The organism is Pseudomonas sp. GW822-FHT02D10 (assembly GCF_058802345.1).
In genome coordinates, this window is sequence record NZ_JBXAOB010000013.1 from 1 (window position 1) to 57,505 (window position 57,505).

Genomic DNA, 57,505 nt, shown 5'->3' on the forward strand with positions numbered 1-57,505 from the left:
GCCGGTTTTTTCTTGGTCGGCATACATGCACCTCTGCAACATGTTATGCCCGAACACAAAATTTATGACAGTCCCGCGTGGAGTATTTGGCGTCGCATGAGCAGAAAAACATTCTCCAGCCGACAATTTACCAGGACCGCCAATTAGTGGCTTTGCTGCGTGGCAACCACGCTTCCTACGTCACAGGGTTTCCTTCAGGCGTTGCACAGGCTATCGAGTTGACCCTAACCAGCCAATGCCAGCGAGTCGAGGATGGCCGCACCATTGGTTTTGATAGCCACCCACTTGCGGATTTGTCGGACATCAATCAACGAATGCCTTTTGTACTGAGGGCTGCCGCTCGCTTCGACGAGATGTTGCAGGACACCAACCGGTCGGCGTTGGAGCAATCAATTCAAGAGATCGTCGCGGGGGGGAGGAAGTCATGATCGTATGGTGGCGAGCGGTTCGCGGCTGGCGGCTGCCTTTGCTGATTATTTTGAGCGTGCTCGCGGCACCTTGGGCAATCCAAGCGCTCTCGGATGATCCGGAAATCGCTCTTGAAATGGGCGGCACTTATGAAGACCTGTACAAGCGCTCTTCCGTTTCTTTTAGCCCGTTGATACGCGGACATGCCTGGATGGGTATTCCCAAGACTGATGCGAGTTTACGGTTCATTGATCCGCAGTACGGGTTCGTCACGCCGCCAGCACGTTTTTTTACTGTTGGCTTCAATGACAATGTGATTACCAGCATCCGCATGTCCCCGCAAATAGAGCCACTGCTACTTGATGATGCCTTGAAGGTGGCTCTGGATTTGCAGAATCAGTGGCGTCAGGGCAGGTGGCGGGTTGCTGGACCGAGAAGCTATCCACCCTTTGCTGACACGCCTGCATGGCGGGCGCGGTTCAGAGAAGTGAGCCAAGGAGGAACGACCTACTGGCAGGCGGGTGAAAAATATCAAGTCGCAATGTTCATGAATCGTTTCAAGTACAGCAAGCGCCCAAACGAAGAGCGCTATCTGATCACTCTCTCGATAGGCAAACCCTGGACACCATTCGATGACGAGTGAGTTGGGTGTGAGCTTGCGATCCCGAATCGGTGGCTGGCGCAGCGGGCTGATCGTCGTGATGCTCATGCTTTTGATCCTGGCCGCCATACGTCAGCTGACACAGCCTCTATGGGGCGAACCAGAAATTGCTTTGGAAATGGGTGGGACGTATGAAGACATGCGTAAGCACTCTTCAGCTTCCTTTAGCCCGTTGATACGGGGGCACGTCTGGTTCGGCATTCCCAAGGTCGATGCAAAATTGCGATTCGTCGACCCGCAGTTCGGGTTTACCACGCCTGCGGCGCGCTTTTTCACTGTCGACTTTGACGACAATGTCATTTTCGGCATTCGCATGTCTCCACAGATCGAGCCGCTCCTGATTGATGACGCGCTTAAAGTCGTTCTCGACCTGCAAGACCAATGGCGCGCAAAAGGTTGGGTGGCGAAGGGGCTGCAAAACAATCCCACGATCGTCGATACACCTGAATGGCGGGCCTACCTGAGGAAAGGAATTCTCGCAGGGATAACTTATTGGCAAGCCGACGATAAGTATCAGGTCATGCTGGTAGTGGGTCGTTTCGAGGATTACCGAAACCCGACCGAAGAGCGCTACCTCATCACCCTCGCACTCGCCAAACCCTGGACGCCCTTCGACGAAATCGAAGACAGCTACGACGAACCCCGTCACTTTCCTGCCCCTCAACCCAAATAAAAAGGAGCCCCACTATGCCAACCTCCGCCTTCATGACCCTCCACGACGAACGACAAGGTCTCATCAGCAAAGGCGCTTTCACCGAGGCATCAGTGGGCAACATCTATCAATTGGGCCGTGAGGACCAGATCATGATTCAGGCCCTGAGCCATGGCATTTTTGTGCCTAAAGGGGCGGGGGCGGGTCGTCGAATGCACAAGCCCTTGATCATTACCAAGGCGATCGACAAGTCGTCGCCGCTGATCAACATCGCCTTGTGTTCCGGGGAGTTGCTCAGCAAGTGCCGCGTCGAGTGGTATCGCACCTCGGCTCACGGAACGCAGGAGCATTTCTACACGATGGAGCTGGAAGACGCGGTGATCATCGGTGCAGAAGTGCTTATGCCCCATTGCCAGGACCCCGGTAGTGCGCACCTTACCCAGTTGGAGAAGGTTCACTTCAGCTACCGGCGCATCTACTGGCGACATGAAATCAGCCGGACCATGGGCTCCGACGAGTGGAGTGGGGAGCCGCAGGCATGAAGCTGGTCAGCGAACTTTATCTGTCCACGTGGGAACGCCACCATGCTTATTCCTGCGAGCAAGCGCTGGATCACGTCCGTCAGGCGTTGCTCGATCGGCAACCTGTCGAGGGCCTGGACGAGTTGCGTGCCAGTCTGCTGATCGATATCGACAGCGAGGTGCTGGAACAGCTTGAGCGTGGCGAGTGGTTGTTAATCAGGGCTGAAGCCGACTACGGCGACTGGGCGGTGCCGGTGCGCACTTTCGATCAGACGATCATCGAGTTGATGAAAAATCCGCCTGTCCAGGCCTCGCGGTCGCCAAGGATTTTCCGCCTCGTTGCCAGCGTAACGGCCGAGCCACTGGCGCAGCAGCGTTACATCGCGACCGTGGACGGGCAGGCTGCCCAGAGAAGAACCGACGGCGAAGGCATCGCCCATCTTTTTGCACCGGCCGAGGTGCGGCAGATCTCAATGGAGGTCATCGGCGTTTAGCGCAAGCACGGACGCTTGAGTTCATCGGCAATGGTTGCCGCAGGTTCGGTCGTAATTTTTCGGGATTACCCCAACGGCGGGTGCCGGCCAAAGGCACGTTGTTGTATGGTGGTGGTCGAACCGATGAACTCAAGTGATTGAAAGGATATCGCCATGCTGGACTGGAAGAACCGTACAGGCAGTGCGCCTGAACGTGCCGCCGAACCCAAGTCGGCAACCCGCAGCTATTTAGGTGGCCTGCTGTTCAGCCGCGCATTGGCCACCTTGATCGGCCTGTATTTACTGGTGACCCTCGCCGTGGGCTGGTACTGGAGCCATGAACCTGCGCTGTTCCCGGTTCAGCAGAACGCGCAACTGGCCGCCGAGAAGGAAGGCAAGCAGATGGTCGTCGGCTACACCACGGTGGAAACCCTCAAGACTGTCGCCGGTACCTTGCTGAACAAACCGGGTGGCTATCTTTCCAACGACCGTTTTCCGCCGGGCCTGTGGCTGGACGACATGCCGAGTTGGGAATACGGCGTGCTGGTGCAAGTGCGCGATCTGACCCGCGCCTTGCGCAAAGACTTCGCCCGTTCGCAATCGCAATCGGCTGAAGACGCCGATCTGGCCAAGGCCGAGCCGCGCTTCAACTTCGACAACAAGAGCTGGGTGCTGCCGTCCAGCGAGTCCGAGTACCAGGAAGGCATCAATTCCCTGAGCCGCTACCAGGCTCGCTTGTCAGACCCGTCGCAAAAGAACGCGCTGTTCTATGCGCGTGCCGATAACCTGAACAATTGGCTGGGTGATGTTGCGACTCGTCTGGGTTCGCTGTCGCAACGCCTGTCGGCCAGCGTTGGCCGGGTCAAGCTGAACACCGCGCTGAAAACTGAAGCCCTGGCGCCGGGGCAGGTGCCGCAGGTGGATGAAGAGGTGGTGGAAACCCCTTGGCTACAGATCGACAACGTGTTCTACGAAGCACGTGGTCAGGCCTGGGCGTTATCACATTTGCTGCGCGCCATCGAAGTCGACTTCGCCGATGTACTGGCGAAGAAGAACGCCACGGTCAGCGTGCGTCAGATCATTCGTGAACTGGAGGCTTCGCAGGAGCCGGTCTGGAGCCCGATGATCCTCAACGGCAGCGGCTTCGGCGTGCTGGCCAACCACTCGCTGGTCATGGCCAACTACATCTCGCGGGCGAACGCGGCGGTCATCGACTTGCGTCAACTGCTTAACCAGGGCTGAGTCATGGTCGCCATCTCCAATGAAGCTGCGCACCGCGCGGCCTCTGACGCTGAACACATCGCCTGGGTCGACGAGCAGGACAACCTGCTCGGTGCTCTGGTGCGCTCGGACTTGCGTGAGCGCGGGCTGATCGGGCGCGGTACTTACATCATGCTGTTCAACTCTGCCGGTGAACTGTGCGTGCATCAGCGCACGTTCAGCAAAGCCATCTATCCGGGATACTGGGATGTAGCGGCGGGCGGCATGGTGCTGGCGACCGAAACCTACGCCGAATCGGCGGCCCGTGAGCTGGAAGAAGAGTTGGGTGTCAGCGGTGTGGAACTGACCGCCCATGATCATTTTTTCTTCGAGGACACCGGCAACCGCCTGTGGTGTTCGGCGTTCTCGGCGGTCTGGGACGGGCCGTTGATTCTGCAACCGGAGGAGGTGCTCCAGGCCCGCTTTATTCCCATCGAACACGTGATGCAGGAAATTCAGCAAAAGCCTTATTGCCCGGACTCTCTGGCGGCGTTGAAGCGCTATCTGCGCTCGCGTGGGGGCGACGTCGCAAAAGATCTATAAAATGGCGCCGATTGGCTCTTAGCAAGTGCGCTTTTTGCCGTTACACTGCGCGACCTTTTCAAGCTGAACCGGTGTGCCCGGTCCAGTAGCGCTGCCCCTGCCTGAGTGGGGCTTCGCGGTCGATAGCACGTGCCAACGTTGCTGCGACCAGTCTTTGTCCTCCCAAGAGGATTGCCGGTGGCCAAAAAAGCCGCATCCTTCGCCGCCCTTGGTGGCCTGGTATTTTCCACCGACGCAGGTCGACATTGCCCGGACTGTAGCCAGCCGGTGGCAGCCTGCATCTGCAAACAAACCGTTATCCCGGCCGGCGACGGCATTGCGCGCGTGCGCCGCGAAAGCAAGGGCCGTGGCGGCAAGACGGTGACCACCGTCAGCGGCGTGCCGCTGGCCGAAGACGCGCTCAAGGATCTGGCCGCGACGTTGAAGAAACGTTGCGGCACCGGTGGCGCGTTGAAGGACGGGATCATCGAAATCCAGGGCGATCATGTCGAGCTACTCTTGGCAGAGCTGATCAAACACGGTTTCAAAGCGAAGAAATCCGGCGGCTAGCAGCCTCTGTGAAAACCACCCCGACTTGATGCAGTCCTGATCCGATTCAGGTTTAACGTCGTCTCCATGGTTTTCACAGAGCCTGTTCTGACCAGTTTCTAAACTCAGCGCTGTAAGTGCGGTCTATCTCGCTTGCAGGCTAATCGTCATTTTTTCACTTTAGACTGCGCCAGCCCTCATCCCGGATGGCGCTCTTTGACTTCATTTATAGGGGACTTCGATGTCCGTACGACGCACACGCAAAGACGATGGCAGCCAATGGACAGTTGCGGACAGCCGCAGTGTTTACGGGATTCGCCATTGGGGGGCCGGGTATTTCGCGATCAGTGACGCCGGTCGCGTAGAAGTTCGTCCGAACGGCCCAAGCAGCGCACCTATCGATCTGTTCGAACAAGTCGCACAGCTGCGCAAAAGCGGCCTGTCCTTGCCACTGCTGGTGCGTTTCCCGGACATCCTGCAAGACCGCGTTCGTCAACTGACCGGTGCCTTCGATGCGAACATCGAGCGTCTGGAATACCAGAGCAAGTACACCGCGCTGTACCCGATCAAGGTTAACCAGCAAGAAGCGGTGATCGAGAACATCATCGCCACCCAGAACGTTTCGATCGGTCTGGAAGCCGGCTCCAAGCCGGAACTGCTGGCCGTGCTGGCCCTGGCACCGAAGGGCGGCACTATCGTCTGCAACGGTTACAAGGACCGTGAGTTCATCCGTCTGGCACTGATGGGCCAGAAGCTGGGCCACAACGTGTTCATCGTGATCGAGAAAGAATCCGAAGTCGGCCTGGTGATCGAAGAGGCCGCCTCGTTGAAGGTCAAGCCTCAAGTCGGTCTGCGGGTTCGCCTGTCGTCCCTGGCATCGAGCAAATGGGCTGACACGGGCGGCGAAAAATCCAAGTTCGGTCTGTCTGCTGCACAGTTGCTGTCGGTGGTCGAACGCTTCCGTGCGGCGGGCCTGGATCAAGGCATTCGCCTGCTGCACTTCCACATGGGCTCGCAGATCGCCAACCTGGCGGACTACCAGCACGGCTTCAAGGAAGCGATCCGTTACTACGGCGAACTGCGCAACCTTGGCCTGCCGGTGGATCACATCGACGTTGGCGGTGGCCTGGGTGTCGACTACGACGGTACCCACTCGCGTAACGCCAGCTCGATCAACTATGACATGGACGATTACGCCGGTGTCGTGGTCGGCATGCTCAAGGAATTCTGCGACGCGCAGAGCCTGCCGCATCCGAACATCTTCTCCGAGAGTGGCCGTTCGCTGACCGCTCACCACGCCATGCTGGTGGTACAGGTCACCGACGTCGAGAAACACAACGACGACGTGCCAAAGATCGAGAACCAGGAAGAACTGCCGGAAACCGTGCAATGGCTGGTCGACCTGCTCGGTCCGACCGACATCGAGATGGTCACCGAAACCTACTGGCGCGCCACTCACTACATGAGCGACATCGCTACTCAGTACGCCGATGGCAAGCTGACCCTGGCCGAGAAAGCCCTGGCCGAGCAATGCTACTTCGCCGTCTGCCGTCGCCTGCACAACTCGTTGAAAGCCCGTCAGCGCTCGCACCGTCAGGTGCTCGACGAACTCAACGACAAGCTGGCCGACAAATACATCTGCAACTTCTCGGTCTTCCAGAGCCTGCCGGACACCTGGGCCATCGGCCAGGTCCTGCCGATTCTGCCGCTGCACCGTCTCGATGAAGAGCCGATGCGCCGTGCCGTGCTGCAAGACCTGACCTGTGACTCCGACGGCAAGATCAAGCAATACGTCGACGAGCAGAGCATCGAAACCAGCCTGCCGGTACACGGACTGAACGATGGCGAAGATTACCTGCTGGGGATCTTCCTGGTGGGCGCTTACCAGGAAATCCTCGGTGACATGCACAACCTGTTCGGTGACACCGATTCGGTGAACATCTACCAGAATGCCGATGGCAGCGTTTACCACGCCGGTATCGAAACCCACGACACCATCGAAGACATGCTGCGTTACGTGCACTTGTCGCCGGAAGAGCTGATGACGCACTACCGCGACAAAGTCGCCAGCGCCCGGATCAGTGCCGCCGAGCGTACCCAGTACCTCGATGCGTTGCGCCTGGGGCTGACTCGTTCGTCTTACCTGTCTTCTTGAGGTAACGAACCGCTGTAACCAGGTTGTCTGAAAATACTCCGCGTACTGTGGAATTTTCGGAGGACCTGGTGCGGCATTTCTTTTTTTTTGCAGCGATTTGCCGGGCCCCCGCACTATCAACGCTGTGCGGTCTCTATTTCGCGTAGGTCATTTCCTAAGTTGTACTTCGGCACTCTACTCGGCCATGTCTCTCAGCGAGAATCCCCGGCCGCCCCTCCTGTAGAGACACGCCGATGTTCGATTCCGTCAACGAGCCGTCATTTCGTCTGGAGATAGCGGGTCAGCCCCACCCCTTTGCCGTTGTCGCCTTTACCGGCAGCGAGTCCATCAGCCAGCCCTTTGCTTTCCAGCTGGATCTACCGCTCGATGAGCAGCGACTGGATATCGCCAGTCTGATGTTTCGCTCGGCGTACCTGGGGTTCGGGGGCGCGGGCACCGGTATCCATGGACAGATTCATGACCTCACTCCGCTTCATGACGACGCGGTGCCCGCGCTCTGGCGTCTGTGTCTTGGTCCGAAACTGGCGTGCCTGGCGCAACGCTTCAACCAGCGAATTTTCACCGGGCTGTCAGTCCCGCAGATTCTGGTTCAGGTACTGAAGGAGCACGGCATAGACGAAAAGTCCTGTCGATTTGAGCTCAGGGACGACTACCCCGTGCGGGATTTTTGCACCCAGTACCGCGAATCGGATTTGGCGTTTGTCCAGCGCCTGTGCGAACAAGAACGGATTCACTACCACTTTCAGCACCGCAAGGGCGGTCATCGTCTGATCTTTGCCGACTCTCGACAAAGCTTGCATCCAGGCGACAGCGCAACCTTTGACGCGCTGGGTAGTGTGCCCGCTGTCAGGCGTTTCAAGGTTCATGCTCACGCCGGTATGGCCGGTCAGGATGGGGCGCTGAAACCCGTCGCAGAAGGCGAAACGGACCTGCCGAGCGTGCGTAGCGGCGTGCTGATGCCGTTGTCGGGGCATCCCTGTGCGGACTGGAATCACTTGTGGTTGCTGACCCGAGTCGAGCATTCGGGCAACCAGGCGCAGATGCCGTATTACCACAACCGCATTTGTGCGATTCCTTGGGAGATGCCGTTTGCGCCGTCTTGTCCAAGCGCAAAGCCACGGATGAATAGCCTGCAACGTGGCTGGGTGGTCGAGGTGGACGAAGTGCGCAACGACGGCGCGCAACGCATCGCCGTGCAGTTCGATTGGCTGTATCAGGGCGAGGGCGCACGGCCCAGCCATTGCTGGTTGCCGGTCTCGCCACACCTGTCAGCCGAGACAGTTGCCGCTTTAACGGTAGGGGTTGAGGTCTGCGTGAGCTTTATCGAGGGCGACCCGGATCAGCCATTGATCAGCGGCGTATTTCGGGGGACGACGTTTACCGCCGATACCGTGTTGCCTCCCGAAGCCTCCCCGCCCTCGACCCGCGAGGACCTGTTGCCGATTCAGATAAGCCCGCAAGCTCCGGTCGGAGAACCGACACCGGTGCTGGAAGAGTTGTCGTCGGTCGGCCGCCAGGACCTGTTGACGTTGGTCCAGAGCAGTCAGCCCTTGGTGTTGCTGTGTCTGATGCCCGGCGGGGGTAGCTTCATGTATTGCCAGCAAGCGATCTGTGTCTGCCGCACGTTGGCAGGGCTTGGCCAAAGTGGTGCGGCATGATCGCTGTCCGGTCGGCACAATGGCTTTTGCTGGATGTACCGGGTTCGCCGGACGCCGGATGGAACCTGCAGCAGCGTTTTGCCGATGCACCGCGTTACTCGCTGTTCGAAAACACCGACCTGCATGCATTGCGCAACCAGGGGCCGCTGTTGATCGAACTGTCGGCACAGTCGTCTCTGGCGCAATGTTGCCACGGCGAGCCGGCGGACTGGCCGGGGTTGCTGCTGGTCAGTTCCGTGCCTTCGGAGCAATTGCTTGGGCACCTTCGCCGTATGCTCACGGTCACGTTCGGGCTTCATTACAAAGGCCTGCTGAGCTACTACAACCCCTTCATCGCCAGTTACTTTTTTGATGCCTGTGATGCCCGCGAGTTGAGCCGCTGGCTGGGGCCGATCGATAAGGTGTACTGGTATGGCGGGACCTGGGCTGACCGGGCGATTGGCAGTTTGGGTTGGCAACATCTGGTCAATCCGCGCTTGGCTGTCAGCGAACTGGCCATCGAGGACAACCTCAGCCTTCACCAGCAGGGTAAGTTGCAGGCGTGTCTGCTGGAACGGCATGCCTGGCACTGGAGTCGCTCGACGGGCCACGATTTTGGCGTGATCTGGTCCTGTGTACAGGAAGGACTCGAACAGGGTTTCAGCGAAAGCGCAGTACTCGATGGCTGGTTGCGGCTACGCTTGGAGTACCCCTCAGCCACGCCTGAAGAACACCTGTCGGGGCGGACTCAGCAAGAGCGGCTCGACAGTTTGCGCAACCGCTGGCAGAACAATCGATCCTGAAGTCCGCACGCTAACCTGCGAACCAGCCATCGTTCTTGCGCAGATTCCAGGCGAAAGTCCCGAGCGTCAGACTGCGCAGTAACATGAACAGCAGAAAGGTCAACCACAGTCCGTGGTTGCCGAAGTCTCGTAACGCCCAGGCAAATGGCAGCAGCACCAGGACTGTCAGCAGCATGCCGTTGCGCATTTCCCGGGCACGGGTGGCGCCGATGAACAGGCCATCGAGCAAGTAGCTCCAGACGGCGATCAGCGGCAATGCGGCGAGGTACGGCAGGTAGATGAACGCGGTGTCGCGCACGCTCTGGATGTTGGTCTGCATCTCGATGAACAGATGCCCGGCGCACAGGAACAGCAGCGCAAACCCCAGGCTGGCAATCAGTGACCAGCCGCAGGCCACCACCAGGGATCGGCGTAAAGCCTGTCGATCGCGGGCGCCGATGGCGTGACCGCACAGAGCTTCCACCGCATGGGCCAGGCCATCCAGCGCATGGGCCGTCAACAGCAAACCATTGAGTAGCAGGGCATTGGCCGCTACGGTCGCATCGCCGAGCCGTGCGCCTTGCACGGTGACCATGAAAAACACCGATTGCAGTGCCAGGCTGCGAATGAAGATGTCGCGGTTGACCGCCAGCAGCGGTCGCCAACTCTGCCACAGTGCCAGTGCCGCCCAGGCGATATGCCCAGGGTAGGCGCGCAGGGCGTTACGGGTCATGGCCAGGCCGAGCAGGGCGCCGGTCCATTCGGCGATCACTGACGCGCGGGCCGCCCCGACGACACCCCATTGCAGGCCAATGACGAACCACAGGTTGAGCGCGATGTTCACCAGATTGGTGGTCAACAGAATCGCCAGCGGTGCGCGGGCGTTCTGAGTGCCGAGGAACCAGCCGACCAGCGCATAACTGGCCAGCGCCGCTGGTAAGCCAAACAACCGGGTGTGGAAAAACTCGCGGGTCAGCTGATCGAGTTCGGCAGACGGTTGCATGAAGTGCAGCGCCACGCCACTCAGCGGTACGCCCAGCATCCCGAGCAGCAGCGATAAGCCCATCGCCAATAGCAAGCCTTGCAGCAGGATCTGCCTAAGCGCGGCGCCGTCACCGCGCCCGGCCGCCTGCGCGGCAAACCCGGTGGAGCCCATGCGCAGGAACCCCATGGCCCAGGCCAGAAAGGTGTACAGGCTGGCGCCCACGGCGACGGCGCCAAGCTGATGCGCGTGAGGCAGGTGGCCGATCACCGTGCTGTCGACCAGCGCCACCAGCGGCACGGAAATGTTCGAAAGAATCATTGGCGCGGCAAGCGCCCAGACACGGCTATGGGTCGGACGATCGCACCAGTCGGTAATCAGCGTAGACATTCAGGCTCCTTGCGAGAGCAGGCATTGTAGCGGCAGAACCGACGTTGGCGCCGTGTCCTTCGCTGGCCAACCAATCTCCCCGCCGTCGGTCGATCTGAGTAGCCCGGCGAGCGCTTGGGCTATAGTTCACCCTTCGATACGCCTGCCAACGAGTGCCCCATGTTTAACAAAGGATTGTTTCTGGCCTGTGTGCTGACGCTGCTCAGCGCCTGCGATTCATCGACTTCCAGCAAAGCGCCGGCCAGCCCGGCGCCGGTCACGACGCCAAAGGCCAAGGCCGTACAGGATGTTGCTGCGCTGAAGCAGCGTTACGCCGGTCGCGAATTGAGCGTGGTGGATGTCTCGGAAATCCAGCTCGATGGCGCCAGCACGCTGTCGGTGAGTGTCTCGGTGCCGCTGGACCCGCAGCAGAAATTCGCCGACAAATTGCACCTGGTGGACAGCAAGACCGGCAAGGTCGATGGCGCCTGGGAACTTTCGGACAACCTGATGGAGCTGCGCCTGCGTCACCTTGAGCCGCAGCGCAAACTGGTGCTGACGGTCGACGCCGGACTGCTGGCGGTGAACGACGCCAAACTGGCCACCGAATACAGCAGTCGTCTGGAAACCCGCGACCTGCAACCGACTGTGGGCTTCGCCAGCCGTGGCACCTTGCTGCCGACCCGTTTGGCGGAAGGCTTGCCGGTGATCGCGCTGAACGTGAACAAGATCGACGTCGAATTCTTCCGCATCAAACCCGAATCGCTGCCGGCGTTCCTCGCCCAATGGGGCCGCAACAGCAGCCTGCAAAGCTATCAATCGCGTGAACTGCTGCCGATGGCCGATCTGGTCTACGGCGGCCGTTTCGACCTGAACCCGGCGCGCAACACCCGCGAAACCCTGCTGCTGCCGATCGCCGGCCTCAAGCCGTTGCAACAGCCGGGTGTCTACCTGGCGGTGATGCGCGCTTCCGGCACTTACAGTTACTCGCAACCGGCGACCCTGTTCACCCTCAGCGACATCGGCCTGTCGGTGCACCGTTACCAGAATCGTCTGGACGTGTTCACCCAAGCCCTGGAGGGCGGCAAAGCGCTGGACGACGTCAGCCTCGAACTGCTCGACGCCGATGGCCGAGTGCTCGGCCAAGGCAAAACCGAGAAGGGCGGCCACGCCGAGTTGCCGCTGCCGAAAAAGGCCGAAGTGCTGTTGGCCCATCAGGGTGAACAAACCAGCATGCTGCGCCTCAACAGCGCGGCGCTGGATCTGGCCGAGTTCAATATCGGTGGGCCACACGCTCATCCACTGCAATTCTTCGTGTTTGGCCCGCGCGATCTCTACCGCCCAGGCGAAACCGTGCTGCTCAACGCCTTGCTGCGGGACAAGGACGGTAATGCGGTCAAACCGCAGCCGGTCAGCGTCGAAGTGCGTCGGCCGGATGCGCAGGTCAGCCGCAAATTCGTCTGGGACGCCGATGCTTCGGGGCTCTATCAGTATCAACTGCAACTGGCCGGCGAAGCGCCGACCGGGCGCTGGCAACTGGTGTTCGACCTGGGCGACGGCAAACCGCAGCTCTATGAGTTTCTGGTCGAAGACTTCCTGCCCGAGCGCCTGGCCCTTGAACTCAAGGGCAGCGATGTGCCGATCAAACCGGCCGACACCGCTGAAATCAGCGTCAACGGTCGTTACCTCTACGGCGCGCCAGCGTCAGGCAATCGCTTGAGTGGCCAGGTTTACGTACGGCCATTGCGTGAGGCGGTCAAAGGTTTACCGGGCTATCAGTTCGGCTCGGTCACCGAAGAGGAACTGAGCCAGGACCTGGAACTGGACGAAACGGCACTGGACGCCAATGGCGAGGCGCTGATTTCGCTTGAGAGCAAATGGGCCGCGGCCAAGTCGCCGCTGCAACTGATCGTCCAGGCCAGTCTGCACGAGTCCGGTGGCCGGCCGATTACCCGGCGCGTGGTGCAACCGGTTTGGCCAGCGGATCGCTTGCCGGGTCTGCGCGCCTTGTTTGAGGGCAAAGAAACCAACGGCAATGGCCCGGTCGAGTTCGAACTGTTGATGGCCAACAATGAAGGCCAGAAACTGGCTGCCAACAACCTCAAGGTGCGGCTGATCCGTGAGCGCCGCGACTACTACTGGAACTATTCGCAGAGCGATGGCTGGAGCTATCACTTCAACGAAAAATTCCTCAACCTCGACGAAGAAACCATCAGCATCAAGGCCGGCGACACGGCGAAGGTCAGCTTCCCGGTGGAGTGGGGCCCGTACCGCGTCGAAGTCCAGGACCCGCAAACCGGCATCGTCAGCAGCCTGCGCTTCTGGGCCGGCTACCGTGCCCAGGACAACGCTGAAGGCGGCGCGGTGCGTCCGGACCAGGTCAAACTGGCGCTGGATAAGCCGGCCTATGGCGATGGCGATACGGCCAACGTTACCGTGACCCCGCCGGCTGCCGGCAAAGGCTATTTGCTGGTGGAATCGGCCGATGGGCCGTTGTGGTGGCAGGAAATCGACGTGCCGGCCGAGGGCAAAAGCTTCGCGGTGAAACTCGATCCGAAGTGGGCGCGCCACGATCTGTACGTCAGTGCGCTGGTGATCCGTCCCGGCGAGCGCAAGGCCAACGTCACCCCGAAACGTGCAGTTGGCGTATTGCATCTGCCGCTGGACCGGACTCAGCGCAAACTCGGCTTGAGCCTGACGGCGCCGGAAAAAATGCGCCCGAAACAACCGCTGAGCGTGAAGATTCAAGCGAAAAACGCCGATGGCAGCGTGCCAAAACAGGTGCATGTGCTGCTGGCGGCGGTGGACGTCGGCATCCTCAACATCACCGAGTACCCGACGCCGGATCCGTACTCCAGCCTGTTTGGCCGCAAGGCCTATAGCGCCGACCAACTCGACGTTTACGGGCAACTGATCGAAGCCGGTCAGGGCCGTTTGGCCAGTCTGGCGTTTGGTGGTGACGCGGCACTGGCCAAGGGTGGCAAACGTCCAGACACCAGCGTGACCATCGTTGCCTTGCAAAGCGCGCCGGTGACTCTGAACGAACAGGGCGAAGGCGAAGTCAGCGTCAACATCCCGGACTTCAACGGTGAACTGCGTTTGATGGCCCAGGCCTGGACCGATGATCGCTACGGCATGGCTGAAGGCAAAACCGTCATCGCCGCGCCGCTGATTGCCGAACTGTCGGCGCCGCGTTTTCTCGCCGGTGGCGATCAGACGACGTTGGCACTGGACCTGTCGAACCTCTCGGGTAAGGCACAGACGTTGGAGGTACAACTGAGCACCCAAGGCCCGTTGGACCTGGTCGACGAGGCGGCGCACCGCGTGCAGCTGACTCAGGGCCAGCGCACCACGCTGCGGATCCCGGTGCGCGCACAGGGCGGTTTCGGTCAGGGCAAGGTCAAAGTGCTGGTCAATGGTCTTGATCTGCCGGGCGAGAACCTGCCGCCGTTTGCCCGCGAGTGGACCCTGGGCGTGCGCCCGGCGTATCCGGCACTGCTCAAGCACTATCGCGCGGTGCTCAAGGATCAGCCGTGGAGTTTGCCGGAAGGAGAGTTGTCGCTGTTCGAAGCGTCCGGGCGTGAAGCCTTGCTCAGCCTGTCGAGCCGACCACCGCTGAACCTTGGCCAGCAGATTCGCGCACTCAAGGCTTACCCTTACGGTTGCCTGGAACAAACCGCCAGCGGTCTGTATCCGTCGCTCTATGCCGACGCCGCGAGCCTGAAACGGCTTGGCCTGGAAGGCGAGCCGGACGCCGACCGCAAACGCAAGATCGAACTCGGCATCGAGCGTTTGCTGGGCATGCAGCGCTACAACGGCAGCTTCGGTCTGTGGGGCGCCGATGGCGAAGAAGAATACTGGTTGACGGCGTATGTCAGCGACTTCCTGCTGCGCGCTCGCGACCAGGGTTTTGCGGTACCGCCCGAGGCGCTGAAAAAGGCCAGCGAACGACTGCTGCGTTACCTGCAAGAGCGCAACCTGATCGAAGTGAACTACAGCGAAAACGCTGAACACACCCGATTTGCGGTGCAGGCTTACGCGGGGCTGGTGTTGGCCCGCAGCCAACAGGCACCGTTGGGCGCGCTGCGCAGTTTGTTCGAGCGTCGTACCGATGCCCGTTCCGGTCTGCCGCTGGTACAGCTGTCGATTGCCTTGCAGAAAATGGGCGATCAACCGCGTGCCGATCAGGCCTTGCTCGCCGGTCTTGCGGCTTCACGCAAACCGAATGACTGGCTGGCCGATTACGGCAGCCCGTTGCGTGATCAGGCGCTGATTCTGGCACTGCTGGAGGAAAACGATCTGGACAAGGGCAAGCGTGATGAGCGGTTGTTCGAACTGTCCGACCTGATGGCGGCCAGTCAGTGGTTGTCGACTCAGGAGCGAAATTCGTTGTTCCTCGCTGGCCGAGGACTGCTCAATAAACCTGAGGCCAACTGGAAGGTTCTGTTGGACGGCAGCGCTGGAGTCCATGAGCTGAGCAATGACCAGCCGGCACTTTCACTGGAAGGCAAGCTGTTGTCATCAAACCTGACCTTGCGCAATGAGGGTAGCGAACCGGTCTATCAGCAACTGACCCTATCCGGGTATCCGGTGCAGATGCCGGTACCCGGTGGCGAGAACCTGAGCATTCGTCGCGAGTACCTGGGCATGAACGGCCAGCCGTTGAACCTCAAGGCCCTGGCCAGCGGCGATCTGGTGTTGGTGCACATTGCAGTCGGCGCCAAGCAGCGGGTGCCGGATGCGCTGGTGGTGGACTTGTTGCCGGCAGGTCTTGAACTGGAAAACCAGAACCTGGCACAAAGCGCCGCAAGCCTGGAAAACGCCAGCAGCAAGGTCAAGGAATGGCGCAAATCGATGCAGAACGCCAGCCTCAAGCATCAGGAGTTCCGCGATGACCGTTACGTCGCGGCGCTGAACCTGGACGGTTACGGCACCACGCACTTGCTGTACCTGGCGCGGGCCGTAACCCCCGGTATCTACCGCGTACCGCCACCGCAAGTGGAGTCGATGTACCGGCCGAACTGGCAAGCCGTGGGCGAAACCGTGCCGGAGATGGTGATTCAGGGCCACTAACCGAAAGAGATGATGCACCAGTACATTGTGGGAGCGAGCTTGCTCGCGATAGCGGTCTGGCAGGCAACCTATTTGTTGAATGTGAAGCCATCATCGTCGGATCGCCGCCCGGAGCAAGCTCGCTCCCACATGGGGTCACGGTGTTAGTGAACCACCCAGCTCAACACCCACAACCCCAGCACCAGCCAGATAACCCCTGCGATGATTGAGGCGCGCATGAAGGCGCGGATCGCCGAGTACAGCAACATCAAGCCGATGATCAGCACGAGAATGCCGATGATCGAGGGCTCCATGCCCAGCGCTCGCGACAGGCCGTCGACAAAGTTGCCGCTGGCGTGGGTCAAGGCATTGAACAACCCACTGAGCGTATCGACGATGAACCGGATGACCGACCCCAGCGCCTGGCCGAGCCATTCGAAAAAACTATCTACCTGCATGTGTGCGTCCTGATGAAAGAGTGGGTGCCAAAGCTGAGCCTTGAGTCATTGTCAGTGCTGGCGAGTTCCCTTGAAGCATAGAGGTTTGGTGGTTTGAATCTGCGAATAGTAACTGAACGTCTGCGATCCCTGTGGGAGCTTGTGCGATGGGCTTTAGGTAGCCTGCTGCTTCTGATTGCGCTGTTGTGGCTGGCTGACCGGATCTGGCCGTTGCCGTTGCCCAAGGACGACCTGGCGCGGGTGGTGCTGGCCGAAGACGGTACGCCGCTGTGGCGTTTTGCCGACGCCAACGGCGTGTGGCGCTATCCGGTGGAAGCGTCGCAGGTTTCGCCCTATTACCTCGACGCGCTGCTGACTTATGAAGATCGCTGGTTCTATCAGCATCCTGGAATTAACCCATTGGCGCTCGGGCGAGCTACGTGGCAAAACCTCAGCGGCGGACGGGTGTTGTCCGGCGGCAGTACCTTGTCGATGCAGGTCGCGCGCCTGCTCGATCCGCATTCGCGAACGCTGTTCGGCAAGCTGCGCCAGCTGTGGCGCACCGCGCAGCTGGAATGGCACCTGTCCAAGGATCAGATTCTCAACCTTTATCTCAACCGCGCACCGTTCGGCGGCACGCTGCAAGGCGTGGCGGCGGCCAGTTGGGCTTATCTGGGCAAATCGCCGCAGCACCTGACCCACGCCGAAGCCGCGTTGCTGGCGGTATTGCCGCAAGCGCCGAGTCGCTTGCGCCCGGATCGCCACGCGGCGCGCGCGCAAGTGGCACGAGACAAAGTCCTGCGGCGTCTCGCGCAATTCCAGGTGTGGTCACAGTCGGCGGTCGACGAGGCATTGGAAGAACCCTTGCTGCTGGCGCCCCGTCTGGAGCCGAGCCTCGCACCGTTGCTGGCGCGGCGCTTGAACCGTCCGGACAGCCCGCCACTGATTCGCACCACCCTCGACGCCAGCCTGCAACGCCGTCTCGAAGACTTGCTGCTGGGCTGGCGCGCCCGCCTGCCGGAGTACACGTCGGCAGCAATTCTGGTAGTCGAGGAAGAAAGCATGGCGGTGCGCGCCTATCTCGGTTCAGTGGATATCAATGACGACCGGCGATTCGGCCATGTCGACATGATCAGTGCGATGCGCTCACCGGGCTCAACCCTCAAACCCTTCCTTTACGGCATGGCCATGGACGCCGGGCTGATTCATTCCGAATCGCTGCTGCAGGACGTGCCCCGGCGTTACGGCGATTACCGGCCGGGCAACTTCTCTATGGGCTTCAGCGGCCCGGTGCCGGCCAGCAGCGCGCTCTCGACCTCATTGAATCTGCCGGCGGTACAGTTGCTGGAAGCCTACGGACCGAAACGCTTTGCCGCCGAAATGCGTATCGGCGGCATGCCGCTGACCTTGCCGCCACTGGCTGAGCCGAACCTGGCGTTGATCCTCGGTGGCGCCGGCAGTCGTCTGGAGGATTTGGTCAGCGGTTACAGCGCGTTCGCCCGTGGCGGCAAGAGCGCCAACCTCCGTTTGCAGCCCGACGATGAGCTGCGTGAGCGGCCGCTGCTGTCGCCGGGTTCGGCGTGGATCGTGCGGCGGATTCTCAGTGGTCAGGCACGTCCCGATCGCGACCCGCGCGCCGAACTGGTGCAGCGTCCGGTGCTGGCCTGGAAAACCGGCACCAGCTATGGTTTTCGCGATGCCTGGGCGATTGGCGTCGGGCCGCGTTACCTGATCGGCATCTGGATCGGCCGCCCGGACGGCACGCCGGTGCCGGGGCAATTCGGCCTGGCGTCGGCGGCACCGTTGATGCTGCAAGTCCACGACGTGCTGATCAACCGCGACAGCCAGCGTGGCATCAGCGCGCCGGTACCACCGGTGCCGTTGAACGTCGGGGTGGCGGCGATCTGTTGGCCGTTGGGGCAGCCGATGAGCCGCAATGATCCGAATTGCCGTCGTCAGCGCTTCGCCTGGACATTGGACGGCACTACGCCGCCGACCTTGCAGGCCCTGGACCAACCGTTGAGCGTGGGACTGGTGGAGAAAGTCTGGGTCAACGCCAAAGGTCTGCGGGTCGACGCCAAATGCCCAGGCGCCGTGGCGCGAGATATCGCGCTGTGGCCGGCGCCGCTGGAGCCTTGGTTGCCGCGCGTCGAACGCCGCGAAGCGCGCTTGCCGGCTAATGACCCGGATTGTCCGGGGCCGGTGCTGGCGGTGTCTTCGCCGCTGTCGATTGTTGGCGTACGTGATGGCGATCAACTGCGTCGACCCGCGGCCAGTCAGGAACTGCTGCGGCTGAAGCTGTCGGCGCTCGGCGGCAGCGGGCGGCGCTGGTGGTTCGTCAACGGCACGCCGCTGGGCGACAGTGCGAATCAGGAGAGTATCAACGCTACGTTCGAGCAGCTTGGGCGGGTTGAGTTGAGTGTGCTCGATGAAGGCGGACAGACGGCACGGGTCGAGTTCAACGTCGTCGATTGAATCCGCCGAAAAGATCGCAGCCTGCGGCAGCTCCTACGGGCGTACGCGCATTTCGTAGGAGCTGCCGCAGGCTGCGATCTTTTCATTGCGTCCTGAGAAAAACCGCCCGAAGCTATACGCCTTCAGGAGAGCCCGATGAACCTTGTTGAACTGACCGAACGCCTACACTGCATCCGTGACCGTAACGACTGGCGGCCATTTCACAGCCCGAAAAACCTGGCCATGGCCGCCAGTGTCGAAATGGCCGAGCTGGTGGAAATTTTCCAGTGGCTGAGCGAAGACCAGTCGCGCCAGTTGTCGGCGGACAAACTTGCCCATGCCGGTCAGGAAGTCGGTGATATCGTGCTCTATTTACTGCTGCTGTGCAGTGAGTTGGGGTTGGATATGGAACAGGTAGTACGCAGCAAGCTGGCAGACAGCGAACGGCGGTTCAGCTGATGAGCGACCGTCATTTCGATCAGTTGGCGACCCGTTTCGCCGAAAAAATCTACGGCGGTGCCAAAGGCGCGATCCGTCTGGCGGTGCTTCAGGCCGACCTGGCCGAAACCCTGCCGGATCGGCCGTTGCGGGTGCTGGATATCGGCGCCGGCCTGGGGCACATGTCGTTGTGGCTGGCCCAGCGCGGCCATCAGGTGACCCTGGCCGAACCTGCCGCGCCGATGCTCGAAGGTGCTCGCCAGCGCTTCGCCGACGCGGGGCAAACGGCAACTTTTATCCAGGCGCCGTGGCAAGAGCTGCTCGGTCAGCTCACCGAACCTTACGACCTGGTGCTGTGCCACGCGGTGCTGGAGTGGTTGGCCGAGCCTCACGCGATTCTGCCGGTGCTGCATCAACTGACGACTAAAGACGGCTGGTTGTCGCTGGCGTTCTATAACCGCGATGCGCTGATTTACCGCAACTTGCTCAAGGGCCATTTCCGTAAGATGCGCAAGAACGACATGGCTGGCGAGAAGCAGAGCCTGACCCCGCAAATGCCGCTGGATCCGCGCGAACTGGCGACGCAACTGGAAGGCTTGTGGCGGGTCGAAACCCAGAGCGGGGTGCGGGTTTTTCACGACTATATGCCGTTAGAGTTCCAGGCCCGTGCCGAACTCATCGACCTGCTGGAAATGGAGCTGGCCCACCGTCGTCACCCGAGCTTTGCGGGGCTGGGGCGTTACCTGCACTGGATCTGCCGCCCGGTCTGAGTCGTGGCTTTTGTGGAGAACACAATGAAACGCCGTTTGGGATTGATCATGCTGTGTCTGGGGCTCGGTGCCTGCCAGGGCAGCAATCCGTATGTCGCCAGCTCCAACCCGTTACCGCCGGCCCCGCCGCAAGCCGCCAACACCTTTGATCGCAGCGCCTACCCGGCGCCACCGCGTGATTACGCGCGCTACCACAGTTGGGCCTGGCTCAACGGTCGGTTGCCCAACGGCTCGGCCTGGGCCGACTCGGCGCAGATTGCCGAAGCGGTCAGCAATGCGCTGGATCAACGGGGTTTGCGACCGCTGCACGACAATCGGCCGGCCGACCTGTGGGTCAGCGCTGACCTGCATCAGGAAACCCGCCTGAAACAGGTGCAGGACGATTCCGGCTATGGTGGCTATGGGGGTTATAACCGTTATGGTAATGGCTACGGCATGTACAACACGGCGCCGATCGTTCGTACCTATCAGGTGCAAGTGCTGGTGATTCGGGTGGATTTGTTCGACGCAGGAACCGGCCAACCGGTCTGGAGTGCCAGCGCTGAAACCGGCCTTCAGGGCAACGAAATCGAGCGTGGCGATGCGTTGCGAACAGCTGTAGAAAAGGCGGTAGCGGCGTATCCTCCTAGTTAGGTTCCCTGCCATGAACCGGAGAAAAACCATGTCCCGCCGTCTCTCATTACTGGCGTGCGCTGTGCTGCTCAGCGCTTGCCAATCGAACCAGGTCAATCACGATTTTGATGCCAGCCGCGACTTCGCCGCCTATCGCAGCTGGGCCTGGAAAGAGCCCGCCCTGCAATACCGCCCCGACGATCCCCGGATCAAGAGCGACCTCACCGAACAACGCATTCGCCAGGCAGTTGCTGATCAACTCGACCAGCGTGGCCTGCGCCCGGCAGCTGTCGGTGCCAAGGCTGACGTCGATGTGCGGACCTATCTGATCGTCGAGGACCGCCAGCAACAAATCACCACCAACTACGGCGGAGGCTGGGGTGGCCCCTGGAACGGCTACTGGGGTGCGCCGATGTACAACGAAACCCGCAACGTCACTTACAAGGTCGCCACACTTCAGATCGATCTGCTCGATGGCAAGGATGGCAAGCTGGTCTGGCGCGGCAGCGATGAGCAGTTGCTCAGCCGATCGCCTCAGCCCGCCGACCGTAGCGCGGCGATTCGCGAGACAGTAGGGCGGATATTGAGCAACTACCCACCGAGATAAAGCGAAAAAACATCCGAACACCGACCTCGTGCCGACCCTATGCCAACCCTATGTAGGAGCTGCCGAAGGCTGCGATCTTTTGATCTTCCCGACAGACGATTAGTTGCTGGACGGACGCCAAGATCAAAAGATCGCAGCCTTCGGCAGCTCCTACTACACTGCTGGAGGTAGCGCTCGGCAGTGCGCCGGCAAAGGAGTGCTCGATGTCTCCCCGTTTGCAGTTTCGCGGCCCCGCCGGGCAACGTGGTGCCATTGGTTTGCTCGCGGCAATGACCTTCGGCCTCGCGCTATTGTTTGCACTGCTGGTGGTCGACAGCGGCCGGCTCTATCTGGAACAGCGCAAGTTGCAACGGGTGGCGGATAACGCCGCGCTGGAGGCGGTCAGCCGTGGCGGTAACTGCCTGCCGGGTCTGACGGCGGCCAGTTATGCCGGGCAAAGTGCGGTGCGTAATGGGTTCATCGTCAGCACCACCAGCACCCTGACCACTGCCTGCGGTTCGCTGCTGACGGCGCCGACCAACCTGCGCACCTTCGTCCCCAATGCCACGCAATCGACGGCCATTCAGGTGGTTGCCACCAACGTGGTGCCGACCAGTGCAGTGGGCGCTCTTCAAGCGTTGTTCAGTGGGGCTTCAGCCAGTGCCAATACCACGCTGACCGCCACGGCGGTGGCGGCGGCGCCCAAGCCGACGCTGGCGCAGTTGAGTATTCGCAGTTCGGTCGCAAGCGTCGACACCGACAGGTCGAATCTCTTGAATCCACTGTTCTCAAGCCTCCTCGGCGGCAGCGTGAACCTGACCGCTCTGGGGTGGGACGGCTTGGTCAATACCGATATCAACCTGCTCAGGTTCATGGACCAGTTAGCCATTGAACTGGGGGTAACCGCAGGTGATTACACGGCATTGCTCAACGCGCAAGGAACGGTGACTCAGTTCATCCACGCCGCTGCAACGGTTGCGAATCAGAATGGCGCTTCGGCCGATGTGATGACGGCTTTGGCCAATTTGCAGGTAGGGACAACCCATGCTCCGCCGATCAAACTCGGCGATGTACTTCAACTTCAGACGGGCAGCTCGGCGGCCAGCCTGGACGCCACGGTGCAACTGTTCCAACTGGTTCAGGGGTTTGTCCAACTGGCGAATAAAAACAGTGCAGTGACCGCCGCTCTACCGGTCAACGTATTGGGTCTGCTGGGTGTGACGACCCGTATAAAAGTGATTGAGCCGCCGCAGTTTTCTGCCGTGGGCGATCCGGAGCTGGCCAAGGCTGACCCGTTGGGTGTGAACCGAATCTACGTCAAGACTGCGCAGGTCAGAGTGCTCACAACGGTCGATCTTTCTCTGATCAACGCCGTGTTGCAGCTAATTAATACGCTGTTGAGCCCGATCATCGTTTCCATTAACACGCTGCTGGCGCCGGGATGTTTGTTGGCAACCTGCACACAAACAGATCTGCAAATAGTGCCTGAGGGCCTCAACCTGGATGTGGGGATCGAGGCGGGAGTCGGCAGTAGTTATGTCACCGATTACACGTGCGTCAGTCCGACCAGCAAAAGTCTCACTGCCACCACGGAGATTGCCGCGGTCAACGTCAAAGTCGGCCGGATCGACCCGGCGATCTGGCTGTCCTCGTCGCCGCTATCAGCGCTGACACCGTTAACCCTGGTCGATATCGGCAGCAAGACCTGCCACGGATTAACCTTCATCTGTGGTCCGCGCACACCGTTTACCGGCGGCGGTAGCGAAATCATGATCGACAGCCCGATCGCCGGGACCAGCGACCCGAACTACACCTACAGCAACCCCAAGGAAATCAATGTCCCGCCACTGCCGACTCACACCGTTTCGGTATCGGGTGTCGCCGGCAGTTTGAGCGGGACGCTGGGAGGCGTAACGCTGATTCAGCACACACCGACGATTGGCGGTCTGACGGCTTTGCTGTTCGGTACGTTGTCATCGCTGCTGGCTGATGTGACAACGCTGTTGGTCAACGCCATTGATGGTCTGCTGGCGCCCTTGGTCGATCCGCTGGTCAATAGCCTGTTGTTCAATCTGGGAATCGACGTCAACAAGGTCGATGTGGGTTTCAATCTGACCTGTGGGCAGAAAGGCAAAGGCTATCTGGCGATCTAGTCCGCAATCGGCAGCTCGATACAGAACCGTGCACCTTCGACAGAGCGTTGCACGTAGATTACCGTCGGCGAACGGGCGATCAGATTGTCCAGCCGGCCGAAGCGCTTTTCCCCAGGCGTCAAAATTGAAGACTCGATTGCGCCGTCAGGTTCGTCGGCAGGTTGGGCACGGTGCCGACACCTGGCAGGACGAGGAACGGGATGACTTGATTGAGCTTGCTGGTGGGATAAGTCACGCTGACCGTCAGCAAACCTGTGCCTGCGTTATAGGCCGCCGTGGTGTCCACACCGTAGGTGATGTTGAAGGCGCTTGGCACCCAGGACAGTTGTTTTTTCAGCACGGCATTGGCCAGGTCTTGCATGGCTTGTGGGTAGTTGGCCGTGTTCGGGTCCAGTGCGACGCTTTGCCGAACCGCCTCGGCAGTGGCCTCATTGAATGACTGCACCAGCAACAGTGGCAGGCTGTAACTGACGATGCCATAAAACACCGCAAAAAAGATCACGAACACCAGGGCGAACTCAATCGCCACAGCGCCTTTTTGTTTTCTGGGGAGGCCTGATTTCATGAGTACGTCTACCCTGACAACGTCAACGTGATATCAGCATAGAATCATTCAGCCAAAGCGGACGATTTTTACCGGATGCAGAGTTTTGTCCTACTGATCTGGCTGGCGCTCTGCGCGGCACAGGATGTTCAGCAACGGCATATCGCCAACAGCCTGACGTTGGGCGCCGGGCTGTTGGCGCTGATTTATCTGCTCTGGACAGGCACCACCTGGCTCGGTGCGCCTGGAGCGCAAGGTGGTTGGGCATTGCTGCTGGCGCTGCTGTTTACCGTGCCCGGGTATGCATTGGGGCGGTTGGGGGCCGCTGATGTGAAGCTGATGGCGACGATCGGTCTGGCGACCGATAGCCTGCATTTACTCGGCAGTTTCATCGGTGCCGGAGTGGCCAGCCTGCTGTGGTTATTGATCGCCCCAAAACTCTGGCCACATATGAGTCAAGGGCTTAGAAGTCATCTTCAGTACCTCTCTCCGGAACTGTCAAAAACCCCACCCTTCGCGCCCTTCGTGCTGATCGGCATGCTGCTGACGCTGCCCTGGATCCACTAGTCGTGCGGCGCAGCTAGCGCTATGTACATAGTAGGAAAGTAGGTCTACTTTCAAATCAGTGCCTGTACAGCCTGCCGCTGTCGGTACAGGAACTGACAGTCTTCGGACAGGGCATGGAGTTGCGAGTGAACAAGCCTACCTCTGCGATAAAAGTGTTGGTGGTCGATGATCAACCGCTGATTGTGGAAGAGCTTCGCGGGTTTCTTGAAGCCAGCGGCTACCGTTGCGTGCCTTGTGAGTCCAGCCAGCAAGCCATCGAGCGCTTTTGCGAAGACGCTGACATTGGCCTGGTGCTCTGTGATTTGCACATGCCCGGGCTCGACGGTATTCAACTGGTTCAGGAGCTGCAACGCATCGCCGGCAAGCACCGGGCGTTCGAAGCCATCATGCTCACCGGGTGTGCCGACAAACAGGACGTGATCAAGGCGTTGCGCGCCGGGATCGCGGACTACTATCAGAAGCCGATAGATTTGAACGAGTTGCTCGAAGGGGTGCAGCGCCAGGAAGTTGCGCTTCAGGAACGGCAAAAAAATGTTCAGTTGGGGTATTTGAATCAGAAGCTGCAAGACCTTTCCGAATCCATCGATGATCTTTATCAGGACCTCGATAAGGTTCGCCGTGCTCCGTTTGTATCGTCGGGTGGGGAGGGTGGCAGTGAGGCTGGTCGGGAGGAGATGCCGGCGATCTTCAATCAGCTGTCGCCTCGTCAATTGGACGTTGCGCGGTTGGTGGGCAAGGGGCAGACCAATTACCAGGTTGCCTGTGAGTTGGGGATAACCGAGAACACGGTGAAGTTGTATGTGTCGCAGGTGTTGCGGTTGACGCATATGCATAATCGGACGCAGTTGGCGCTGGCTTTGTCGCCGAGTGGTTCGGGGATGCGGGCGCGGGTTACGGCGCACTAAGCTCTTGGTTTGTTCGTTCCGTTGAGTACCTATCCGTTTCTGTCGGCCTGAGTGGTTGGAGGGCGTACGGCTTTTGTCGTTGATCGCTCCCACTCTGTGGGAACGATCAAGAAGGCCGCGCTCGTCAGCCATTCATACTTTGAAAATGCTCTAGCATCCGCTGCGCATCCGGCACTACGCCGCTGAACAATTCAAAGGCCTTCACCGCCTGAAACACCGCCATGTTGCCGCCATCCAGGGTACGGCAACCCAATGCTTTGGCGTTGCGCAGCAGTTCGGTTTCCAGCGGAAAGTAAACAATCTCCGCGACCCACAACTCGGGCCGCAGCAACGCCACGGGCACCGGCATGCCGGGCAGTTTGGTCATGCCCATCGGCGTGGTGTTCACCAATCCATCGGCCTGCGCCAGCGCACTCGGCAGATCGCTGCCGGCACAGGCCCGGCCGCTGCCGAAATGCTGATTGAGGTTGTTCGCAAGGCTTTGTGCGCGACTGACGTCCACGTCGAAAATACTCAGCTGCAGTACGCCTTCGCTCAATAGCGCGTGGGCCACCGCGGCTCCGGCACCGCCAGCCCCCATTTGGACGACGCGCTCGCGGGCCGTATCGTTCAAGCCACGACGAAAACCTTCGGCAAAGCCCAGGCAATCGGTGTTGTGCCCGATGCGTTTTCCGTCTTTGAGCACCACGGTGTTCACTGCGCCAATGCCTCGGGCTTCAGGCGAGAGTTCGTCGAGCAGCGGGATGATCGCCTGCTTGCAGGGAAAGGTGACGTTCAGGCCGGTGAAGTTCATCCGCTCTGCCGCCATCAGCAGGTCGGGGAGGGCGTCGCTGTCGAGTTTCAGCTGATCGAGGTCGATCAACCGATAGAGGTAGCGCAGGCCTTGGGCATCGCCCTCGCGTTCATGCAGCGCAGGTGTTCGAGACGCCTGGATGCCGGCGCCGATGAGTCCTGCGAGTACAGTGTTGTTCTGTGACATGTGGCTCACCCCTTCAGGCGTTGGCTGAAATGCTCCAGCGCCAGGCGATAGCCATGGCTGCCGAAGCCGCACAGGATTGCGGTAGCGATGGCCGAAATGAACGAGTGATGACGGAACGGTTCGCGGGCATGCACGTTGGACAGGTGTACTTCGATGACCGGTAACTCGCTGGCGATCAGCGCATCACGGATCGCTACCGAGGTGTGCGTCCAGGCTGCCGGGTTGATCACGATCCCGGCACAACGAGCGCGTGCCGAGTGAATCCAGTCGAGCAATTCGCCCTCGTGGTTGGTCTGGCGAAACTCCACCGCCAGACCGAACTCTTCAGCGGCACGACCGCACAAGGCCGAAATGTCGGCCAGGGTTTCGTGGCCATAAGTCGCCGGCTCACGAGTGCCGAGCAAGTTCAGGTTCGGGCCGTTGAGCACCAGAACGATAGGGGGCATCAGGCGTTTCTCCATTGTTATTGTGGGCGTGGGTCGAGGGTGACCCGCCTGTGGAGATAAATTGTACTAGCCGGTTAATTTGGTCAATTGAAGCTGAGCAGCAAGGCTCACAAGACGGCAATAAGTGTTCGATGATCGGACAGTCGCGGGTGCCGCCCACAAAAAAGCCGTCCTCAAGACGGCTGTTTTGTAGTGAACGTGTGTAATCAACGCCGGGTCAGCAAGACCCCGGATTCCATGTGGTGGGTCCACGGGAACTGATCGAACATTGCGCAACGGGTGATGCGGTGGGTGTCGTGCAATTGGGCGATGTTGTCCGCCAGCGTTTGCGGGTTGCACGAGATGTACAGAATGTTCTCGAAGCGTCGGGTCAGCTCGCACGTGTCCGGGTCCATGCCGGCGCGCGGCGGGTCGACGAACACGCTACCGAACTCATAGCTCTTCAGATCAATGCCGTGCAAACGGCGGAACGGGCGAACTTCATTCAGCGCTTCGGTCAGTTCTTCGGCAGACAACCGCACCAAAGTGACATTATCCACAGCGTTTTCACTGAGGTTACTCAGCGCCGCATTCACCGATGTCTTGCTGATTTCGGTGGCCAGCACTTTGCGCACGCGGGTCGCCAGTGGCAGGGTGAAGTTGCCGTTACCGCAATACAACTCCAGCAGATCGTCAGTCCGTTCGCCCAAGGCGTCGTATGCCCAGTTGAGCATCTTCTGGTTCACCGTGCCGTTCGGCTGGGTGAACGCGCCTTCCGGTTGGCGATAGCTGAAGGTGCGGCCGCCGACGTCCAGTTTCTCGACCACGTAATCGTGACCGATCACTTCGCGTTTGCCCTTGGAGCGACCGATCACGCTGACATTCAGGTCCGCGGCCAGTTTCGAAGCCGCCGTGTGCCAGTGCTCGTCCAGCGGGCGGTGATAACACAAGGTAATCATCGCATCGCCGGCCAGAGTGGTCAGGAACTCCACCTGAAACAGCTTGTGGCTCAAGGCGGCGCTGGCTTGCCAGGCGGCCTTGAGCTGCGGCATCAACTGGTTGATGCGCAGGCTTGCGATCGGGAATTCTTCGATCAGGATCGGCGTGCGTTTGTCTTCCTGGGAGAACATCGCGTAGTGACGCTCGCCGGCTTCGCGCCACAGACGGAATTCGGCGCGCAGGCGAAAGTTCGCAAGCGGCGAGTCGAACACTACAGGTTCAGGTGCATCGAACGGCGCCAGCAGGTCACGCAAGCGCGTGGCCTTTTCTTCGAGCTGAGCAGTGTAAGCCTGGGAATCGAAAGTCATGCGTTGAACCAACCCAACTTGATCACGAACAGAATCGACAGAATCACCAACGCCGAGTTCAGTTCACGGCCACGGCCGGACAGCAACTTGATCGCGGTCCAGGAAATGAAACCGAACGCGATACCGTTGGCGATGGAGTAAGTGAACGGCATGGCCAGGGCGGTAACCACCACAGGCGCGGCGACGGTGATGTCGTCCCAGTCTATTTCCGCCAGGCCCGAGGTCATCAGTACCGCGACGAACAGCAGCGCGGGTGCGGTGGCGAATGCCGGGACGCTACTGGCCAGCGGTGCAAAGAACAGCGCCAGCAGGAACAGAATCGCCACGACGACAGCCGTCAGACCGGTACGGCCACCGGCGCTGACGCCCGCTGCCGACTCGATGTAGCTAGTAGTGGTCGAGGTGCCCAGCAGGGAACCGGCCATGGCCGCGGTACTGTCGGCGATCAGCGCACGACCCATTTTCGGCATGTGGCCGTCCTTGCCCATCAGGCCGGCGCGCTTGGCGACACCGATCAGGGTACCGGAGTTGTCGAACAGATCGACGAACAGGAAGGCGAAGATCACGCTGACCAGACCGATGTCCAGCGCGCCCTTGATGTCCAGTTGCAGGAAGGTCGGTGCCAGCGAAGGTGGCATCGCCATCACGCCGCCGAACGGTGTGAAGCCCAAGGCGATGGAAACGATGGTCACAGCCAGGATGCCGATCAGTACCGCACCGCGTACTTTCAGGGCTTCGAGGGCGACGATCAGCGCAAAACCCAGGGTCGCGAGGATCGGTGCCGGTTGTTTCAGGTCGCCGAGGCCAACCATGGTCGCCGGATTGCTGACTACGATGCCGGCGTTGTGCAGGGCGATCAGCGCCAGGAACAGGCCGATACCGGCGGCAATCGCCGAGCGCAAGGCCAGCGGGATGCTGTTGATGATCCATTCGCGGATGCGAAAGATCGACAACAGGAAAAACATGACCGCCGAGATGAACACCGCACCCAGCGCCACTTGCCAGGTGTGGCCCATGTGCAGGACCACGGTGTAGGTGAAGAAGGCATTCAGGCCCATGCCCGGCGCCAGCGCGATCGGGTAGTTGGCGATCAGGCCCATGGTCGTCGAGCCGATGGCCGCAGCCAGGCACGTCGCGACAAACACCGCGCCCTTGTCCATACCGGTCTCGCCGAGGATGCTCGGGTTGACGAACAGAATGTAGGCCATGGCCAAAAAGGTCGTGATACCGGCAAGAATCTCGGTACGCACGTTGGTGTTGTGTGCCTTGAGTTGAAACAGCCTTTCCAGCATGTCTGCTCCCCGTGGCGCGCACGGCGCCGTGAATGTATCGACTTCAACAGCAAAGCACAGGCCGCTGCAGGCGCCTGAGTATTTTCTGTCGGTCGGAAAAAGCCGCGCATCATACCAGCAGCGTGCGGCTATAGCTGCGATCGTCGGCGATGTTTTGTCGTCTGGGGGAGTGGGGCATACTGCGCGCTGGTTTTGGGAGGGAACATGTCTTCAATAAAGAGCAGGATGATTCTGGCATTTAGCCTGTTTGGCACCTTGTTGGTCGGCGCGCAAAGCGCAATAGCGGCTTCGGCACCGCCGTTGAGTGAAGTCAAGGTCCTCAAGGTCCAGTCGGCGTCCTGCGGCATTGAAAATATTGCTGAAGGGCAGAAGAAGACACAGTGCAATCACGCAGGACCGAACATCAAGATCTATGTGCTGGAGATCGGCTACGGCCGCCTGCCGAATGCAGCGCTGGACGGCTTTGAAGTCGATGGCGTGCGGAACCGCGTCTGCGCCTACGGCAACGGCAACCTGACGGAATGCTCCGGCACTGCCAGCAAGATCGTCGGCAATCTCTACATCTTTGATCTGGCGGGTAAGCAGGAAGGAACGTTCACCTTCAGCAATACTTCGATCAATGCCCCCGGCAATACGCTGTCGACGCAGCTGTACATCAAGTAGCTTTCATTGGGCTCTGTACGAAAACTGCCTGCGCGTCGACCAGACTGCGTTAAAAACAGGCTCGGAATGCTCATTTAGGCCCCTAAACTCCGCTTCCTCGCCTGTTTTTGCCTTGCCTGATCGCCGCTCGGCGAGTTTTCGTACAGACCCTAGGTGACCGCACCGCTCGAACATCTGTCCGCAAAGCTGACTACGCTTTAAAGATCACCCTGTGGACGCAGACCATGACCCTTAGAGCCCTGATTACCCTTGCCGAAGGTATCGACGACCTGCAAGGCGTGACACTGATCGACGTGTTGCGCCGTGCGAAAGTCGAAGTGGTGGTGGCGAGCATCGAATCGCGGCGCATGCTCACCTGCGCCCGTGGCACCCGACTGACCGCCGACGCGATGCTGGTCGATGTGCTGGTGCAACCGTTCGATCTGGTCGTTCTACCCGGCGGCGCCGTCGGCGCTCAGCGCCTGGCAGCTCATCAACCCTTGTTACAGCTGGTCAAGGATCAATCCGCCGCCGGGCGCCTGTTCGCCGCTATCGCTGAGTCACCGGCGCTGGCGCTGCAAGCCTTTGGCGTATTGCGTCAGCGGCGCATGACCTGTCTGCCCGCGGCCAGTCATCATTTGCTCGGCTGCACGTTCGTCGATCAACCCGTGGTCGTCGACGGCAACTGCATCACCGCCCAAGGTTCGAGCGTTGCCCTGGCGTTTGCGTTGATGCTGGTTGAACAACTGTGCGGCAAGGCCGTCAGGGCTGCGGTGGCGGGGGAGTTGCTGGTGTAGCGGGCAACGCTGAAGCTTTCGGCTCCTCCACCGGCACATGCATGCGGTCGCGTTGGGCCAGGGTCGGGAACAGTTTGATCCACGTCCCGGTGACCAGCAGCGTACCGATCCCGCCCATGATCACCGCCGGTACGGTGCCGAACCAGTGGGCGGTGAGTCCGGATTCGAACTCGCCCAACTGGTTCGAGGCACCGATGAACAAACCGTTCACCGCGCTGACCCGGCCGCGCATTTCGTCCGGGGTTTCCAGTTGCACGAAGGACGCGCGGATCACCATGCTGATCATGTCTGCCGCGCCGAGCACCACCAGCACCGCCAGCGAGAACCAGAACGAGGTCGACAAGCCGAAGGCGATGGTCGCGACGCCGAACACCCCGACGGCCGTAAACATGACACGTCCGACGTTGCGTTCCACGGCAAACCGCGCGAGCCATAACGACATCAGCAAGGCACCGACCGCTGGCGCCGAGCGCAGCAGACCCAGTCCCCAGGGGCCGGTCAGCAGGATGTCCCTGGCAAAAACCGGCAGCAGCGCCGTGGCGCCACCGAGTAATACCGCGAACAAGTCCAATGAGATCGCGCCAAGGATGTCCGGGCGGCTGCGAATGAAGCGAATCCCGGCGAGCAACGAATCCAGGGTCGCCTTGCCCTTGTTCAGCGGGGTTTGCCGTGCGGGCAGGTTGAGCATCAGGGTGCAGGCGATGAGGTACAGCATCACCGTCGGGCCATACACCCAGACGCTGCCGAAGGCATACAGCAAACCGCCGAGGGCCGGGGCGACGATGGTGGCCGATTGTTGCGCCGACTGCGCGGCCGCGACGGCGCGGGGAAACAGCGCGCTGGGCACGATGCTGGGCAGCAGCGCCTGGGTGGTCGGCATTTCGAACGACCGGGCGCCGCCGAGCAGGAACGCGAGGATGAAGATCATTTCGCGAGTGACGTGGTCAGTGGCGCTGCCAATGGCCAGGGCGAGGGCGATCATCGCCTGCAAGGACTGGCAGATGGCTGCGACCTTGCGCCGGTCATAACGGTCTGCCACATGCCCGGTGTGGAGCATGAACAATACCCGAGGCGTGAACTCCACCAGCCCGACCAGGCCCAGGTCCAGCACGTTGCCGGTGAGTTGATAGAGGTTCCAGCCGATGGCCACGGTGAGCATCTGGAAACCACTGGCGGTGAATATCCGTGCCAGCCAGAACGCAATGAACGGTCGGTGATGGCGCAACAACAGCGGGGCTTGGGTCGGCATCGGCAGGCAGGTCTGGGCGGGGAAAATCGAGATTATCATCAAGTTGTAACTAAAGGTTGTGCAGGTCGGAGGGTAGGAGCTGCCGCAGGCTGCGATCTTTTGATCTTCGCTTGTCGGCAGCTCCCAATAGCCTGATTGAAAAGATCGCAGGCTTCGCCAGCTCCTACGGGGGGCTGAGGCAACCTGTCACGCGGCAAAAGACCACACAGTCGGGCCGCGAAAATGGGACTACTCTTTCATCGTTACTTGATCCAGATCAAAACCCTTGGTGGATTTGCTCTGGCGGCCAGATGGCCAGACTCCCTGCGTTGCGATGGTTGTAAAACAACAACGAATTTGAATTCGCCACACTCCATAACCGTGGGGGCGGTGGGTGCAGGCTTCCAGCCAGCAGTCGTATTACCTGACAGAGGAAGACTTATGTTCGGTTTGGAGGCACTTGATCTCGCCCGAATTCAGTTCGCGTTCACCATCTCGTTTCACATCCTGTTCCCGGCGATCACCATCGGCCTGGCGAGTTACCTGGCGGTGCTCGAAGGCTTGTGGCTGAAGACCCACAACGACACCTACCGTGACCTGTATCACTTCTGGTCGAAGATCTTTGCCGTCAACTTCGGCATGGGGGTGGTCTCCGGACTGGTCATGGCCTATCAGTTTGGCACCAACTGGAGCCGCTTCTCGGACTTTGCCGGTTCCGTCACCGGGCCGCTGCTGACCTATGAAGTGCTCACGGCGTTCTTCCTCGAAGCCGGTTTCCTTGGCGTCATGCTGTTCGGCTGGAACAAGGTCGGGCGCAAGCTGCACTTTTTCGCCACGGTCATGGTGGCCATCGGCACGCTGATTTCGACGTTCTGGATTCTCGCCTCCAACAGCTGGATGCAAACGCCGCAGGGCTACGAAATTGTTAACGGCCAGGTGATTCCGGTGGACTGGATCGCGGTGATTTTCAACCCGTCGTTCCCGTATCGCCTGATGCACATGGCCACCGCAGCCTTTGTGGCCACTGCATTCTTTGTTGGCTCGTCGGCGGCCTGGCACCTGCTACGTGGCCGTGATAATCCGGCGATCCGCACCATGCTGTCGATGGCCATGTGGATGGCCTTGATCGTCGCGCCGATTCAAGCGGTGATCGGTGACTTCCACGGCCTCAACACGCTCAAGCATCAACCGGCAAAAATCGCCGCGATTGAAGGTCACTGGGAAAACCATGGCAACGAGCCGACCCCGCTGATCCTGTTCGGCTGGCCGGACATGAAAGCCGAGAAGACCCGTTTTGCAGTCGAAGTTCCGTACCTTGGCAGCTTGATTCTGACTCACTCTCTGGACAAGCAGATCCCGGCGCTCAAGGAGTTCGCACCTGAAGACCGGCCGAATTCGACCATTGTCTTCTGGTCGTTCCGGATCATGGTCGGGCTCGGTTTCCTGATGATCTTCACCGGTCTGTGGAGCCTGTGGCTACGCAAGCGTGACGCGCTGTATTCGAACCGCGCCTTCCTCTACCTGGCCTTGTGGATGGGGCCCTCGGGCCTGATCGCGTTACTCGCTGGTTGGTTCACCACTGAAATCGGTCGTCAGCCGTGGGTGGTGTACGGGCTGATGCGCACTGCCGACGCTTCATCCATGCACAGTTTCCTGCAGATGAGCATTACGCTGGCGCTGTTTGTCGTGGTCTATTTCTCGCTGTTTGGTGTCGGTCTGGGCTACATGATGCGCCTGGTGCGCAAAGGGCCGAAAATCAACGAAGGCGCTGAGCAGAGCCACGGTGGCCCTGGTCAGCAACGTACGCCGGCCCGTCCGCTTTCCGCTGCTGACGATAACGGTGATCACAGCGACAGCCTGAACAAGGGGAATTGAATCATGGGTATTGATCTTCCGCTGATCTGGGCCGTGATCATCATCTTCGGCATCATGATGTACGTGGTCATGGATGGTTTCGACCTGGGCATCGGCATTCTCTTTCCTTTCATCAAGGGCGACCGTGACCGCGATGTGATGATGAACACTGTTGCGCCGGTCTGGGACGGTAACGAAACCTGGCTGGTATTGGGTGGCGCGGCGTTGTTCGGCGCGTTTCCGCTGGCGTATTCGGTGGTACTGTCGGCGTTGTACCTGCCGCTGATTCTGATGCTGATCGGCTTGATCTTCCGCGGTGTGGCCTTCGAGTTCCGTTTCAAGGCCAAGGACCACAAGCGGCACATCTGGGACAAGTGCTTCATCGGCGGCTCGCTGACGGCGACGTTCTTCCAGGGTGTGGCGCTGGGGGCGTTCATCGACGGCATCCCGGTGGTCAATCGGCAGTTCGCTGGTGGCACGCTGGACTGGCTGACACCGTTCACGCTGTTCTGCGGTGTGGCGTTGGTGGTTGCGTATGCGCTGCTCGGCTGCACCTGGCTGATCATGAAAACCGAAGGCAAGTTGCAGGAGCAGATGCACAACCTGGCGCGACCGCTGGCGTTCGTGGTGTTGGCGGTGACCGGTATCGTCAGCCTCTGGACCCCGCTGGCGCATGCCGAGATTGCTGCGCGCTGGTTCACCTTGCCGAACCTGTTCTGGTTCCTGCCGGTGCCGATCCTGGTGCTGGTCACGATGTACGGTTTACTGCGAGCGGTGGCGCGTAACGCTCACTACACACCGTTCCTGTTGACCCTGGTGCTGATCTTCCTCGGCTACAGCGGTCTGGGGATCAGCCTGTGGCCGAACATCGTGCCGCCGTCGATCTCGATCTGGGACGCCGCCGCACCGCCGCAAAGCCAGGGCTTCATGCTGGTCGGCACCTTGTTCATCATCCCGTTCATTTTGGGGTACACCTTCTGGAGCTACTACGTGTTCCGCGGCAAGGTGACCCACGAAGACGGTTACCACTAGTCTGCGTGACCGCGGCTCGGGCCGGGTGCCTGAGTCGCCTTACAGGAGCATTCGACGATGGCAGGTAAACACTCTTTGCAGGAAATCGAGCAGGCTGAGAAAAAGCCGCTCTGGCAGCGGCTTGGCTGGCTGGCAATGATCTGGACCGGCAGCGTACTGGCGCTGTTTGTCGTGGCCAGCCTGATGCGCATGTTCATGAATGCTGCTGGCCTGACCACTCACTGATCGACCCGAACATCCCATCCCGTGCTTTGCGGCACGGATTTATAACCCTCCGCTGGAGGGTTTTTTTTGCCCGGGCATTGGCCGTTACTTACGGGCCTTGAGGATCACGAATTTGGGCGTTGCCGCAACCTGTTCGACACCCCGGAACAGCCGCGCCAATTTGCTGTGATAGCCCAGATGACGGTTACCAACGATATACAGCGCGCCGCCCACCACCAGTGCTTCTCGAGCTTGCTGGAACATCCGCCAGGCGAGGAAGTCACCGACCACCTGTTGCTGGTGGAAGGGTGGATTGCACAGCACCACGTCCAGCGACTGTGGCTCTTGCCCGGCCAGACCATCGCCCGCCCGTACGATGACTTCGCGCTCACCGAGGGCTGCCTGCCAGTTTTCGGTAGCGGATTGCACAGCCATGAACGACTCGTCCACCAGCGTGTAGTGGGCTTGAGGGTTTTGCAGGGCGCTGGCGATTGCCAACACACCGTTGCCGCAACCCAGGTCGGCGACTCGCGCGCTACCCAGGTTTTTCGGCAAATGAGGGAGAAATGCCCGGGTGCCGATGTCCAGGCCTTCGCGACAGAACACGTTGGCGTGGTTGAGTAGCTCGATCGCCGGCTCGTCGAGCTTATAGCGACTCGGGTAGGGCGACTGTGCGGGTTGTCTGGCGTCGAGCGTGGCAATCAGCAAGCGGGCTTTCTTGACCGCCAGCGAGGCCTGCACCGGGCCGATGTAGCGTTCCAGCAGATCACCGGCTGCCCGCGGCAGGTGTTTGACCATGGCCGCGGCAATCACCTGAGCGCCGGGTGCCAATTGCGCTTGCAAGCGGATCAACTGCTCTTCCAGCAATGCCAGGGTTTTCGGTACGCGGATCAGCACCCGGTCGAACGGTCCGACCAACGGCGCGCTAGCCGGCAGCACTGATACGGCATCAAAGGGATAGCCGTTGCGTATCAGGTTCTTTTCCAATGCCTGGGCTGCGAGAAACGAATCACCGCTACTGGTGACCTGAACTTTGCCGACAAGGCTTCCCGCCAATGCACCAAAACTGTCATTGAGCACCAAAACCCGGGTTTTCGCGTCGGGCTGCTGCTCGGCCAGATGGTTGAGCAGGTATTCGTCGGCCGCATCGAAGGCTTGCAGCGGTTCATTCTGCTGTTCGGGTTGGCGGATCAGGTCAAGTTGGGCGAAGGGACTTTCGAGCAGGGGCATGAGGCGGAGACTCTGGATAATCAACGGGTGTCCCGCGGTTCTGCACGTATTGAATGCTGGCGGGACCGACTGAGCGGACTGCGTCGCGATGTCTCTCGCGTCATCACTCAGAGGGACGTAAAGGGTACGTTTTTTTCCGTCGGATTACTCGTTGGTTTTTCCTTCGTGCTCAGCGCTGACACGCTGTGGTGTTGGTTGAGGCTCAGATCAAATGAGTCTTCGCGGCCTGTACCACGGCAGAAATCTTGTTGGTGACGCCCAGTTTCTGGATCGCTTTGCCAATGTGAAAATTCACTGTCCGCGGGCTGACACTGAGGATGGTCCCGATATCCGACGCGGTTTTGCCTTGTGCAGACCACTTCAGCACCTCCGTTTCTCGTGGCGATAAATGTGCCACGCTTACGCCCCCGGGATTCTTGCTGGTCAGCTTTTGCATGGCGAGGGTGTGCAACTTATGGCTGATGAACGTCGCATAACCGAGGTTTTCATAGAGTTCAAAAGCGCTGATCCGGCAATGGCTCCGGGCGACGCTGAGCATGCTGCTGTTGTGGTGGTTAAGGTCATGTACCGGCTGTGACCAACCGTACTGTAAGCCTTGCTCCGCGAGCGTGCGCCAGAGCTCAGGGACCTTGGCGAAGGTATCTCTGTCCCAGAGAATGGGCAGCATTGATTGACAGCAATGCGCCACTATTGGATCTATCGTGGAGTACTTGTTTTGTTCATAGCGCGTGTTCCAGTCATGTGAGTAGTTATTAAGGTTTATGTCATTAAAACAATGACTTGTCGTATGAGAAGTCATCGAAAATGCGCAGTATTCGTAACCCAGGTTGTTAAAGAAATCGAGTGCGATTTTGTAAGCATTTTCAATGCTTGACTCATAAGCCAGTTGCTTTAGCTGAGTCTCTTTCCAGATATCCATGGAGGCCGCTCCTTGTACGTCACTTGATAGGTGCAATTGGATCCAAGATTTAACGTCACGAGTGTAGGATAAGTCCTATGCGCATGAAGTGATTTTTTTTGCTCTTGAGCGGCTCGCTAAAAGAATAACCGGTTCTTAAAACAACATTAACCGTAACGCGCGTGAGGTTTTGTCTGGAGTTTAAATAACGTGACAAAAATTTCATCTTCTATGAGTCATGCCAATATTTGATTTTTTAGTTAACAGGCTCTCGCCTGTTCATTAATACCATTACAAACCGGCGGTGTTTCTTCGCTCAGCTTTGCGGGACACTGGGGCAATCAGATCTATGGAGCGCCCCATGACCGCCAGCGCAGAGAAGTTCACCCGCCAAACCCTGCTCGATGTTCAGCCATTGACGCCCGGCCTGTTTACGTTGCGTACCACGCGAGATCCTGGCTTTCGTTTCCGTGCCGGGCAATTTGCCCGTTTGGGGGTCACCAAACTCGATGGCAGCACGGTCTGGCGCGCCTATTCCATGGTCTCTTCACCCCATGACGAGTTTCTTGAGTTCTTTTCCATCGTCGTACCGGGTGGCGAATTTACCAGCGAGCTGAGTCGTCTGGAGGTGGGCGATACCTTGATGGTCGACCGTCAGGCCTTCGGCTTTTTGACCCTTGATCGCTTTGTCGATGGGCGAGATATCTGGTTGTTGTCCACAGGTACCGGTATCGCACCGTTTCTGTCGATCCTGCAGGACTTCGAGGTCTGGGAGAAATTCGAGCGCATCATTCTGGTGTATAGCGTGCGCGAAGCGCGGGAGCTGGCTTATCAGGCGCTGATTGCCGAGTTGGCAGCGCGCGACTATCTGGCGGAGCACCACCATAAACTGCAATTTATCGCCACTGTTACCCGTGAGCAGCATCCGCAAGCGTTGAACGGGCGAATCACCCAATTGCTCAAAAATGGGGCGCTAGAGCGGGCGGCTGGGGTCGCCATGACGGCCGAGCATTCGCGGGTAATGCTCTGCGGCAACCCGCAGATGATCGATGACACGCGCAATCTGCTGAAAGAGCGCAACCTGCAACTGAGCCTGAGTCGTCGACCTGGCCAGGTGGCCGTCGAGAACTACTGGTAATGAAAAAACGGCGCCGGTGATGGTGCCGTTTTTTATCGCGGTACAGTCTTCAGGACTTGTTGTTCTGCGCTTTGAGCAGGTCGCGAATCTCGCTCAGCAGCTCTTCTTCTTTGGTCGGAACCGGCGGCAGGCTTGGCGCCACGGCCTCTTCACGCTTCAGGCGGTTGATGGCTTTCACGCCCATGAAGATCGCGAACGCGACGATCAGGAAGTCGATAATGCTCTGGATGAATTTGCCGTAGGCCAGCACCACGGCCGGCACAGTGCCCTGCGCCGCTTTCAGCGTGACCGCCAGGTCCGCGAAGTCCACCCCACCGATCAGCAGGCCGATTGGCGGCATGACGACGTCACCGACAAACGACGAAACGATCTTGCCGAATGCAGCGCCGATGATAATACCGACGGCCATGTCGACCACATTACCTTTGACCGCGAAGGCCTTGAACTCACTTAGCACGCTCATAGGTTATTCCTTGTTACTGATGAGGTTGGTGAACGCAGTGTAAATCAGCAGCGCCGGTCTTGCTTGACACAACTATTATTTACAGCTTTCGCTGCTATCGACTCGTGTCGCGGCGAATAGTATTACAAAGTGCCATCATTTTTCGAGATGAATCTTGTACGTGTGGGCTTTGGTTTTTTAATTCTTGTACAGGTTTATTGTGTTGAGGATGGGTGTTTGCAGTATTCGGTTTCAGACTGTTTGGCGAAAAGTTGGACAAATACTGCTCAACGTAACCTTAGAAAAGGTTCATCCGTATTGTTGAATAAATAGCCATGGCGCTGAGTGCTACTGTCAGTAAAGTTTAACTATCGCTAAAACGCCGACGGCTAACGATCAGTACATCAAAAGTTATATTGAACAACCGTCATCAGGACAGCGCGCTGAACCTCTCCGGCTACGCTATCATTGCGGTTTTTTCCAGGAGTTCAGATGGCCAAGGCAAAGCGCATGTACGGCTGCACCGAGTGCGGCTCGACCTTCCCCAAGTGGGCCGGCCAATGCGGCGAATGCGGGGCCTGGAACACCCTGACCGAAACCCTGGTGGAAAGTGGCGGTGCCGCAGCCCCCAGTGGTCGCACTGGCTGGGCCGGGCAGCAGGCGCAGATCAAGACGCTCGCCGAAGTCAGTGTCGAAGAGGTTCCACGGTTCTCCACTGCATCCGGTGAACTGGATCGCGTGCTCGGTGGCGGTCTGGTCGACGGCTCGGTGGTGCTGATCGGCGGTGATCCGGGTATCGGCAAGTCGACCATCCTTTTGCAAACCCTGTGTAACCTTGCGACCCGTATGCCGGCGCTCTACGTCACCGGCGAAGAATCCCAGCAGCAAGTGGCCATGCGCGCCCGACGTCTGGGCTTGCCGCAAGATCAACTGCGGGTCATGACCGAAACCTGTATCGAAACCATCATTGCCACGGCCCGGGTGGAAAAACCCAAGGTTATGGTGATCGACTCGATCCAGACGATTTTCACCGAACAACTGCAATCGGCGCCGGGCGGCGTGTCCCAGGTTCGCGAAAGTGCCGCGTTGCTGGTGCGTTACGCAAAGCAGAGTGGCACGGCGATTTTCCTCGTCGGCCACGTGACTAAAGAAGGTGCATTGGCCGGTCCCCGAGTGTTGGAGCACATGGTCGATACGGTGCTGTACTTCGAAGGCGAGTCTGATGGACGCTTGCGTCTGTTGCGGGCGGTGAAAAATCGATTCGGTGCGGTCAACGAGTTGGGCGTGTTCGGTATGACCGACAAGGGTTTGAAGGAAGTCTCCAACCCTTCGGCGATTTTCCTCACGCGCGCGCAGGAGGAAGTTCCGGGCAGCGTGGTGATGGCGACGTGGGAAGGCACGCGACCGATGTTGGTGGAAGTTCAGGCACTGGTGGATGACAGTCACCTGGCCAACCCGCGCCGTGTGACCCTGGGCCTGGATCAGAATCGTCTGGCCATGCTGTTGGCGGTGCTGCACCGCCACGGCGGTATACCCACTCACGACCAGGACGTGTTCCTCAATGTGGTCGGCGGGGTCAAAGTGCTGGAAACGGCGTCCGACCTGGCGTTGATGGCGGCGGTGATGTCCAGCCTGCGCAATCGGCCACTGCCCCACGATCTGCTGGTGTTCGGTGAGGTGGGTTTGTCCGGTGAAGTGCGGCCGGTGCCGAGTGGGCAGGAACGCTTGAAGGAAGCTGCCAAGCACGGTTTCAAACGCGCCATCGTGCCTAAAGGCAATGCGCCGAAGGAAGCGCCTGCCGGGTTGCGGATCATCGCGGTGACCCGACTGGAGCAAGCCCTGGACGCGCTATTTGAATAAACACATCCCTCCTACAAGAGCGATCAAATGTCGATCAATACCCCAAGCTCCCGCTCAAGCTCGGCCTGATCACCCGTATTGAGTTCGACCAGCCGTCGCAGGCTGCTGACGGACTCCAGGTCGATGTACCGACAGACGAAGCCCAACTGGCGGTTATTGTCATGGGACAGTTGCACGTCCATGCGGATCTCGGCGTCCTTGCTCAAGTGAATGTCGACCGAAAACATCTTCTCTTTGTCCCCAAGCCACGGCTCGGGACGTTCAATCAACAGACCCTTGAGTGACAGGTCGAGCAGTTTCACCGGCCAGCGATGTTCGCCTTGGCTGAGCTCGGTTTTGGCATCGAATGCTATACGTTTGAAGCGGCGGCGATTGGCAGGGTGGTCCCTCATGGCGCAATCCTCTGGGTGTTCGCTGACTATAGACCCGCCTCTGCACAGGTTGCCACTCAAGGCAGGGGTCCAGACCTATGTCGGGGTATGGTCTTTGGCGCCAGTAGCGCTAAACTCGGGGTGGCTGTCTTTTTTGTCCACTCTGGCTGGAATCAAAAATGAAAAATAATAATAGCCTGCTACGCCACTTACCTTGGCTGGTGCTGGCAGTCGTAGGCGCGTGCGCCTTGGGAGTTGTGGCCTTGCGCCGCGGCGAGGCGATCAACGCCTTGTGGATTGTGGTCGCGGCAATCGCCATTTATCTGGTCGCCTACCGTTACTACAGTCTGTTCATTGCCAATAATGTGATGCAGCTCAATCCACTGCGAGCCACCCCCGCTGTCGTCAATAACGACGGTCTGGACTACGTGCCAACCAACAAACACATCCTCTTTGGTCACCACTTCGCGGCCATCGCGGGCGCCGGGCCACTGGTCGGCCCAGTATTAGCGGCGCAAATGGGTTACCTGCCCGGTACGCTCTGGCTGATCGCCGGCGTGGTGTTCGCCGGTGCCGTTCAGGACTTCATGGTCCTGTTCATGTCCACCCGCCGCAACGGTCGCTCCCTGGGCGACATGGTCCGTGAAGAAATGGGCCGCATCCCCGGGACCATCGCGCTGTTTGGCTGCTTCCTGATCATGATCATCATCCTCGCGGTGCTGGCGCTGATCGTGGTCAAAGCCCTGGCCGAAAGCCCGTGGGGCATTTTTACGGTGATGGCGACCATCCCGATTGCGATGTTCATGGGCATTTACATGCGCTACATCCGCCCGGGCCGCATCGGTGAAATCTCCATCGTCGGTGTGCTGCTGTTGCTCGGTTCGATCTGGCTCGGTGGGCAGATTGCCGCTGATCCGGTCTGGGCCAAGGCGTTCAGCTTCAGCGGGATCCAGATCACCTGGATGCTGATCGGCTACGGTTTCGTTGCCGCAGTACTGCCGGTCTGGCTGATCCTGGCGCCACGTGACTACCTGTCGACCTTCCTCAAGATCGGTACCATCGTTGCTTTGGCGATCGGCATCCTGATCACCATGCCCGAGTTGAAAATGCCGGCACTGACCCAGTTCATCGATGGCACCGGGCCGGTGTGGAAGGGCGGGCTGTTCCCGTTCCTGTTCATCACCATTGCCTGCGGTGCGGTCTCCGGTTTCCACGCGCTGATCGCTTCGGGGACCACGCCCAAGCTGTTGGCCAGCGAAAGTCATGCCCGTTACATCGGTTATGGCGGCATGCTGATGGAATCCTTCGTGGCCATCATGGCGATGGTTGCCGCTTCGGTGATCGAACCGGGTGTCTACTTCGCCATGAACAGCCCGGCGGCAATCGTCGGCGGTGATGTGATGCAAGTCGCGCAAACCGTCAGCAGCTGGGGCTTTGCGATCACACCGGAAGCCCTGCAAGCGGTGGCCAAAGACATCGGTGAAACCACCGTCCTGGCGCGTGCCGGCGGTGCGCCGACCTTGGCGGTCGGTATCGCGCAGATCCTGCACAGTGTTCTGCCGGGTGAAAACACCATGGCGTTCTGGTACCACTTCGCGATCCTGTTCGAAGCGCTGTTCATCCTGACTGCGGTCGACGCCGGCACCCGTGCCGGGCGTTTCATGCTGCAGGACTTGCTCGGCTCCTTTGTGCCAGCGCTCAGACGCACGGAATCCTGGACTGCGAACCTGATCGCGACCGGTGGTTGCGTGGCGATGTGGGGTTACCTGCTGTACCAGGGCGTGATCGACCCGCTGGGTGGCATCAACACCTTGTGGCCGCTGTTCGGTATCTCCAACCAGATGCTGGCCGGTATCGCGCTGATGCTTGGCACCGTTGTGCTGATCAAAATGAAGCGCCAGCGCTACATCTGGGTGACCTTGCTGCCGGCAGCCTGGCTGCTGATCTGCACCACCACCGCAGGCTTCATCAAGCTGTTCGACGCCAACCCGGCGATCGGCTTCCTGTCGCTGGCCAAAAAATACAGCGATGCGCTGGCCAACGGTCAGATCCTCGCACCGGCCAAGGACATCACGCAGATGCAGCACGTGATCTACAACGCCTACACCAACGCAACGCTGACGGCGCTGTTCCTGTTCGTGGTGTTCAGCATCCTGTTCTATGCGCTCAAGGTCGGTATTTCCGCCTGGGGCAGCAAGGAACGCACGGATAAAGAATCGCCATTCCAGGCTATTCCGGACGCGTAATCGAGGATTGCAACTATGTTCAATGACCTGAGTCGCCTCGGTAAATACCTCGGTCAGGCCGCGCGCCTGATGGTCGGCATGCCCGACTACGACACCTATGTCGAGCATATGCAAACCCAACACCCGGACAAACCGGTGATGAGTTACGAAGCGTTCTTCCGGGAACGCCAGGAGGCTCGTTACGGTGGCAAGGGTGGACCGAAGTGCTGTTGACCCGCTGACGGCGGGTGATCAGAGGTGATGTGGGAGCGGGCTTTTTGTGGGAGCGAGCAAGCTCGCTCCCACACTGACCTGCTCCCATTTTTATTTGTGTAGTTGAAGGAGATCGAGTTTGTCCTCTCCCATCCCGGTAACAGTCCTCAGCGGCTTTCTCGGCGCCGGTAAAACCACGCTGCTGCGCCATCTGCTTAAAGCCGAGCACGGCCTGAAAATCGCCGTGATCGAAAACGAATTCAGCGACGCCGGCATCGACACCCAGCTATTGGGCGATGAGCCGGTGCAAGTCATGACGCTGTCCAACGGCTGTGTCTGCTGCACCATTCACACCGATCTGACCAAGGCCCTGTACCTGTTGCTGGAACGCCTGGACAGCGGCGAAATCGCCTTCGACCGTCTGGTGATCGAATGCACCGGCCTGGCCGATCCGGCGCCGGTGGCGCAGACCTTCTTCATCGATGAAGAGTTGCGCGAGCGCTACATCCTCGACGGCATCATCACCCTTGTCGATGCGGCTCACGCCGAGCAGCACCTGACCCAGACCATCGCTCAGGCGCAGATCGGTTTTGCCGATCGCTTGCTGGTGAGCAAGAGCGATCTGGTCGACGAGGCGACGTTTAACGCTCTGAGCGAACGTCTGACCCGGATCAATCGTCGCGCGCCGATCCGCGTGGTGGAGCACGGCAAGATTGATCTGGCCGAACTGCTCGACGTGCGCGGTTTCAACCTCAACGCCGACCTCGGCGGCGGTGTAAGCCTGCGCCCGGTGAGCAAGGCGCCTTCCATCGACCGCATCTCCAGCCTGGTGCTGCGTACCGACAAAGCGCTGGATATCGACAAGCTCAGCGAGTTCATGAACGAACTGCTGGAAGATCATGGCAAGCAACTGCTGCGTTACAAAGGCGTGTTGAGCATCGACGGTGAACCTCGGCGCATGGTGTTTCAGGGGGTGCTGAAGTTGTATGGCTTCGACTGGGACACTGAGTGGGCCGAGGATGAAGGGCGGGAAAGTGTAATCGTGTTTATTGCCGATGATCTGCCGGAAGAGAAGATTCGCGCTGGGTTTGCGCGGGTGGCTGCGGAGTAAGGTCGGGTATTTTTAGCGTGTTTGAGGCCGCTATCGCGAGCAAGCTCGCTCCCACACTAGATCACCTGTGAACACAATATTTGTGAACACCACCAATCCAATGTGGGAGCGGGCGTGCTCGCGAAGGCGATCTAACCGGCAACACAATTTCGATTCGATCCCGATTCCGGGCTCAGCAGCTTCTTCTCAAGATGATCCAGATGCTCAGTCATCAACCCCTCGGCCGCCCTGGCATCCCCTCGTTCCACCGCCTCGACAATCGCGGCATGCTCCTGCCACGCACAATGACTGCTCGACTGTTCTTCATAGCGGGCGATCGCCAGCGAAGTCAGCGGCACCAGGCTGCCGAGGAACTGCGCCAGCGGCGCGTTGCCCGCGACTTGCGCCAGTTGCAGGTGGAACTCACCCGACAGACGGATGGCCGGCCCGCGTTGGTTTTGCTCGATGCAGCGGCGTTCGCGTTCGATCAATTCGCGTAACTGCGGTAGCTGCCGGGAAGTCGGTTGCTGGCAAGCCAGTCGCACCAGAGTGGTTTCAGTCAGCCTGCGGGCGTGGAGTATCTGGCGGGTTTGTTCGGCATCGGGGGCTGCGACTTGTGGGCGATGATTGGGCCGCAGGATGACCACTTGCTGATGGGACAATCTCGCCAATACCTGGCGGATGATACTGCGGCTGACACCGAATGCCTGGCCGAGGCTTTCTTCGGTGAAGCGGCTGGCGGGGGCGATGCGTTGTTCGAGAATGGCGTCGAAAATCTGTGGATAGATGTCGTCGACGCAACGCTTCTTTTCGCTCTGGCGGCGCAAGGGCAGGGCGGCAGTAATCGAGAAAACGGGATTCTTCAAGGCGTAGGAACTCATGGCCTGTCTCCAGTCCGGTTGCCGATAGGGGGTTCTACAAACAGTTATTTGCCAGACTGTCGTCCGGGATATTCAGCTCAATGCCCATGCGTTGCCCTTCCTGGATAATGTGCCGACGCATTTCGGCGCTGGCCAGGGCGCTGTTTTTGTTACGGATCGCGCGGACCACGGCTTCGTTCTCTTCCAGGCGCTCGGCCAAATGTTCCGGCGAATTGCGCAGCACCTCGGCGCTCTGTTTGAGCGCATTGCTGGTTTGCTGCACGACGTTCTGGAAGATCGGGTTCGAGGTCAGGGTGAACAGCTCTTCGTGGAACGCGATGTACGCGTTCATCCCGGCTTCGCTGTCGTTGGCTTCGAGGGCTTCGCGCATGTCCATCAGCGTCAGGCGCAGTTGGCCGATTTCCTTGCTGCTGATGGATTGGGCAACCAGCCCGACAATGAACGGTTCAAGGGTGTAACGCAGTTGCAGCACATCCTCGAGACTGGCGCCGGCCACGCCACTGTCAGTGGTTGGCGCGTCATTCAGGTTGGCTTCCAGCACCACCACGCCTTTGCCGGGCATGGAGCGCACCAGGCCGAGGGTCTCCAGCACGATCACCGCTTCACGCAGACTAGGCCGGCTGATGCCCAGTTGTTCAGCCAGTTCGCGTTGCCCCGGCAACATGTCGCCGGAGCGCCACTGTCCGCGCGCCAACGCGGCGCGGAGCTTTTCAACCACTGAATTTACAACTGTCGACGAGGTGATCACTGTTCGCTCCATGAGAGACGGCAAAGCGTTGATTGTTGGGCCTGCCAGTGACAGGCACAAGGCTCGGTCAAAATTCTTGCTGATGCGCCGGCGGCGCTGATTTACGTGACTGGAAGGTGTAACCCTGCTCGCCGGCCAGTACCTTGTTGGCACGCTGGACATCGATGTCTTTTTCCCAGCGGGCGATGGCCACGGTGGCGACACAGTTACCGATCAGGTTGGTCAGTGCCCGACCGATGCCCATGAACCAGTCCACCGCCAATACCAGCACCAGGCCCACCACCGGAATCGCCGGAATCGCGGTCAGGGTTGCCGCCAGAATCACCAGTGCCGAGCCAGGAATACCGTGGGCACCTTTGGAGGTGATCAGCGAGACCAGCAGGATCGTCAGCAAATCGGTCATGGCCAGCGGCGTACCGGTGGCATTGGCGATGAACACGATGGCCAGCGTCAGGTAGATCGAAAAACCATCGAGGTTGAATGAGTATCCGGTGGGAATCACCAGGCCCACTGTCGAACTGCCGATGCCCAGGTGCTCAAGTTTGCGCATGATTTGCGGCAGCACAGCGTCTGAGGAGGCGGTGCCCAGAACGATCAGCAATTCTTCGCGCAGGTACTTGAGAAATGGCAGCAGCCGCAGGCCGGAAAGACGCATCACCAGGCCGAGGATCAGCGATACGAAGGCCGCACAGGTCAGGTAGAACAGGCCGATCAGGCTGCCCAGGTGTTGCAGGGAGTCCAGGCCATATTTGCTGGTGGTGAAGGCAATCGCACCAAACACACCAATCGGTGCCAGACGCACGATCATGCCCATGATGCGGAAGATCACGTGGCTGAGTTCGTTGATCAGTCGCGAGATTCCCGAAGCCGCCTCACCCACCAGGTTCAGCGCGCTGCCGAACAACACCGAGAACAGCAGCACTTGCAGGATGTTGTTGTCGGCAAAGGCGCCAATCACCGAGGTCGGGATCAGTTCCATCAGGAACTGCGTGGTGGTGTGCATCTGTTTGCCGCGTTGGGCGATGTCGCCCATGTCGGCGGTGGAAAGTTGATCCAGATGAATATTCGCACCACTGCCGATGCCGGTGCTGAACGCGAACACCAGACCGATCACCAAGGCGATGGTGGTCAGCACTTCGAAGTAAATCACTGATTTGAGGCCGATGCGCCCGACCTTTTTCAGATCGCCAGCGCCGGAAATGCCGCTGACTACCACGCAGAACACGATCAGGCCGATGAGCATTTTGATCAGTTTGATGAAGCCGTCGCCGAGGGGTTTTAGCTGGGCGGAGTATTCGGGAAGGGTCAGTCCACAGACGATGCCAAGCACCAGTCCAAGGACAACTTGAAGGAAGATTGAGCGCGAGCACCATCTGAGCATGGGAGGAGTCCTGGTGAGTGTCCTGGTTGCCGTGCGCGAGGCGCATCAGATTCAGGACTTAATTATTGTGGTCTTACCGGTATGTCCAGTGCAGGCGCAGTTTAGGCGCTGTTTTCAGAGAGCTGCAAGCAAAAAATGACGAATTGGCTTTACCGGTCTTACCAGTTGAGGGCAAGGCCCGAGCTTGAGCGGTTTTGCAGGCGAAAAAAAACCGGCCATCACTGGCCGGTTTCTTTGTGCTGCGGTTAAGCGGGCTGATTAAGCGCCGTATACCGGCAGCTTCTTGCAGATGGCCTTGACCTTCTCGCGAACGGCGTCGATGACGGCGTCATCGTTCAGGTCAGCCAGGATGTCGCAGATCCAGCCGGCCAGCTCTTTGCACTCAGCCTCTTTGAAGCCGCGAGTGGTCACAGCCGGAGTACCGAAACGCAGACCGGAGGTGACGAACGGGGAGCGTGGATCGTTCGGTACCGAGTTCTTGTTCACGGTGATGAACGCTTTGCCCAGAGCGGCGTCGGCGTCTTTACCGGAGATTTCCTGCTTGATCAGCGACAGCAGGAACAGGTGGTTTTCAGTACCACCGGAGACCACGTCGAAACCGCGCTCGATGAACACACCGGCCATGGCCTGGGCGTTCTTGACCACTTGTTGCTGGTAGGTCTTGAACTCAGGCTGCAGCGCTTCCTTGAAGCAGATCGCTTTAGCGGCGATCACGTGTTCCAGCGGGCCGCCCTGGGCGCCCGGGAATACGGCAGAGTTCAGCTTTTTCTCGATGTCGGCGTTGGCGCGAGCCAGGATCAGACCGCCACGTGGACCGCGCAGGGTCTTGTGGGTGGTGGTGGTGACCACGTCAGCGAATGGAACCGGGTTCGGGTAGACGCCAGCAGCGACCAGACCGGCCACGTGAGCCATGTCGACGAACAGGTAGGCACCGACCTTGTCAGCGATTTCACGGAAGCGCGGGAAATCCAGAATTTGCGAGTAGGCAGAGAAACCGGCCACGATCATTTTTGGCTTGTGTTCTACCGCCAGGCGCTCGACTTCGTCGTAGTCGATCAGGCCGTTGCTGTCGATGCCGTACTGCACGGCGTTGTACAGCTTGCCGGAGGAGGAAACGCTGGCGCCGTGGGTCAGGTGACCGCCGTGAGCCAGGCTCATGCCCAGAATGGTGTCGCCCGCTTGCAGCAGGGCCAGGTAAACGGCGCTGTTGGCTTGCGAACCGGCGTGTGGCTGAACGTTGGCGTAATCGGCGCCGAACAGCTCCTTGGCACGGTCGATGGCCAACTGCTCAACCACGTCGACGAACTCGCAACCACCGTAATAGCGCTTGCCTGGGTAGCCTTCGGCGTACTTGTTGGTCAGAACCGAGCCTTGAGCTTCCATCACCGCTGGGCTGGTGTAGTTTTCCGAAGCGATCAGCTCGATGTGTTCTTCCTGGCGCTGAGCTTCTTGCTCCATGGCGGCAAAAAGGTCGGCGTCGTACTTGGCAATAGTCAAATCACGGCTGAACATGGCGGTCCTCAAGGATCGGGGGGGCAGAAAAGGAAGGCATTCTAACTCAATGGGTTTTGTCTGGCATATGAAAGGACGTCATGTCGCAGACAAGTGGTGTTCATGCAGGGATCAGCGGTGATTGTGCAGACCTCATCGCGAGCAGGCTCGCACACACTGGAGTGGTTTCAACCAAAGATCTCAGGCACTCAGCAAATCCCCTGTGGGAGCGAGCTTGCTCGCGATGGCGTCATACGCCGCACCGCAAATCTCAATCGAACATGAACAACGCATCATTGCTGAATTGCGCTGCGAAGCGGTTGGCCGGCATTGGGCGCCCGAACAGATAACCCTGCACCTCGTCGCAACCGTGTTCACGCAGGAACTCAAGCTGTTCGTAGGTTTCCACGCCCTCGGCGATTACCGCCAGGTTGAGGCTGTGAGCCATGGCGATGATCGCCCGGGCAATCTGCGCGTCCTGTTCACCGGACGGCAGGCCGTCGACGAAGGTCCGGTCGATTTTCAGTACATCGATCGGGAACTGCTTGAGGTAGTTCAGCGATGAGTAGCCGGTGCCGAAGTCGTCGACTGCGATGCTCAGGCCGAGGTTTTTCAGCCCGGCGAGAATCTGCATGGCTTCACTGACTTCACGCATCAGGATACTTTCGGTCAGCTCCAGCTCCAGGCAGGCCGGTGACAGACCGGTGTCCTTGAGGATGGTGGCGATGCGCGTGCCGAGCTGGCCGTCGGAGAACTGCCGTGCCGAGATGTTCACCGAGACTTTCGGTACGCGGACTTTGTTCTGGTGCCAGCTCTTGAGCTGACGGCAAGCCTCGCTGATCACCCAGTCACCAACATCCACCACCAATCCGAGTTCTTCGAGCACCGGAATGAAGTCTCCCGGCGGCACCAGTCCGCGACGCGGGTGACGCCAGCGCAGCAGGGCTTCGGCACCGGTCAGGCGTTTGCCGTCGCCGCTGAATTGCGGCTGGTAGTACAGAACGAATTCGTTTTGCTCAAGGGCGTGGCGCAGGTCGCTTTCCAGTTCCAGACGCTCCAGGGCGCTGGCGTTCATGTCGGCCTGATAGAACTGGAAGTTGTTCTTGCCGCGCTCCTTGGCGTGGTACATCGCGGTGTCGGCGTTCTTCATCAGCTGACTCAGCTCGTTGCCGTCCTGCGGACTCAAGGCGATGCCGATACTGGCGGTGACAAAGAACTCGCGGCCTTCGAGAACGAACGGTTTCACCAGGCTGGCAAGGATTTGCTCGGCCACATGAATCGCCCGGGTCAGTGCAATCTCACGGCTGGCACGCGGTTGCAGGAGCAAGGTGAACTCGTCGCCGCCCATACGCGCCACGGTGTCGTCCTCATCGACGCAACCGAGCAGGCGGGTGGCCATTTCCTTGAGCATGCGATCGCCGGCGGCATGGCCGAGGGAGTCGTTGATCGGTTTGAAACGGTCGAGGTCGAGGAACATCAGCACGACCCACGACTTTTGCCGCTCCGCCGATTGCAGCGCCGTGTGCAGCCGGTCCTGGAACAAGGTGCGGTTGGGCAGGTGGGTCAGGGCGTCGTAGTAGGCGAGGCGGTGAATTCGCTGCTCACTGGCCTTGCGCTCGCTGATGTCACTGAAGAAGCACACGTAGCTGGCGAGGTCGCCTTCGTCATCGAGTACCGCGGTGATGCCAACCCAGGCCGGGTAATGTTCACCGTTGCGACGCTTGAGCCAGACTTCGCCTTCCCAGGTGCTGTGCTGATGCAGTTGCTTGAGCACATAACGCAGGTGAGCTTCCTGCTGATCATCGACGGTCAGCATGTTCGGCAACTGATCGAGGACCTGCGCCACTTCATAACCGCTGACGCGGCTGAACGCTTCGTTGGCCTGCACGATGTAGCCGGCCGGGTCGGTGATCAGAATCGCCGACGTCGAATGCTCGAAAACCGTGGCCGCCATGCGCAGGTCTTTCTCGGCGCGGCGCTGCTGGCTGATATCGCGACCGACCCCGAGCACGCCTTCGAACGCGCCATGTTCATCCCACACCAGCACCAGGCGCAGTTCGATCGGGATCTTGCGCCCGTCGGCCCGCAAGCAGTCGAACAGGAACAACTGGGTTTGCACCTGACTGCGCAGTTGCGCCAGCTGTTCGGGTTTATCCAGGGCTTTGCTGACCCGGTCCATCAGGCTGTAGATGCCGGTCAATTGTTGCGGGTTGGCGATGGTTGATTGCCAGCCATTCTGGAAGATCCAGTCAACGTCATAGCCAAGCGCGGCGTGTACCGAGGGGCTGACGTAATTGAGCGAGAGCTTGCTGTCAGTGGAGAAAATTACGTCGCTGATGCTTTCAGCGAGCATCCGGTAGCGTTGTTCACTGTCGCGCAAGGACTCGCTGGCTTCGATCTGATCGGTGATGTCTTTGGCCACGCCAATGATGCGGGTAACCTGGTCGTGTTTGTCCCGCGCCAGCGCCTGCTCGCGGATTTCGAAACGGCGCCATTTACCGTCGCGGTGGCGAAAGCGCAACTGGCACTGCATTAATTGGGTATAACCAGCCTGGCGCTGTTCCTGACGCGAACGGTGGTAGTGATCAGCGTCTTCGGGGTGCAACAGGATCTCCCAGAAGTACTCGCCCATTTGGTGCAGTTCGGTTTTGCTGTAACCCAGGGTCTGACCCAGGTGATGGTTGCTGAAAATCATCCGCTGACTGATCACGTCCTGCACGTAGAGGTGATCCGGGACGGTGCGCACGACATCTGACCAGAAACCTTCACGCTCCAGCAGCGACAGCTCGACAATTTTGCGGCTGGTGATGTCGGTGATGCTGAGGATCACCGCTTTGGCGTCCTGCTGTTCTTCTGGCAAACGCAACACCAGCCACAGATGTTGGTCGCGGCCCTGGGTGTCCTTGAGCTTGATTTCCAGTTCCAGCTGTTTCTGCTGATTGAGCACGGTGTCGAGCAACTGATTGCCGATGGCATTGCCATCCAGTGGCCCGCCTTCGATCAACAGCTTCCAGGCTTGTTCGCTGGACTGGACGTTGAGCAGGTGCAACGCGACCTGGTTGACTTCAGTGATGCGCAACTCTTGCAGCAACTGCTGGCGTTGTTCGGCGTTCTCCAGCCACCGCCGCAATTGCTCGCTGGTTTGCAGTTGCGCCTTGTCAAAGCAGGCTTTGAGCCCGGACAGATCAAGTACGCAGAGCGCAACACCGGTGCCGTCGAAGATGTCCCGATAGCGCCGACGCCCGTCGTGCAGTTGACGCTGGCGTCGGCGCATGTTCAACAATGCGATGAGCGGTAGCAGCGAGAGGGCTAACCCCAGCAGGCATTTACCGATAAACGCCGGCAACAGTTGCTCGATCACCCGTTGCCGGTCAAACAACCCGCGTAACTGCCAGTCGCTGCTACTGAGTGGAACCACCAGCACGCTGTTGGCCAGCTCATCGGCGTTTACCACCCCTGGTTTGCTCGATGGCAATCCGTCGTCGCGGCTGATGATCTGTTGATTGATGCGGTTTTCCACCACCCACAGTGGACGGACTCCCACGTCACTCTGTTGGGTCAGGGAAGAGAAAAATGTCGGTCGCAGGCGCAAGACCCAGTAGCCGCGAGTGCTGCCGCTGGCCTGGTGCAGCAATAGATGCACCGCCGAGCCGTCGTTGGCATTGCTGAAGTAATGCGCCTGGGCGTGACTGCGCCGGGACAGATCGCTCAGGTAATCGGCATCCTGGCTGTCGCTGGCGCTATCACTGAGGATTTTCCCCGAGGGGCTGAGCAGTGCCAGGCTGAGCACATCAGGCAAGGACTGCTGCAATTTGCGCAGCAACGCCTGTTGCTGATCAGCGGTTTGCGGTTGTTCGACGATCGGTAGCAGATTCAGCGCGATCTGAGCGTTGAGCGCCATGTTCAGGCTGACTTGCGCGGCCAGATCAGCGGTGTAGTCGATGGTGTATTGGCGCTGGCTTTTCTGGGTTTCGCTCAGTTGGTCGAGCAACTGCCAGAACAGCAATCCGAGCAACAGCAGGGCAAGCGTCGCCAACGCACCTTTCAAGGTGCCGCGCAGGGGCGATCCGGTCGCAGGGTGCAGTGCGCTCACGGACGAAGGCTGAGTGACATTGGGCAAACTGTGATCCTGCGGTTTGGCTGGATTGGCGCGACGTGCACTATAAGCCGGACGCCCGGAGGGCGGCTAGCATGCCTTGAGTTGTGGCAAAGTGCCAGCCCCTCTCAACTGGACTGCCTTTCATCATTAAGGTAGCTTTGCCGGTTACGCGGGAGCGTTCCAGCTCTTAGACTCAGGCTTTATTCCGCGCGCACGTATTGATAACAATCAATCGCTGGCGGCGCGTATGGCCTGGCCCGGGCTTCGCCCGTGCTTATATTCATCAGTCACTGACCCTAGGTTCTCCATGGCTCAATACGTCTTCACCATGCATCGGCTGGGCAAAGTTGTTCCGCCGAAGCGGGAAATCCTGAAAAACATTTCTCTGTCTTTCTTCCCTGGCGCCAAGATCGGCGTACTCGGCCTCAACGGTTCGGGTAAATCCACACTGTTGAAAATCATGGCTGGCGTCGACACCGAGTTCGACGGCGAAGCCCGTCCGATGCCGGAACTGAACATCGGCTATCTGCCGCAAGAGCCGCTGCTGGATCCGACCAAGACCGTGCGTGAAGTGGTCGAGGAAGCGGTCAGCGTGATCAAGGACGCCCAGGCGCGTCTGGATCAGGTCTACGCCGAGTACGCTGACCCGGATGCCGACTTCGACAAACTGGCCGCTGAACAGGCCAAACTCGAAGCCATCCTGCAGGCGGGCGATGGTCACAACCTGGATCGCCAACTGGAAGTCGCCGCCGATGCACTGCGTCTGCCGGCCTGGGACGCCAAGGTCGAATTCCTGTCGGGTGGTGAGAAACGTCGTGTGGCCCTGTGCCGTCTGCTGCTGTCCGCACCGGACATGCTGCTGCTCGACGAACCGACCAACCACCTGGATGCTGACTCCGTGGCCTGGCTGGAGCATTTCCTCCACGATTTCCCGGGTACCGTGGTTGCGATCACGCACGACCGTTACTTCCTGGACAACGTCGCTGGCTGGATCCTGGAACTCGACCGCGGCGCCGGTATTCCGTACGAGGGCAACTATTCGGGTTGGCTGGAAGCCAAGTCCGATCGTCTGGCCGCTGAATCCAAGCAGCAGTCGGCTCACGAAAAAGCCATGAAGGAAGAACTGGAGTGGGTGCGCAAAGGCGCCAAGGCTCGTCAGTCGAAATCCAAGGCTCGTCTGCAACGCTTCGAAGAAATGCAATCGCAGGAATTTCAGAAGCGCAGCGAAACCAACGAGATCTACATCCCGGCCGGTCCACGCCTAGGCGACAAGGTCATCGAATTCAAGAACGTCAGCAAGGGCTATGGCGATCGCGTACTGATCGACAACCTGTCGTTCTCCATGCCTAAAGGCGCCATCGTCGGCGTGATCGGTGGTAACGGTGCGGGTAAATCCACCCTGTTCCGTATGCTGATGGGCAAGGAAACACCGGATTCGGGCAGCATCGAAGTCGGTGAAACCGTGCAACTGGCCTGCGTCGACCAGAGCCGCGAAGACCTGGACGGCAGCAAGACCGTGTTCCAGCAGATCTCCGACGGTTCCGACCAGATCCGCATCGGCAACTACGAGATCCCGTCGCGCACGTATGTCGGCCGTTTCAACTTCAAGGGGGGCGATCAGCAGAAGTTCGTCAAGGACCTGTCCGGTGGTGAGCGTGGTCGCTTGCACCTGGCACTGACCCTGAAAGAGGGCGGCAACGTCCTGCTGCTCGACGAACCGTCCAACGACCTCGACGTTGAAACCCTGCGTTCCCTGGAAGAAGCTCTGCTGGACTTCCCGGGCGCCGCCATTGTGATCTCTCACGATCGGTGGTTCCTTGACCGCGTCGCGACTCACATCCTGGCGTACGAAGACGACTCGCAAGCCGTGTTCTTCGAAGGCAACTACACCGAGTACGAAGCCGACCGCAAGAAGCGTCTCGGCGATGCCGCTTCCCAGCCGCACCGGGTGCGTTACAAGAAACTGGCCTGATCAGGCTGGTTGCATGAGAAACGGAGCCTTCGGGCTCCGTTTTTTTTTGCGTGATCGTTCCCAGGCTCAGGGTGTGGTTTTACCCGGTTCGATGCGGATGATTTCGATCAGCTGATCACCGGCGGGGCGCTTCCAGAGCACTTCATCGTTTAGCTGTGCGCCGAGCAGCGCCCGCCCCAACGGTGAGCTCCAGTTGATCAGGCCTTTGGCGGCAGCGGCCTGATCTTCGCCGACCAGTTGCACGCGTCGTTCGGTGCCCAGCTCATCGGCGTAGGTCACCCAACTGCCAATCTGAACCTTCTTGGTTGAGGTGGCCGGCGTCACCACTTGAGCGCTTTGCAGGCGTTGAGTGAAGTAACGCAGATCGCGCTCGAGATCGGCCCGCCACTGTGGGTCAGCCTCCTCGCGGGCCGATTGTTCGCCGTGCAGGGTTTGCAACTCGGCGACTTTGGCCTGCAGCAGGGCCAGACCTTCGGGCGTGACGTAGTTGGGCTGCGTGCTGACCTGGCGTTCTACCGGCTGGTCGGCTTGCGCAGCGGCGTTATCTTCATTGACGAAAGCGCGGCTCATGGCGGTTCTCCCTGAATGGGGTTCAGGCCATCGTCGCAGGCTTTGGGTTTCGGCGGTTGTCCGAAAACGACCTGTTGCGAGCGATAAGCCTAGGGGTGCCCCTGCAGCTTCAATAGTGATACCACTTCACTTCCAGCATAACTTCGTTTTCGGGTGGCGCGATGTGGCTGAACTCACGCTGGGCGCTCAGGCGCAGGCCGAGGTTGCGCGACAGTTCCCACTGCTGGTTCAGGCTCAGGCTACGCCGCACTTCGCCATTGCTGAAGTAATCGCCTTTGGTTTCCAGGCTCAGATTACCGAGCGGGTTCTTCCACAATACACCGCTGTTGAAACCGGCGGCGGGTGCGATAAAACCGGCAAAGTCGCTGTTGTGTTCGATGCGCACCGTGCCGAGGGCAAAGCCGAGCACATCGTCGCCCAATTGCCAGGTACCACCGGCACCGCCGTTGACATGGCTGACCAGGGTTTCGTCGTCATGCTTGCCCGGCACCCGTTCCAGGCCGCCGGTCACCTGCCATGACCACGGTTGCAGCAGTTCATTGCGCGGGGTCAGCGAGCGGATGGTCGCCAGGTCCAGTTGCTGCAACTGCCAGTGATTGCCTTCGTACTGGCGCAGTTTCATCTGAAGGATTTCAATCTGCGCGCCGAGGGGGAAGCCTTCAGCGTTGTCGTTGAGGTCGTGATAGGCCATGCGCAGGCCATATTCACCAAAAGCTTTGTCGCCACGGGTGCCGATGCCGGCCTGCCAGGTGCGCGATTCGTGACCGTTTTCCGGCAGGCCGGGGCGTTCGATGGACAGCTCCGGTGCCGGGTTTTGATTGATCGCCCGCAACAGTTCGAAACTGCGTTGTGCACGCTGTGGGTCGCGTTCCTGACCATTGGCGCGGTAGCGTTCAAGACGATAGGCCGCGTCGATAATCAACGCCTGACGGTCGCGTGGCAGGGCCTTGAAGGTCGGCGCCTGCAAGTGTTTCTGGTCGGCGCTGACCTTCAGCACCCATTGCTGCTCGTCGTCGGTGAGTCGTTTTGCACGGCTCAACAGTTCACGTTCGCGGGACGGGCGGTAATCGATTTTTTCCACCAGTCCAGCGTCTTTCACGGCTTTGACGGTGTCGGTGGGAATCGCGGTCAGCGGGAATTGTTCGGTGAGCCTGAGGCTCGGCCGCGCCACTTGCAGCAACTCCAGCAAGCGGTAGGAGCAGTTTTCATCGAAGAAGAAGTAATCGAACCGAATCTGCTTGAGTTCCCAGATGTGCTCGACCATGCGCTCGGTTTCTGCCTGCGTCAGGTTCAGCCGGTATTCCCACAGATCGCGGTTCTCCAGGCTGCGGTATTCCGAGAGTTTTTCCTGATAGGGCACCAGCGCGAACAATCCCGGATAGCCGCCCATCAGGCCTTTCCAGGCATACAGAATGCTGTTGTCCGAGCCTTCGATGTAGGCGCCGAAATTGATCGCGTAGCTGAGCAGGGCGGTGTGGTCGCTTTGCACGTCAACCTGATCGATGCGCAACAGGGTGTGGCCGAACATCGACGACGGACTGTTCAGGTAAGCCGCCGGAAAGATCATCACCGCGCTGTGGGGCGACACATCCTTGAACCATTGTTTGAATTCGCTGCAGTCCACGGTCGGCAAATCGTTCAGGTTCA

At 59.6% G+C, this 57,505-nt stretch carries 49 protein-coding genes and 1 pseudogene (1 of these 50 cut by a window edge); 31 read left to right on the plus strand and 19 right to left on the minus strand.

Translation table 11 applies throughout. From position 1 onward, the window contains the following. Positions 1–77: 77 nt before the first annotated feature. The 11 genes and pseudogenes from AC1RPZ_RS19720 to AC1RPZ_RS19770 all read left to right on the plus strand — a co-directional run. Positions 78–428: pseudogene (locus tag AC1RPZ_RS19720) on the plus strand (DUF2515 family protein); the annotation flags it as partial. Then, positions 425–1,051 carry a hypothetical protein gene (locus AC1RPZ_RS19725; protein ID WP_493138628.1) on the plus strand — a complete coding sequence of 209 codons (627 nt, stop codon included), beginning with the start codon at positions 425–427 and terminating at the stop codon, positions 1,049–1,051. The pseudogene AC1RPZ_RS19720 and the gene AC1RPZ_RS19725, both read left to right, overlap by 4 nt. A 7-nt stretch (positions 1,052–1,058) precedes the next feature. Beyond that, positions 1,059–1,742 carry a hypothetical protein gene (locus AC1RPZ_RS19730; protein ID WP_493138867.1) on the plus strand — a complete coding sequence of 228 codons (684 nt, stop codon included), beginning with the start codon at positions 1,059–1,061 and terminating at the stop codon, positions 1,740–1,742. 14 nt (positions 1,743–1,756) lie between these two features. Then, the gene (locus tag AC1RPZ_RS19735; protein ID WP_493138630.1) at positions 1,757–2,263 is read left to right on the plus strand and encodes an Hcp family type VI secretion system effector; all 507 of its coding nucleotides are present in this window, start codon (positions 1,757–1,759) and stop codon (positions 2,261–2,263) included. Beyond that, positions 2,260–2,736 carry a hypothetical protein gene (locus tag AC1RPZ_RS19740; RefSeq protein WP_493138631.1) on the plus strand — a complete coding sequence of 159 codons (477 nt, stop codon included), beginning with the start codon at positions 2,260–2,262 and terminating at the stop codon, positions 2,734–2,736. Before AC1RPZ_RS19735 ends, AC1RPZ_RS19740 begins: the two co-directional genes overlap by 4 nt. Before the next feature lie 153 nt (positions 2,737–2,889). Beyond that, positions 2,890–3,957 carry a DUF2333 family protein gene (locus tag AC1RPZ_RS19745; RefSeq protein WP_493138633.1) on the plus strand — a complete coding sequence of 356 codons (1,068 nt, stop codon included), beginning with the start codon at positions 2,890–2,892 and terminating at the stop codon, positions 3,955–3,957. 3 nt (positions 3,958–3,960) lie between these two features. Further along, entirely contained in the window at positions 3,961–4,518 is a 558-nt protein-coding gene (locus AC1RPZ_RS19750) for an NUDIX hydrolase (RefSeq protein WP_493138635.1), read from the plus strand. A 177-nt stretch (positions 4,519–4,695) separates the two neighbouring features. After that, a complete protein-coding gene (locus tag AC1RPZ_RS19755; RefSeq protein WP_493138637.1) occupies positions 4,696–5,067 on the plus strand; it encodes a translation initiation factor Sui1 in 372 nt (123 codons plus the stop codon). Positions 5,068–5,287: 220 nt separating this feature from the next. Then, positions 5,288–7,201 carry an arginine decarboxylase gene (gene speA / locus AC1RPZ_RS19760; protein WP_493138639.1) on the plus strand — a complete coding sequence of 638 codons (1,914 nt, stop codon included), beginning with the start codon at positions 5,288–5,290 and terminating at the stop codon, positions 7,199–7,201. Positions 7,202–7,434: 233 nt separating this feature from the next. Continuing rightward, a complete protein-coding gene (locus AC1RPZ_RS19765; protein WP_493138641.1) occupies positions 7,435–8,859 on the plus strand; it encodes a contractile injection system protein, VgrG/Pvc8 family in 1,425 nt (474 codons plus the stop codon). After that, on the plus strand, positions 8,856–9,641 hold the full coding sequence (locus tag AC1RPZ_RS19770) for a DUF4123 domain-containing protein (RefSeq protein WP_493138643.1): 786 nt from the start codon (positions 8,856–8,858) through the stop codon (positions 9,639–9,641). The genes AC1RPZ_RS19765 and AC1RPZ_RS19770 overlap by 4 nt, the downstream gene beginning before the upstream one ends. Before the next feature lie 10 nt (positions 9,642–9,651). Here the strand turns inward: AC1RPZ_RS19770 and AC1RPZ_RS19775 are convergent, their stop codons facing one another. Further along, entirely contained in the window at positions 9,652–10,992 is a 1,341-nt protein-coding gene (locus AC1RPZ_RS19775; protein ID WP_493138645.1) for an MATE family efflux transporter, read from the minus strand. 159 nt (positions 10,993–11,151) lie between these two features. Here AC1RPZ_RS19775 and AC1RPZ_RS19780 point away from each other — a divergent pair, with 159 nt between their 5' ends. Beyond that, positions 11,152–16,044 (plus strand): alpha-2-macroglobulin family protein, encoded by a 4,893-nt coding sequence (locus AC1RPZ_RS19780; RefSeq protein WP_493138646.1) that lies wholly within the window; start codon positions 11,152–11,154, stop codon positions 16,042–16,044. A gap of 143 nt (positions 16,045–16,187) precedes the next feature. Here AC1RPZ_RS19780 and AC1RPZ_RS19785 read toward each other — a convergent pair whose 3' ends face one another. Next, positions 16,188–16,481, minus strand: coding sequence for a hypothetical protein (locus tag AC1RPZ_RS19785; protein ID WP_493138648.1), 294 nt, complete (start codon positions 16,479–16,481; stop codon positions 16,188–16,190). 141 nt (positions 16,482–16,622) lie between these two features. Between AC1RPZ_RS19785 and pbpC the strand changes: the two genes are divergently transcribed. The 6 genes from pbpC (at position 16,623) to AC1RPZ_RS19815 (ending at position 23,473) form a co-directional block, all read left to right on the plus strand. Then, positions 16,623–18,935 carry a peptidoglycan glycosyltransferase PbpC gene (gene pbpC, locus AC1RPZ_RS19790; protein ID WP_493138650.1) on the plus strand — a complete coding sequence of 771 codons (2,313 nt, stop codon included), beginning with the start codon at positions 16,623–16,625 and terminating at the stop codon, positions 18,933–18,935. Between the two features lie 135 nt (positions 18,936–19,070). After that, positions 19,071–19,373: a MazG-like family protein gene (locus AC1RPZ_RS19795; protein WP_493138652.1), complete on the plus strand. Its 303-nt coding sequence runs from the start codon at positions 19,071–19,073 to the stop codon at positions 19,371–19,373. Next, positions 19,373–20,122, plus strand: a complete 750-nt coding sequence (locus AC1RPZ_RS19800) for a methyltransferase domain-containing protein (RefSeq protein WP_493138654.1) — start codon at positions 19,373–19,375, stop codon at positions 20,120–20,122. Before AC1RPZ_RS19795 ends, AC1RPZ_RS19800 begins: the two co-directional genes overlap by 1 nt. Positions 20,123–20,146: 24 nt before the next feature. After that, on the plus strand, positions 20,147–20,755 hold the full coding sequence (locus AC1RPZ_RS19805; RefSeq protein WP_493138656.1) for a DUF4136 domain-containing protein: 609 nt from the start codon (positions 20,147–20,149) through the stop codon (positions 20,753–20,755). 28 nt (positions 20,756–20,783) lie between these two features. Next, positions 20,784–21,341, plus strand: coding sequence for a DUF4136 domain-containing protein (locus AC1RPZ_RS19810; RefSeq protein ID WP_493138658.1), 558 nt, complete (start codon positions 20,784–20,786; stop codon positions 21,339–21,341). Between the two features lie 203 nt (positions 21,342–21,544). Next, on the plus strand, positions 21,545–23,473 hold the full coding sequence (locus tag AC1RPZ_RS19815; protein ID WP_493138660.1) for a pilus assembly protein TadG-related protein: 1,929 nt from the start codon (positions 21,545–21,547) through the stop codon (positions 23,471–23,473). 118 nt (positions 23,474–23,591) lie between these two features. Here AC1RPZ_RS19815 and AC1RPZ_RS19820 read toward each other — a convergent pair whose 3' ends face one another. Next, a complete protein-coding gene (locus tag AC1RPZ_RS19820; protein ID WP_493138662.1) occupies positions 23,592–24,038 on the minus strand; it encodes a TadE/TadG family type IV pilus assembly protein in 447 nt (148 codons plus the stop codon). A gap of 75 nt (positions 24,039–24,113) precedes the next feature. Between AC1RPZ_RS19820 and AC1RPZ_RS19825 the strand changes: the two genes are divergently transcribed. Beyond that, positions 24,114–24,584, plus strand: coding sequence for a prepilin peptidase (locus tag AC1RPZ_RS19825; protein ID WP_493138665.1), 471 nt, complete (start codon positions 24,114–24,116; stop codon positions 24,582–24,584). Positions 24,585–24,709: 125 nt separating this feature from the next. Beyond that, a complete protein-coding gene (locus AC1RPZ_RS19830; protein ID WP_493138667.1) occupies positions 24,710–25,489 on the plus strand; it encodes a response regulator transcription factor in 780 nt (259 codons plus the stop codon). Between the two features lie 124 nt (positions 25,490–25,613). Here AC1RPZ_RS19830 and AC1RPZ_RS19835 read toward each other — a convergent pair whose 3' ends face one another. The 4 genes from AC1RPZ_RS19835 to AC1RPZ_RS19850 all read right to left on the minus strand — a co-directional run bounded on the left by AC1RPZ_RS19835 (position 25,614) and on the right by AC1RPZ_RS19850 (position 29,492). Continuing rightward, positions 25,614–26,468 (minus strand): shikimate dehydrogenase, encoded by an 855-nt coding sequence (locus AC1RPZ_RS19835; RefSeq protein ID WP_493138669.1) that lies wholly within the window; start codon positions 26,466–26,468, stop codon positions 25,614–25,616. Between the two features lie 5 nt (positions 26,469–26,473). Next, positions 26,474–26,914: a type II 3-dehydroquinate dehydratase gene (gene aroQ, locus AC1RPZ_RS19840; RefSeq protein WP_493138671.1), complete on the minus strand. Its 441-nt coding sequence runs from the start codon at positions 26,912–26,914 to the stop codon at positions 26,474–26,476. Between the two features lie 206 nt (positions 26,915–27,120). After that, complete coding sequence (gene trmA / locus AC1RPZ_RS19845) at positions 27,121–28,200, minus strand: tRNA (uridine(54)-C5)-methyltransferase TrmA (RefSeq protein WP_493138673.1); 1,080 nt, start codon at positions 28,198–28,200, stop codon at positions 27,121–27,123. Next, on the minus strand, positions 28,197–29,492 hold the full coding sequence (locus AC1RPZ_RS19850; protein WP_123423557.1) for an NCS2 family permease: 1,296 nt from the start codon (positions 29,490–29,492) through the stop codon (positions 28,197–28,199). The genes trmA and AC1RPZ_RS19850 overlap by 4 nt, the downstream gene beginning before the upstream one ends. A 204-nt stretch (positions 29,493–29,696) precedes the next feature. On the opposite strand from AC1RPZ_RS19850, the gene AC1RPZ_RS19855 reads away from it, so the two are divergent. After that, on the plus strand, positions 29,697–30,155 hold the full coding sequence (locus AC1RPZ_RS19855) for a DUF4879 domain-containing protein (RefSeq protein WP_493138675.1): 459 nt from the start codon (positions 29,697–29,699) through the stop codon (positions 30,153–30,155). A 224-nt stretch (positions 30,156–30,379) separates the two neighbouring features. Beyond that, positions 30,380–30,931 (plus strand): DJ-1 family glyoxalase III, encoded by a 552-nt coding sequence (locus AC1RPZ_RS19860; protein ID WP_493138677.1) that lies wholly within the window; start codon positions 30,380–30,382, stop codon positions 30,929–30,931. Here AC1RPZ_RS19860 and AC1RPZ_RS19865 read toward each other — a convergent pair. After that, entirely contained in the window at positions 30,897–32,180 is a 1,284-nt protein-coding gene (locus AC1RPZ_RS19865) for an MFS transporter (RefSeq protein WP_493138869.1), read from the minus strand. The genes AC1RPZ_RS19860 and AC1RPZ_RS19865 overlap by 35 nt on opposite strands. A 420-nt stretch (positions 32,181–32,600) precedes the next feature. On the opposite strand from AC1RPZ_RS19865, the gene AC1RPZ_RS19870 reads away from it, so the two are divergent. From AC1RPZ_RS19870 to AC1RPZ_RS19880, 3 genes are read left to right on the plus strand one after another with little or no spacing between them, the layout of a single operon-like run. Further along, a complete protein-coding gene (locus AC1RPZ_RS19870; RefSeq protein ID WP_493138679.1) occupies positions 32,601–34,034 on the plus strand; it encodes a cytochrome ubiquinol oxidase subunit I in 1,434 nt (477 codons plus the stop codon). 3 nt (positions 34,035–34,037) lie between these two features. Further along, positions 34,038–35,045, plus strand: coding sequence for a cytochrome d ubiquinol oxidase subunit II (gene cydB / locus AC1RPZ_RS19875; RefSeq protein WP_493138680.1), 1,008 nt, complete (start codon positions 34,038–34,040; stop codon positions 35,043–35,045). Positions 35,046–35,102: 57 nt separating this feature from the next. Continuing rightward, positions 35,103–35,270 (plus strand): DUF2474 domain-containing protein, encoded by a 168-nt coding sequence (locus AC1RPZ_RS19880; RefSeq protein ID WP_493138682.1) that lies wholly within the window; start codon positions 35,103–35,105, stop codon positions 35,268–35,270. Positions 35,271–35,354: 84 nt separating this feature from the next. On the opposite strand, the gene AC1RPZ_RS19885 is transcribed toward AC1RPZ_RS19880, so the two are convergent. After that, positions 35,355–36,479 (minus strand): methyltransferase, encoded by a 1,125-nt coding sequence (locus AC1RPZ_RS19885; RefSeq protein ID WP_493138683.1) that lies wholly within the window; start codon positions 36,477–36,479, stop codon positions 35,355–35,357. A gap of 202 nt (positions 36,480–36,681) precedes the next feature. After that, a complete protein-coding gene (locus tag AC1RPZ_RS19890; RefSeq protein ID WP_493138686.1) occupies positions 36,682–37,398 on the minus strand; it encodes an autoinducer binding domain-containing protein in 717 nt (238 codons plus the stop codon). Positions 37,399–37,738: 340 nt separating this feature from the next. On the opposite strand from AC1RPZ_RS19890, the gene AC1RPZ_RS19895 reads away from it, so the two are divergent. Then, the gene (locus AC1RPZ_RS19895) at positions 37,739–38,515 is read left to right on the plus strand and encodes a ferredoxin--NADP reductase (protein WP_493138688.1); all 777 of its coding nucleotides are present in this window, start codon (positions 37,739–37,741) and stop codon (positions 38,513–38,515) included. Between the two features lie 49 nt (positions 38,516–38,564). Here AC1RPZ_RS19895 and mscL read toward each other — a convergent pair whose 3' ends face one another. Beyond that, complete coding sequence (gene mscL / locus AC1RPZ_RS19900) at positions 38,565–38,978, minus strand: large-conductance mechanosensitive channel protein MscL (protein ID WP_493138690.1); 414 nt, start codon at positions 38,976–38,978, stop codon at positions 38,565–38,567. A gap of 471 nt (positions 38,979–39,449) precedes the next feature. Between mscL and radA the strand changes: the two genes are divergently transcribed. Further along, positions 39,450–40,817: a DNA repair protein RadA gene (gene radA / locus AC1RPZ_RS19905; protein WP_493138692.1), complete on the plus strand. Its 1,368-nt coding sequence runs from the start codon at positions 39,450–39,452 to the stop codon at positions 40,815–40,817. A gap of 23 nt (positions 40,818–40,840) precedes the next feature. Here radA and AC1RPZ_RS19910 read toward each other — a convergent pair whose 3' ends face one another. Next, positions 40,841–41,209 carry a PilZ domain-containing protein gene (locus tag AC1RPZ_RS19910; RefSeq protein WP_493138694.1) on the minus strand — a complete coding sequence of 123 codons (369 nt, stop codon included), beginning with the start codon at positions 41,207–41,209 and terminating at the stop codon, positions 40,841–40,843. Positions 41,210–41,367: 158 nt separating this feature from the next. Here AC1RPZ_RS19910 and AC1RPZ_RS19915 point away from each other — a divergent pair, with 158 nt between their 5' ends. The 3 genes from AC1RPZ_RS19915 (at position 41,368) to yjiA (ending at position 44,737) form a co-directional block, all read left to right on the plus strand. Next, on the plus strand, positions 41,368–43,434 hold the full coding sequence (locus tag AC1RPZ_RS19915; RefSeq protein WP_493138696.1) for a carbon starvation CstA family protein: 2,067 nt from the start codon (positions 41,368–41,370) through the stop codon (positions 43,432–43,434). A 15-nt stretch (positions 43,435–43,449) separates the two neighbouring features. Beyond that, positions 43,450–43,647 carry a YbdD/YjiX family protein gene (locus AC1RPZ_RS19920; protein WP_493138698.1) on the plus strand — a complete coding sequence of 66 codons (198 nt, stop codon included), beginning with the start codon at positions 43,450–43,452 and terminating at the stop codon, positions 43,645–43,647. A 118-nt stretch (positions 43,648–43,765) separates the two neighbouring features. Continuing rightward, positions 43,766–44,737, plus strand: coding sequence for a GTPase (gene yjiA / locus AC1RPZ_RS19925; protein ID WP_493138700.1), 972 nt, complete (start codon positions 43,766–43,768; stop codon positions 44,735–44,737). Between the two features lie 131 nt (positions 44,738–44,868). On the opposite strand, the gene AC1RPZ_RS19930 is transcribed toward yjiA, so the two are convergent. From AC1RPZ_RS19930 to AC1RPZ_RS19950, 5 genes are all read right to left on the minus strand, one after another. After that, positions 44,869–45,597, minus strand: coding sequence for a GntR family transcriptional regulator (locus tag AC1RPZ_RS19930; protein ID WP_493138701.1), 729 nt, complete (start codon positions 45,595–45,597; stop codon positions 44,869–44,871). Positions 45,598–45,631: 34 nt separating this feature from the next. Then, on the minus strand, positions 45,632–46,345 hold the full coding sequence (locus tag AC1RPZ_RS19935) for a FadR/GntR family transcriptional regulator (protein ID WP_493138703.1): 714 nt from the start codon (positions 46,343–46,345) through the stop codon (positions 45,632–45,634). 67 nt (positions 46,346–46,412) lie between these two features. Beyond that, a complete protein-coding gene (locus AC1RPZ_RS19940; protein WP_493138704.1) occupies positions 46,413–47,726 on the minus strand; it encodes a C4-dicarboxylate transporter DctA in 1,314 nt (437 codons plus the stop codon). A 258-nt stretch (positions 47,727–47,984) separates the two neighbouring features. Continuing rightward, positions 47,985–49,238 carry a serine hydroxymethyltransferase gene (gene glyA / locus AC1RPZ_RS19945; protein WP_493138706.1) on the minus strand — a complete coding sequence of 418 codons (1,254 nt, stop codon included), beginning with the start codon at positions 49,236–49,238 and terminating at the stop codon, positions 47,985–47,987. 250 nt (positions 49,239–49,488) lie between these two features. Beyond that, on the minus strand, positions 49,489–53,337 hold the full coding sequence (locus AC1RPZ_RS19950; RefSeq protein WP_493138708.1) for a bifunctional diguanylate cyclase/phosphodiesterase: 3,849 nt from the start codon (positions 53,335–53,337) through the stop codon (positions 49,489–49,491). A 286-nt stretch (positions 53,338–53,623) separates the two neighbouring features. Here AC1RPZ_RS19950 and ettA point away from each other — a divergent pair, with 286 nt between their 5' ends. After that, positions 53,624–55,288 carry an energy-dependent translational throttle protein EttA gene (gene ettA, locus AC1RPZ_RS19955; protein WP_493138710.1) on the plus strand — a complete coding sequence of 555 codons (1,665 nt, stop codon included), beginning with the start codon at positions 53,624–53,626 and terminating at the stop codon, positions 55,286–55,288. Between the two features lie 66 nt (positions 55,289–55,354). On the opposite strand, the gene AC1RPZ_RS19960 is transcribed toward ettA, so the two are convergent. Further along, complete coding sequence (locus AC1RPZ_RS19960) at positions 55,355–55,858, minus strand: GreA/GreB family elongation factor (protein ID WP_493138713.1); 504 nt, start codon at positions 55,856–55,858, stop codon at positions 55,355–55,357. Between the two features lie 109 nt (positions 55,859–55,967). Then, positions 55,968–57,505, minus strand: partial view of an Lnb N-terminal periplasmic domain-containing protein gene (locus tag AC1RPZ_RS19965; RefSeq protein ID WP_493138715.1) — the 3' portion only. It continues 316 nt past the right edge of the window; the window shows 1,538 of its 1,854 coding nt (coding positions 317–1,854); its start codon lies beyond the right edge, outside the window; its stop codon occupies positions 55,968–55,970.

Bases quoted from the DNA above. Each gene is read 5' to 3' on its own strand.
- AC1RPZ_RS19855 (WP_493138675.1), top strand. From the start codon at position 29,697: ATGTCTTCAATAAAGAGCAGGATGATTCTGGCATTTAGCCTGTTTGGC.
- AC1RPZ_RS19745 (WP_493138633.1), top strand. From the start codon at position 2,890: ATGCTGGACTGGAAGAACCGTACAGGCAGTGCGCCTGAACGTGCCGCC.
- AC1RPZ_RS19850 (WP_123423557.1), bottom strand. From the start codon at position 29,492: ATGCTGGAAAGGCTGTTTCAACTCAAGGCACACAACACCAACGTGCGT.
- AC1RPZ_RS19910 (WP_493138694.1), bottom strand. From the start codon at position 41,209: ATGAGGGACCACCCTGCCAATCGCCGCCGCTTCAAACGTATAGCATTC.
- AC1RPZ_RS19895 (WP_493138688.1), top strand. From the start codon at position 37,739: ATGACCGCCAGCGCAGAGAAGTTCACCCGCCAAACCCTGCTCGATGTT.
- ettA (WP_493138710.1), top strand. From the start codon at position 53,624: ATGGCTCAATACGTCTTCACCATGCATCGGCTGGGCAAAGTTGTTCCG.
- AC1RPZ_RS19820 (WP_493138662.1), bottom strand. From the start codon at position 24,038: ATGAAATCAGGCCTCCCCAGAAAACAAAAAGGCGCTGTGGCGATTGAG.
- AC1RPZ_RS19940 (WP_493138704.1), bottom strand. From the start codon at position 47,726: ATGCTCAGATGGTGCTCGCGCTCAATCTTCCTTCAAGTTGTCCTTGGA.
- AC1RPZ_RS19870 (WP_493138679.1), top strand. From the start codon at position 32,601: ATGTTCGGTTTGGAGGCACTTGATCTCGCCCGAATTCAGTTCGCGTTC.
- speA (WP_493138639.1), top strand. From the start codon at position 5,288: ATGTCCGTACGACGCACACGCAAAGACGATGGCAGCCAATGGACAGTT.
- AC1RPZ_RS19880 (WP_493138682.1), top strand. From the start codon at position 35,103: ATGGCAGGTAAACACTCTTTGCAGGAAATCGAGCAGGCTGAGAAAAAG.
- AC1RPZ_RS19765 (WP_493138641.1), top strand. From the start codon at position 7,435: ATGTTCGATTCCGTCAACGAGCCGTCATTTCGTCTGGAGATAGCGGGT.
- AC1RPZ_RS19725 (WP_493138628.1), top strand. From the start codon at position 425: ATGATCGTATGGTGGCGAGCGGTTCGCGGCTGGCGGCTGCCTTTGCTG.
- AC1RPZ_RS19795 (WP_493138652.1), top strand. From the start codon at position 19,071: ATGAACCTTGTTGAACTGACCGAACGCCTACACTGCATCCGTGACCGT.
- AC1RPZ_RS19785 (WP_493138648.1), bottom strand. From the start codon at position 16,481: ATGCAGGTAGATAGTTTTTTCGAATGGCTCGGCCAGGCGCTGGGGTCG.
- AC1RPZ_RS19890 (WP_493138686.1), bottom strand. From the start codon at position 37,398: ATGGATATCTGGAAAGAGACTCAGCTAAAGCAACTGGCTTATGAGTCA.
- AC1RPZ_RS19860 (WP_493138677.1), top strand. From the start codon at position 30,380: ATGACCCTTAGAGCCCTGATTACCCTTGCCGAAGGTATCGACGACCTG.
- AC1RPZ_RS19770 (WP_493138643.1), top strand. From the start codon at position 8,856: ATGATCGCTGTCCGGTCGGCACAATGGCTTTTGCTGGATGTACCGGGT.
- AC1RPZ_RS19825 (WP_493138665.1), top strand. From the start codon at position 24,114: ATGCAGAGTTTTGTCCTACTGATCTGGCTGGCGCTCTGCGCGGCACAG.
- AC1RPZ_RS19915 (WP_493138696.1), top strand. From the start codon at position 41,368: ATGAAAAATAATAATAGCCTGCTACGCCACTTACCTTGGCTGGTGCTG.
- mscL (WP_493138690.1), bottom strand. From the start codon at position 38,978: ATGAGCGTGCTAAGTGAGTTCAAGGCCTTCGCGGTCAAAGGTAATGTG.
- AC1RPZ_RS19805 (WP_493138656.1), top strand. From the start codon at position 20,147: ATGAAACGCCGTTTGGGATTGATCATGCTGTGTCTGGGGCTCGGTGCC.
- AC1RPZ_RS19885 (WP_493138683.1), bottom strand. From the start codon at position 36,479: ATGCCCCTGCTCGAAAGTCCCTTCGCCCAACTTGACCTGATCCGCCAA.
- AC1RPZ_RS19740 (WP_493138631.1), top strand. From the start codon at position 2,260: ATGAAGCTGGTCAGCGAACTTTATCTGTCCACGTGGGAACGCCACCAT.
- AC1RPZ_RS19735 (WP_493138630.1), top strand. From the start codon at position 1,757: ATGCCAACCTCCGCCTTCATGACCCTCCACGACGAACGACAAGGTCTC.
- AC1RPZ_RS19780 (WP_493138646.1), top strand. From the start codon at position 11,152: ATGTTTAACAAAGGATTGTTTCTGGCCTGTGTGCTGACGCTGCTCAGC.
- aroQ (WP_493138671.1), bottom strand. From the start codon at position 26,914: ATGCCCCCTATCGTTCTGGTGCTCAACGGCCCGAACCTGAACTTGCTC.
- AC1RPZ_RS19835 (WP_493138669.1), bottom strand. From the start codon at position 26,468: ATGTCACAGAACAACACTGTACTCGCAGGACTCATCGGCGCCGGCATC.
- AC1RPZ_RS19815 (WP_493138660.1), top strand. From the start codon at position 21,545: ATGTCTCCCCGTTTGCAGTTTCGCGGCCCCGCCGGGCAACGTGGTGCC.
- AC1RPZ_RS19960 (WP_493138713.1), bottom strand. From the start codon at position 55,858: ATGAGCCGCGCTTTCGTCAATGAAGATAACGCCGCTGCGCAAGCCGAC.
- AC1RPZ_RS19775 (WP_493138645.1), bottom strand. From the start codon at position 10,992: ATGTCTACGCTGATTACCGACTGGTGCGATCGTCCGACCCATAGCCGT.
- radA (WP_493138692.1), top strand. From the start codon at position 39,450: ATGGCCAAGGCAAAGCGCATGTACGGCTGCACCGAGTGCGGCTCGACC.
- AC1RPZ_RS19920 (WP_493138698.1), top strand. From the start codon at position 43,450: ATGTTCAATGACCTGAGTCGCCTCGGTAAATACCTCGGTCAGGCCGCG.
- glyA (WP_493138706.1), bottom strand. From the start codon at position 49,238: ATGTTCAGCCGTGATTTGACTATTGCCAAGTACGACGCCGACCTTTTT.
- AC1RPZ_RS19800 (WP_493138654.1), top strand. From the start codon at position 19,373: ATGAGCGACCGTCATTTCGATCAGTTGGCGACCCGTTTCGCCGAAAAA.
- trmA (WP_493138673.1), bottom strand. From the start codon at position 28,200: ATGACTTTCGATTCCCAGGCTTACACTGCTCAGCTCGAAGAAAAGGCC.
- AC1RPZ_RS19930 (WP_493138701.1), bottom strand. From the start codon at position 45,597: ATGAGTTCCTACGCCTTGAAGAATCCCGTTTTCTCGATTACTGCCGCC.
- cydB (WP_493138680.1), top strand. From the start codon at position 34,038: ATGGGTATTGATCTTCCGCTGATCTGGGCCGTGATCATCATCTTCGGC.
- AC1RPZ_RS19750 (WP_493138635.1), top strand. From the start codon at position 3,961: ATGGTCGCCATCTCCAATGAAGCTGCGCACCGCGCGGCCTCTGACGCT.
- AC1RPZ_RS19810 (WP_493138658.1), top strand. From the start codon at position 20,784: ATGTCCCGCCGTCTCTCATTACTGGCGTGCGCTGTGCTGCTCAGCGCT.
- AC1RPZ_RS19865 (WP_493138869.1), bottom strand. From the start codon at position 32,180: ATGCCGACCCAAGCCCCGCTGTTGTTGCGCCATCACCGACCGTTCATT.